We start from the raw sequence: 53,972 nt of genomic DNA, 5'->3' as shown, positions 1-53,972 counted from the left end.
GGCGATGGACCGTGATCTGCTCAAAACGCAGAGCGAAAGTCACCCCGGAAACCCTCAATCAAAGCGCCAAAAAACTAAAATCATCAGACAAGCGCATCAACAAACAGTTCTTCGATCCCTCCACCTGAACGGATTGACGGACGGAAAGATGGACTGCCTGTGGCCACTTTTTCCAAGAACTGTAGCCGTCATATTCCGATACCAGTTCTGGGTCTGTCCGATCAGGAGATTCTCCTGACCGGGCAGACAAAGCTTTACAGATAACGGTCCAGAGACAGATCAAGAGACGGAATAGCAGTCTGGCGGCCAGAGATCTGGTCCGCAACGATCTGGCCGGAGCCTGCGGCCATCGTCCAGCCGAGCGTGCCATGCCCCGTGTTGAGCCACAGGTTGTCATAGCGCGGTGCCGGGCCGACGATGGGGGTGCCGTCTGGAGTGCAGGGACGCAGGCCTGTCCAGTAGCGTGCAGCAGAGAGGTCGCCGCCGCCATACATTTCGTTGAAGGACAGTTCCAGCGTTTCACGACGGTCCGGGCTAAGACGCAGGCTAAAGCCCGTCAGTTCAGCCGTGCCGCCAATGCGGATACGGTCCCCGAGGCGCGTGATGGCAACCTTGTAGGTTTCGTCATTGACCGTCGAAACCGGTGCACGGCTCTCGTCCGTAATCGGCATGGTAAGGGAGTAGCCCTTCACCGGATAGATCGGCAGGCGTAGTTCCAGCGGCTTCATAAGGCGCGGAGAGTAGCTGCCCAGAGCGAGAACATACGCGTCCGCCTTCAAGCGACCTGCACTCGTGCGGATGCTCAGGATGGAATCGCTGGTGGCCTCAATGGCTTCGATGTTCGTGCCAAGGCGGAACTTCACGCCTTTCTGCTCGGCCATGGCGGCGAGGCGACGTGTGAAGAGATGGGCATCACCCGTCTGGTCGCCCGGAAGGCGCAGGCCGCCGCGCAGACGATGGCGGGCATGGGCCAGCCCAGGCTCATGAGCGATGATTTCATCGACGTTCAGAAGCTGATGGTCGATGCCGCTTTCGGCCAGAAGACGCATGTCTTCGGCAGCATGTTCGACTTGTGCGTCCGTCCGGAAAAGCTGGATCAGACCTTTCTGGTCGCCGTCATAGGTAATGCCGGTTTCGTCGCGCAGGGCGTCGATCTTGTCGCGGGCATATTCCGCGATCCGGAGCATACGGCTCTTGTTGATGTCGTAGGCTTTTTCCGAACAGTTCGCGAGCAGTTCGCCCATGAACCGGAACATGGCGGTATCAAAGCGCGGACGAATAACAAGCGGGCTATGCTTGCTCATCATCCATTTGGCGGCCTTGAACGGCAGACCCGGCATGGCCCACGGTGTTGAATATCCGGGGGAGACCTGACCGGCATTGGCGAAGGATGTTTCGAGTCCTACGCCAGGCTGCCGGTCAATGACTTCAACCTCATGGCCTTCCTGAGCGAGGTACCAGGCGGTCGTGACGCCGATGACACCGGCGCCCATGACGATGATTTTCATGATAGTTCTGCTGCTTTCCGATTGGTAGAAAACCGTTTTTTCGATTTGGTACCGATCAGATCAGCATCAGCGGAAACGGTTGTCTACCCCCGGTTTTCAGCCCGGAACGCCCTTGCTGGTGGAATATTCGAAGTGCAGGGCTGTATCCGGATGAACTATGGCGTGGATGGCATGAACTGCCATTGCGCCTTCCGAAAATCCCTGAAGAATTAATTTAAGCTTGCCGGGATAGGTGGCCACGTCGCCGATGGCAAAAATGCCCGGTGTGCTGCTCTCCAGTGTGGCTGGCGTGACAGGTACCGTGTTGCGGTGCGTATCCAGTCCCCAAAGAGCGATCGGGCCAAGATCGGTGGACAGACCATAGAACGGCAGGAGCGTGTCGGCTTCCAGATGGCGGGAGTCGCCAGCGAGTGTGGTGACCTCAACGGCGGAAAGCTGCCCGTCTGTACCGTGCAGGGCATGAAGCTGGTAGGGGACGACCTTCTCGATGCGTCCGGCGGCAATCTGCTCTTCGATGCGGGACAGCGTTTCCGGCGCGCCGCGGAAGCGGTCCCGGCGATGCAGAAGATAGATCTTCTCGGCCACTTCGGAGAGGGACAGAGCCCAGTCGAGCGCGGAATCGCCACCACCGGCGACGACGATTGTCTTGCCTACAAAATCAGCACGCTTCTTGACGTAATACTGGACCGCACCCGTCCGCTCGTAAGCTTCCAGTCCATCCAGTGGCGGACGGTTCGGGCCGAACGCTCCTGCGCCCGCCGCGATGATGACAGCCTTGGCTTTTACGGTGTCGCCACGCGCTGTTGTCAGCGTGAAGTCTCCACGATGGCCCGTCAGGGTTTCCACACGGGAGCCGAGCAGACGCGGAACGTCGAACGGGGCAATCTGCTTGTCCAGAGCGTCAATCAGTGCGCCCCCTTCAATGGAAGGGTGAGCCGGAATGTCGTAGATCGGCTTTTCCGGATAGAGGGCCGCACACTGGCCGCCAATGCTGTCGAGAGCGTCAATCAGAACGCAGCTCAGTTTGAGCATTCCGCATTCAAACGCTGCGAAGAGGGCGGTTGGACCGGCGCCAACAATTGCGACGTCGGTGGAGAGGGTTTGAGGTGAAATCGTCATATCTGTTTCTTAGGCGTTTTGAGTTGAATGGGGTAGACCATCCCGCATGCGGTGCGCCTTTGTCATCCAACATATTAATGCAACAGGCGGAACCGAGCGCTCTGCCTGTGCGGTGATGAACGGGCTTGTTCAGCGGGATGTGACGGTTCATCTGCTGGAACTGGTGGGAAACGGCCCGCCCGTCTTTCCGCTGGATGACAGAATTCCCGTAAAATCCCTGTTTGAAAAGCCGGTAAAAATTTTCAATTCCTGGCCACGGATTGTCGGGAGACTGGTGCGCTATCTGAGGCGTCACCGTATCGACACACTGATTGTCGTGGAAGCCACACATGCTCTCTATGGCGTTGTAGCAGCCCGTCTGGCCAGATGTCGCTGCATCGTCTGGGAGCACTTCAATTTCAACATTACGTTGGGACGTCGCAAACGGGTCTGGGGGCGGCGGATTGCGGCCAGATGGGCTGACGATGTTGTTGTTCTGACGGCTCGGGACAGGGTGCTTTGGCAGGCGGGGCGGGACGTTCGGGCTTCTTTGACCGTCATTTCCAATATGGCGCCTCCTGTCTGGCAGACACCTTATGATGAGACATCCCGAACCGTTCTGACGGTAGGCCGGCTGACGTCACAGAAGGGGTATGACCTGTTGTTGGTGGCGTGGGCGAAGGTGGAAGCGGATCCCCGCAGCGCAGACTGGTCTCTGCTGATCCGTGGAGACGGCCCGGACCAGGATCTTTTGCTTCAGGCCGTGCAGGGATTATCGCGCGTGACGCTGGCTCCGGCCACGCATCAGATTGAAGCGGAGTATCGGCAGGCTGGACTGTATGTCTGTTCCTCCCGCTATGAAGGGCTTCCGATGGTTCTGTTGGAAGCGGCGTCTGCCGGTCTGCCGGTTGTGTCATTCGACTGTGAAACCGGGCCGGCTGAAATTGTGGAAGACGGCGTGAATGGGATTTTGGTTCAGTCGGGCGACGTTCCCGCATTGGCCGAGGCACTTCTGTCCTTGATGGAGCAGACAGAAAAACGGCGGACCATGTCTGCCATGACCCGCCGCAAAGCATTGGAGTTTCAGGAAGAGACAGTCATGGCCCGATGGGTGGACCTGCTGTCTCTTCCTTGTGGTGTTTAGCCTGCAGCGCGAAGGGCGGCTTTCTGGTCCAGTGCGATGTTCAGTGCGGCCATGACGGCGTTTTCAGAGAACATTGCCTGTGTGTAGGCCCGTCCTGCGTTTGTAACGTCTGACAGGTCTTCGGTGGTGTGCAGTGCGACGATCTGGCGAGCCAGATCTTCTGCTGTCGTTTGTACGAGCGGCTGAAGGTTCTTCGGAAGGCTCAGGCCTTCGGCTGCAATGGGTGTCATGATGCAGGGAACACCTGCGGACAGGCTTTCCAGAACCTTACCCTTGATTCCTGCACCGAAACGTAGCGGTACAACGCTCAGGCGAGCCTGACCGAGAACGCTGCCCAGATCCTGCACATGCCCCAGAACGCGGATACGATCGCTGGCCAGTGCGTGGATGCTGTCTGGCATTTCTGCGCCTGCGAGGGTGCAGGTAATGGTCGGATCCATGGCCCAGACGGCTGGCATGATGTCCTGCACCAGCCAGCGGGCGGCATCCCCGTTCGGAGCATGGGCGTAATTGCCGACGAACAGCACACCAGTGCGGTTTGTGGTCTCGGAAACGGTTTGCGACACAGCCCATGGCACGACATACACATTCGCCTGAGGCAGATCCTTGAGAAGCTGTGTGGCTTCGGTCTGGGAATGCGTTAGCACGGCATCGGCCTGGAGAGCTGCGCGATATTCCGCGACCCGAACCTGATTGGCTTTGGCCATCAGTTCGGGCCGTCCCTGAATGGCGGCCTGACGGGCCAGACGCAGGAAGTGCAGGTCCGCCACGCTATACAGCACGCGGGCCTTGCTTTGGTTGCGACGGACAAGCGCCATGTAGCGCGTGGCGACGTCTTCCCGGTGCAGATACACAACGTCGAAGCTGTCTTTCTGGCGGGAGAGTGCATCCTCGACGGATGCGAAGACTGGTGCGCCCTGAACAGTCACGGTCGGGAGGGTTTCCAGACGTGTGGTCAGGGTCATCTGGTCTGCTGCGATGAAGCAGACGTCGTATCCCAGACCTTCCAGTGCAGCCATGTGAGACAGAATGGCCTGCGATCCTGCATCCCGCTTTGCATCCGGACGCAGGCTGTCGATCACTAGAGCGCGTTTGCGCTGTGGTGCGCTGACAGTTTTCATACCACGGCGACGGCGTGTGGCGTTGAGCGCCTGATCCGTCAGGCCGCTGATGGCCTGCGCCCGGGACTGGCGGAGTTTCTCGACCTGACCCAGCAGGAAGGACAGAACCTGATCGCCAGCCTGTTCGTCCGCGGCTGCTTCGACAGCGCGGGCGACGGTCTGCTCCATATCCGCGTCGAACATGCCGACGGCTTCCAGAACCTGCGGCGCGCCGAGGAGGGCGCCATCGCTTTCACGACGCACTTCCAGAACATGGCGTGTCAGGGGAGAGAGGCCACCCGGCAGGATGACATCAAACCCGCAGAGCAAAGGACGGCCCGTTTTTGCGACATCCGGGCGCCGACCATTGGCCAGAACGGAGGCCAGAACCACACCGTTATCCACGATCTGAAGCGTTACGGGGTCTTCAGAAGCCGTTGGGTTCGTGACCCAGCCGGAGATGCGGTTGCGGGTGGCGATGTCGATGCAGCCGTCCAGAAGTTCGACCGGAGCAGACGCTACGATGGCCAGTGGGGCTTTCTGTTCCTTCTGATCCATCATCCACGGCGTGTTGCCGAGGGCAGCACCATCCGTGATGCGGCGGACTTCGAGAACGTGACGCTCCAGTGGAGACAGGCCACCCGGAATGTCGAACCGGAAGCCACAGGCTGCGCCAACATCCGGGCGAGCCTTGTCCGCCAGGATTTCGCCCAGCACCACACCGTTATCGACAATCTGAAGACGGACAGGCTTCAGGCTGCCCTGAACGCGTGCCCAGCCTTCGATACGGCTATGCGTTGCGACGTCCACATAGCCTTCCAGATCGTTCATTGCCGCGCGGGTGTCAGAAGACAGGGCGTTCAGACGGCTACGAACGGCGGCCAGAAGGGCGCCTTCCTCAACGCGCGGGGCGCAATACTGAGCCGGAACCGACTCTGCATTCGGGTAGAGCACGCTGTAGTCGGCGGCGTTGTGGAACATGCCGCGCGAGTTGTCGTCCACGAAGGTTTCAGACTCTGCGCTGTTCGCAAAGATGACGTCGTGGCTTTCCAGTTCAATGTGGAAGTACGCGACTTCATCCATGCGCTCGGCCTGCACGATGCTGGTGCCGTTCACGAGCGACAGAGCCGGGATCAGCACGCCGTCCAGATACATGGCATGGAGCGGGGAGACGGACAGGTCCTGTTCAGGAAGGTCCCTGCCGAGCGATCCCTTACGGAAGGTGACTGGCAGGATATCGCGGTTGCCATTGGCGAACGTGCCGGAATAGCTGCGGTGGCCGATCCAGTGGATGGGGCGCAGGCCGTTCGAGCGCGTCTGGATCAGGTCACCAACTTCAAGCTGTTCGACCGGAATATCACCGCGTTCCGTGCGGATCAGTGTGCCGCGGCAGTAGCAGGGTGTGCCTTCTGTCAGAAGGAGCGTGCCGCCGGTGCTGTCAGATTGAAGCGTGAAGAAGTCGGCGGCGTAATCGCTGTCGAGGGCAATCGTATAAGTGTCGGTGCCGTTGGAGATTTCCAGCGTGGAGGGATCGGTCAGGGTTGCCGTCGCGCTGTTGGACCAGGCAAGTTCCGGGAGGTCCACTTTTGCGCCGCTGGCGAGGCGGATGTTCTGGGTCGTACTGCCAGCATAAAGCGCAAGCTGGCTTCCATCTCCAACGCTGATGTTCGAAGCCGTACTGCCGCTGTGGACGGCTGCGGTCTGGCTGTTTGTCAGGGCGACGTCAGACAGGGCAGCACCATTTGTGGCGCTGTAATCCGTCATTTCCAGCAGGGTTAGGGAAGGGTCGTGGTCGGATTCTGCGTCAAGTTGTCCCGTATTGATATGGAGCGTCTGGAACTGGCCTGCATTGGCAAATCCGTCCGTGCCGATCGTGTGATCGAGGGACTGGGCGTTGCCTTCATAGATGTAGGTGTAGCGGTTACTCTCGTCTTCCTTGGTTTCCATGTCGGTCAGGCCGGCGTTGGCATAGACCTTGTTGGCGTCGCTCCACGCTACGTCGTTGAAGTCACCAAGGATACCGATCTTCGCGGTTGGGTCGCTGGAAAGCTGGTTCTGGACGTAGTTGGTGATGTACTGAGCCTGAGCGATACGGTTGTTGACCGTGCTGGTCGTGCCGCCGTGGTTCACTGGGGGCTGGGTTGCACCGTACAGCTCCGAACTTCCGGCTTGCGAGGACAGATGCACGTTGATGAGCGTGACGTCCTTGCCGTTGAACTCGAACGTGCCAACCAGTGGAAGGCGGGTGTTTTTGAACGTTCCGCTCAGTTCTTCGCTGCCGATCGTGGTGACGGGTTCCTTCAGCGTGACGCGGTCCGCATTGTAGAGGAACACGCTGCGGATGTTGCCGCCGGACACACCGCCCTGCGTGCCGTTCGCCGGATCGACCTGTGCCCAGGAATAGGTTGGACCGCCTGCGTCGGCGATGGCCTTGACCAGCGCGGCAAGGTTCTGTTCCGCGCTGACAGTGCCGTCATTCGTGATGCCGCTGTCGTCCTGGATTTCCTGAATGGCCAGAACGTCAGGATTGTCGAGATTTTGCACAATGATCTTGGCGACCTGTGCCAGACGGTCCGCGTTGGCCGGATCAAGGGCGTTGAAATTCTCGATGTTGTAGTCACTGACGAGAAGGTTCTGCTCGTCTTTGTGGAAGCTCGTGACCGGCTTTTCCGTCTCGGTATGAATGACCGTGACCTGTGTGGTCGGGATCAGTTCATAGACGCCATTGTAGTAGGTCAGGACACCCGTGATATCCCCGAGCTTGTCTCCGACTTCAGCGCTGATGGCGGAACCAGGTGTGACGCCGCTGTCATAGTAGATCTCGACGCGCTGGGTATTGATGCTGCTCTCAGTGCTCTGGAGTGCACCGGTTGGCGTCAGGAGGCCATTTCCGTTGTCTGGCACGACCCAGGTGGCGTTGGACGCTGTGGCACCGGTCGCTACAACATCATGCAGTGTGATGACCTGCCCGATGAGGCTGCGATAGAAGTCCAGAGCGTTGGTGTCAGGGTTGATGGTGGCCGTGCTCTTGTTGAGGTCGATCGCCTGTTCAAGATCGCCAAGATAGGAGGCTGCGGGAACGGTCAGACCGCCTTGGCCAATCACGGTCGGGGAAATCGCCGTGTAGGCTGCGCCTGTGTCTGTGTAGGAGACCAGATTGAGTTCCGGCAGTGTCAGGGATTTGCTCCATGACGTACCGGAATAATTCGTCACTGTGCCGGTGACGGAAACGGTCGTGCCAACAGTTGGCAATGTGGCATTCTTGCCGGCGTACACAAACAGGCCGGTACTCCCGACGCTGCTTATGTCTTTGCTGGACTGCTGGATCCAGAAGCCGATGCTGCCGTTTGTATCAACGGCCGTCACGACGCCTGTGGTTGTGACGCTGCTGCCTGCGACGGGGCTGTAATAACCGTTTCCGTTGATCTGCTGGATGGTCAGGGTTGTCGGAGTTGTGGTGCCGGTATCGGTGCCTGAACCTGAACCTGAACCTGAACCTGAACCTGATCCCGTATCCGATCCTGACCCTGAGGAGCTGTCATCCGAGCCGGAAGAGCCGCCGCTGGTGGTTCCGTCGTTTGCGGCTCCTGGAGTAACCAGAATGGTTCCGGCAGCAGCAGTGGTACCATATCCTGAAATTCCGGCCAGAGACGGGTCATCCGCGGTCCAGTCAGATGCGCTGTCTGTGTCAGTGCCGTCGGGGATGCGGGATGCGCCAGCGATCAATTTGCCAGTCAGGACCGGAGCGTTCGCATAGGTCGGATCGCCACTGCCTCCGTCCGAGACGGCGATCGTGTCACCGATTTCAGACCATGGGGTGGACGTGAACGTGCCAGTATTGGCGGTATCGAGATCGTCTCCGACCTTGCCGGTAAAGTCCTTGACCAGAAGAACAGTCTGCGTGCCGTTCTGCAAAGCATTCTTCTGGTAAGGGGTAACCCAGTAGCCAGAGCTGTTTGTTGTCCCGAGCTGGAAAACGTTATCGATCTTGCCCGCAACGCTGCCGTCACCGTCGACAACAATGAGTGACCATTCGCTATAATCTGTGTTTGCGTCCCCTTTTACTTCAATGAATTCGTTCGGATCTCCGGAAGCACTTGGGTTGAACATGAATTCATTGATGAGAAGTGTGGATGACATTTTGTGAATACCTTCTGGGAAAGGGTATTGTTGGAGTGTTACTAAAAAGTTAAAATTTATTTCTGTCGTTTTGTAATAAAGAGTCAATAAATTTTGTTGTTGTTTTACCAATAATCATAAAACGTTCATTTTGTTTCGTTTTGTGTCTTATCTCTCTGGGTGGAGTGCGCAAATCCGCAGTGTCGAAAGTTGAATGACTGACGCTTGCTGGATGGCAGCGGGGGAGCCAGAGTAGGTGGCATGCAGATACGCCTTCCTGATCAGACGTCGACCGAACATCTTGCCGCCCAACTTGCAGCGCTTTGCACTCCAGGCGATTGCATTGCCCTGTCAGGTGGTCTTGGGGCTGGGAAAAGCACCTTCGCGCGGGCATTTCTGCGGGTGCTGGCCCATGACCCGCAGATGGAAGTTCCAAGCCCGAGTTTTGCGCTGGTTCAGCCTTACGACACCTCCGCCGGGCCGGTTTTCCACTATGACCTATGGCGGCTGGATGGGCCGGATGCGCTGTACGAACTGGCCTGGGATGAAGCCTGCGAAGGCATCATGCTGGTGGAATGGCCAGAGCGCGCTGAAGATCTCCTGCCTGCCAATGCCCTGCATCTGACGCTGACTTCTGGCGCGACAGAAGACGAACGGTTTGCTGAGCTAATCGGCTGGCCGGACGAACGTCTGAGCGGGATTGCGCTATGACCGTTGTGACGATTGCAGGCACCGAGCCTTTTCTGGATCGGATCGCTCATGAATGGCTGAAGCAGGACCCCGCAGCCGGAACCGACGGTCCGGGACTGTTGCTCGTGCCGAGCCGTCGTGCCGGACGTGCGCTGATGGAAGCGTTCTTGCGCGTGCTGGATGGCAAGGCATCCCTCTTGCCGCGCATCGTTGCGATCAATGATGTGGACGAAGAGGCGCTGGCGTCCATTGGGATTGATGTCTCGTTGCCTCCTGCCGTCGAGCCGCAGAGGCGGTTGGCTGTTCTGTCCATGCTGATCCTGCAAACGCCAATCGTCAGTGTTGGGGTGGACAAGACCAAAGGCATTGACCGGGCATGGCCTCTCGCCAAGGCTCTGGCGGATCTGATGGATGAGGCCGAGCGCAGTGGGGTCGATCTGGCGGCAAGTTTGCCAGAGGCCGTGGAAGAACGCTTTTCAGAACACTGGCAGCAGACGCTGAAATTTCTGGAAATTATCACGACGATCTGGCCGAAATGGCTGGAAGAAGAAGGTCTGTCGAACCCCGTCGCCCGTCAGGTCGCGCGTCTGAAAGCGCAGGCGGCGGCGTGGCAGCATGTCCCCCCCCACACACCCGTCTGGGCGGTCGGGTTCGCAGATGGTTCCGCAGCGGTTTCGGATGTGTTGGCGGCAGTGGCGACGTTACCGGCCGGATTGGTGATTCTTCCGGGGGTTGATCTGGATCTGCCACAGGCCATGTGGGACGCGCTGCCTGCGTCACACCCACAGGCGGGTCTTAGGGAAATTCTCACAGATCTGGGCCTGACACGCGATGATCTGACGGACTGGGACGGCGGCAGGGATCGGGCCAGAGAGCGCCTGATGCGTGGTGTCATGTTGCCGGAACAGGGGATTACGGCCTGGGGGCGGGATCTGAATCCGCGGAATATTTCAGGTCTGTCTCTGCTGCCTGCACAGGATCAGCAGCAGGAAGCGCAGTCCATCGCATTGATCCTCAGAAATGTGGTGTCCGTGTCCGGGCAGACCTGTGCGCTTGTGACGCCAGATCGTAGCCTTGCCCAGCGCGTTGGGACCGAGCTTCTGCGGTTCGGGATTTATGCCGATGACAGTGCCGGTGAGCCTCTGGCGCAGACGCCAGCTGCCGTGTTCCTGCGCCTGATCGCTACGGCAGCCGAGGCCCAGCTTTCGCCGGTGGCTCTGCTGTCCGTTCTGAAGCACCCTTTGGCGTCGCTGGGGCGCACACCGGGTCACTGTCACGCCTCGGCCCGTCGGCTGGAGCGTCTGTTGCTGCGTGGACCGGCTCCTGCACCCGGTATTGCAGGCCTTAAGGCGGCGCTTGAGGGCTATATTCAGAACCAGCGTGATCCGGACAATGGGGCCAGCGCGGATGCTCCTGATGAGCCGGAAAGTCCAGCCGCGTTCATCGCGCGGATTGAAGCCGCTTTCGAGCCTTTGCTTGGCCTGCCCGGAGCCGTTCCGCTCCCCGAATTGCTGGAAGCCCTGATTCATACTGCCGAAGCCTTGGCCGCTACTGAAACAGAACTGACCGCAGATCCCGAAGAGGGGCTACATCCGGGCGGGCGTCTCTGGATGGGGGATGATGGCGAAGCTCTGTCCCGCCATCTGGCTGCCCTGATCCAACATACCGGCATCCTGCCACCGCAGAGGCTGGCACATCTGGATTCCTTCCTGAACACGTCCATGGCCGGTCAGATGCTGACGGGCCTGCGCGCGCATCGGGGCGGTGTGGAACTGGCGCATCCGCGTGTCACCATTCTCGGTGTGCTCGAAGCGCGTCTGTTGGCGTTCGATGTGGTTGTTCTGGGTGGACTGAACGAAACGGTCTGGCCGCCTGCGACTGATCCGGGGCCATGGCTGAGCCGCCCGATGCGGACCCGTGTTGGTCTGCCGTCTCCTGAGCGGCAGATCGGGATCAGCGCTCATGATTTCGTCTCAACGGCTTTAGCCGCCGGAGAGGTCGTGTTCTCCAGTTCCGCCCGACGGGATGGTGCACCGGGTGTGCCCGCCCGCTGGATGGTGCGGATGGAGGCGTTTCTGGGGGGACGTGGGCAGAGATTGCCTGTGCATCCTGCGCTCGAATGGCAAAAGGCGATGGATCAACCGCTGGATGGTGCGGAAACGGTGGCGCCTCCAGAGCCAAGGCCTCCTGTGGCACTTCGCCCACGGCGTCTGAGCATCACGGAGATCGAGACGTGGATGCAGGACCCGTATGCCATTTACGCCAAGCATGTTCTGAAGCTGAAGGCGCTCAAGCCGCTTGAGGAAGGCGCGGAACACGCAGATTTTGGTATGATCGTGCATGAAGCCATGGATCGCGTTCTCAAAGAGTATCCGGACCGCTGGCCGCAGAACGTGGCCGCATCCCTGAAGCGCGCATTCGCGGAAGAACTGGCCAAGGCCAATATGCGACCTGCGCTGGTCAGTTGGTGGAGCCCAAGGCTGGAGCGTATCGCGGAGTGGGTTGCCGTACAGGAGCGGAGCCGTCGGGAACAGGAACATGCCATCGCGCGGCATATGGAAGTGTCTGCGTCCTTCAAAATCGAAGCGGCTCGTGCACCGTTCGAACTCCGCGGCCGGGCAGACCGCATTGACGTTGATGAAGACGGCAAGGCGACGATTTTCGATTACAAGACCGGCTCCCCGCCCACCGGCAAAGCCGTGGAGGGTGGATGGTCCGTTCAGCTTGTTCTGGAAGGGGCATTGCTGGCCAAGGGTGCTTTCGAAGGTGTTCCGGCGGCTGAGACGAAACAGCTTCTGTACTGGCATCTGACAGGCGGTGATGATCCGGGGAAAGAAAGCGAAGTTCCAAGCCGGAAATCCAGCCTTGATGCGGCAGCCCTGATTGGTGAGGCTATGGAAAAACTACGCGGCCTCATTGATGAGTATGACCAGCCCGATCAGCCTTATCGCTCCCAGCCCTGGGCAGGACATGTGCCGCGCTACACGGATTACGCGCAGTTGGCACGGGTGGATGAATGGCGCGCGGCCTATGCAGAAGGAGACGACTCATGAGCGAGACCCGCAACCGCGCTGACGTCATTGCTGAAGCCGATCGCACTCAGCTTGCCGCGTCTGACCCGATGGCGTCCGTGTTCGTGTCCGCGTCTGCCGGATCGGGCAAGACCAAGCTGCTGATTGATCGTCTGCTTCGTCTGATGCTGCCGCTGGAAGTAGAAGCGGATGATGGGTCGATTGTGTTGGCCGAAGGAGCAAATCCGTCCCGTATCCTGTGCCTGACCTACACCAAGGCCGCCGCCGCGGAGATGGCCAATCGTCTTCAGTCCCGGCTTGGCGAATGGGTATCGCTTCCGGATGAGCGTCTGGGCGAGGAACTTGAGAAACTGCGTGTTCCCAACACGGACGAGACGCGCCGGGCGGCCCGTGGGCTGTTCCTGAAAGTTCTGGACCTGCCGGGCGGTCTGCGGATCGAGACGATCCATGCGTTCTGTCAGTCTCTTCTACGGCGCTTCCCGCTTGAAGCTTCGGTCGATCCGCATTTCACCCTGATGGAAGACACGGACACGACGCTGGCTTTGCGGGAGGCCATGGAAGACGAACTTGCCAAGGCTCCGAAAATCGTGGCGGAAGTGGCGGGGACTATCGGGATCGACAGGTTCTTCCAGCGGATACGCGCTCTGAATATGGAAGAAAGTCGGGTTCGTCCCTTGCTGGACCGTTGGCAGATGCTGCCGGATGCTGTGCTGAGCGCCTATCGGGCCGCCCTGAAAGCCGGGCAGGAAGATGCGTCTGATCTGGAAGGGTTGGTCTGTAAGCCCCCGGAAGAAGAGCGGCTGCGCTCCGAATTGCAGGCTTTGCAACCTCTGGCCACAGACAGCGCCCTGAAGCTGGTTACACCCATGCTCGATTGGTTGGCGTCTTCTATCGAACATCGCGATCCAGCCCTCTGGACGGGAAGCTTTATTGTAAAAGGCGGTACGCTCAGAAAAATAAACGGCTTTGCTAACGCAGCAGCCCGCAAGGCTCTCCCGCATCTGGAAGACCTTTTGGTACGTGAAGGCCAGCGCCTGCTGGACCTGACCGAGAGCATCAAGCGCGCCGTGCTTCTTTCCCTGAACCGCGCACTTCTGTCTCTTGCCGCGCCAATGCTGTCGAACTTCCGTGAGGGCAAAGCTGCGCGTGGACTGGTGGATTACAACGACCTTATTCAGGAGACGCGGAACCTGCTGGAAGATCCGGGTGCAGCCTGGGTGCTCTACAAACTGGATGGCGGGATCGACCATCTTCTGCTGGATGAGGTGCAGGACAATTCCGGTCTTCAGTGGGAAATTGCCGGGGCTCTGACGTCCGAGTTCTTTTCCGGTGAGGGTGCATGGGAACAGGGGCCGAGACCCCGCACCGTGTTCGCGGTGGGCGACTACAAACAGTCCATTTACGGATTTCAGGGCGCTGACCCTGAGCAGTTCCATAGCTGGAGAGCCGAGTTTGCGCGCCGGGTTCAGAATGCGGGCCTGCCGTGGCGTGATCCGGATCTGAACGTCTCGTTCCGCTCCGTCACGCCTGTTCTGTCTTTCGTGGATGCGGTCTTTTCCCAGCCGAATGCAGCCCATGGTCTGCTGGAACGGGGGCAGGAGATACTGCTTCCCCATGTATCTGCGCGTCCGGGGCAGGGTGGGCGCGTTGAACTCTGGCCGCTCGTTCCGGTGCTGGAGGGCGAGGACGATGATGAAGGTCTGACGCCCTGGCAGGCACCGAAAGCCAATACCGGCCAGCGCAGTGCGCCCCAGCGTTTGGCTGAGGCCCTTGCCGGGTGGATTGATCAACAGATTGGCCGGTCACCGCAGCCGGGGCAGGCGCCGTTGAAAGCCGGCGATGTTCTGATTCTCGTGCCGCGCCGGTCTTCCTTCCTGCGGTCTTTGATCCGGGCCCTGAAATCGCGGAACGTGCCCGTGGCGACACTGGTGCGTGTTGGTCTGACGCAGCAAGTGGCTGTTCGCGACCTTATGACGCTCTGTGCAGCCCTGCTTCTGCCGCAGGACGATCTGACATTGGCAGCAGTTCTGACCTCACCCCTCGGTGGGCTGAGCGATGATTCGCTGATGGCGCTGGCGACGAAAGACGGACGCGCCCATGCCCTTGGCCCGAAAGGCCAGCCGCTCTGGACTGTCCTGCGGGAGCGTCATCGGGAGCGTGCGGAGTGGCAGGCGGCATGGACGATGCTGTCCGCGCTCTATGCACGAGTGGATTATGCCACACCGTATCGCCTGCTGGCTGAAGCCCTTGGCCCGCATGGCGGACGCACAAGACTGCTGCGGCGTCTCGGGCCGGAAGCGGCTGAACCGGTGGATGAACTGCTGACCGCTGCACTGCGCTACGAAGGGCTGCATCCTCCGTCGCTTCAGGGGTTTCTGCATTGGCTGGAAGCCAGCGAAATTACCAGCAAGCGTGAAGCGGAAAGCGAGACCGGGGCTGTCCGCGTCATGACCGTGCATGGATCGAAGGGCTTGCAGGCCCGTCTGGTTGTGATGCCGGATACGTTGTCCCGTGCGCCAGCTAGTGGGGACTTCCTTTGGGAAGAAGCTGCCGGGCTGGAGCTTCCGATCTGGGTGCCTAAGAAAGATGCTGGCACGGATGTCACGACTGCTTTGTCTGCCCGGGATGCGGAGAAAGCGCGGGCGGAAAACAACCGTTTGCTCTACGTGGCCCTGACGCGCGCCAGTGACTGGCTGGTAATCTGCGGAGCCTCCACGAAACGTCAGCCGGACGACACAAGCTGGTACCGTCAATGTCAGGCCGGGTTCGAAACGCTCGCCAATGCGCGGTCCGAACCGCTGGAACTGGGATGGGAGGGAGATCGTCTGGTTCTGGAAGAAGAGCGGAGCGTGGCTCCTGCACCAGATGCCGCACCGCGTGCTGCCCTCCCTGCGCTAGAACTGCCTGCGTGGCTCGGTCGTGCGCCTGACTGGCGCGCGGACGTCGCTCCAATGGAAGACGCCATGACCCGACCTCTGGCTCCAAGTCGGCCGGATGGCGCGGAGTTCGGCGAAGTGCCTGCCGCCCGATCTCCATTGGAACTCCTTGCAGGGAGGCCAAAGCCTGTTCGGGAACAGGCCATGCGGCGCGGTACGATGATCCATCGCCTGCTTCAGCTTTTGCCGGAAACGCCTTCCGAAGATCGGCTGGCACTTGCAACCCGCTGGCTTTCCAGACCTGCACTTGGGCTGACAGAGAACGAGGTCGGGCGTCTGACGGATCAGGTCATGGGCGTCCTGCACCATCCAGAACTCGCACCCTTGTTTCAGGCAGGCAGCAGGGCCGAGCAGCCAATTTCGGGCATTAGTGATGGCCGCGTGGTTTTAGGGCAGGTGGACCGCTTGTGGATCGGAGACGGAGAAATCTGGATCTGCGACTACAAAACGAATCGTACTCCCCCGATTCGGGTAGAGCGGACACCGGTGGCCTATGTGAGACAGATGGCGGCCTATCGGGCAGTTCTTCAGCAACTCCACCCTGATTTTGCCATTCACTGTTCACTGGTCTGGACGGAGGGACCATCCGTTATGGTTCTTCCTGACGCGCTTCTGGATCGTGTACTGGAGGAGTCTTGATTTAATGGGCAGGCTCTTGCAGACCTGACCAGAGAAGCCGATATCGGTTTACAGAAACACGTTTCATCACAAGGAACACGTCCATGAGCGCAAATACGGTTGCCGTTACGGATAGCAGCTTTGAAACAGACGTCCTGAAGTCTGACGGCCCGGTTCTGGTCGATTTCTGGGCAGAATGGTGCGGTCCGTGCAAGATGATTGCTCCGGCGCTCGAGGAAATCGGCGCTGAGTATCAGGGTCGCCTGAAGGTTGCCAAGGTCAACATCGACTCCAACCCGGAAGCCCCGACGCAGTACGGCGTCCGCAGCATCCCGACGCTGATCGTCTTCAAGGATGGTAAGCCGGTTGCACAGCAGATGGGTGCGATGCCAAAGAGCCAGCTCAAGGCTTGGATCGACAAGTCCATCTGATCTGACGGCTACTCGCTGTTCATTGTCCTTCATTCGAGGGCAGTGGGGGCGTGGTCAGAGGCGATCCCTTTGTGTAGGATCGGGCCATGCGCCCGAAAGCCTCTGATTTCCCGTCCCCCGTCATCGTAACCTCCAGTGAGGAGGTTGCGCGGCTCTGCAACAAGTTGAAGCAGGAGCCGTTCGTTACCATCGATACGGAATTCGTTCGGGAAAAAACCTATTGGCCCGAACTGTGCCTCGTGCAGCTTGCTGGCGCAGAAGACGTCGCTGTTATTGATACGCTGGCGCCGGGCATTGATCTGGCTCCGCTGGGCGAACTTCTCGATGAGCCCGGATGCATCAAGGTGTTCCATGCCGCACGGCAGGACCTTGAAATCTTCCTTCATATTTTTAACCGGCTTCCGCAGTCCCTGTTCGATACACAGGTGGCAGCGATGGTGGCCGGATTTGGCGATCAGGTCGGTTATGATAGTCTGGTGGGTGCCATCACGGGTCAGGCTATCGACAAGGCGCATCGTTTCAGTGACTGGTCAGCCCGCCCGCTGACGAAAGCGCAGATTGCTTACGCCGCAGCGGATGTGACGCATCTGCGGACAGTGTACCTTGCACTTCGCAAGCAGCTTGAAGATGAAGGCCGTCTGCGCTGGGCCGATGCTGAACAGGCTGTTCTGACATCCGAAGAAACCTTCCGCCCTGATCCGCGACGCCTGTGGGAAAAGCTCAAGGCCCGCACGAATAACCGCCGAATGCTCGGTATTCTGCGGGAAATCGTGGCATGGCGTGAACAGGAAGCACAGAACGCGGATATTCCCCGTCAGCGCGTTATCCGGGATGAAAGTCTCCTCGAAATTGCGGCCATTAAACCGAACAGCATCGAGGGGCTGGCTCGCGTTCGGGGCGTGACCCGCGGTTTTGCGGAAGGCAAGATGGGGCAGGGGCTTCTCGAGGCTGTCCGTATTGGTGAGAGCCTTCCGGATGCAGATCTGCCGAAGCCTCCGTCCAAATCAGATCGTATCCGTCCGTCGGCCGCGCTTGTGGCGCTGCTGCGTGTTCTTCAAACGGCCAAGTGTGAGCAACATAAGGTTGCTCCGCGTCTTGTGGCCTCGTCTGACGATCTGGATCGGCTTGCGGTCGGTGAGACAGAGGTCGAGGCGCTCAAGGGATGGCGCCGGGAAGTTTTCGGGCTGGATGCACAGGCGCTGGTCCGTGGTGAGATTGCACTGGCCGTTGTAAAAGGCTGTGTTGAACTTCAGCGGGTTGCCCCAGAAGGTGAACCCGTCGAAGTAGAATAAGCGCCCTTCGACGTTTGGATGACTTTCTGGTAAGGAACGTCAGCCACACTATCCCGACCCTGTGATCGGGGTTGGGCAGGGTAACAGGATAGTGGGCCAGACAGGCCCGGATGCGGGACAGAGGAACCGGTATATGGACTGGACGGACGAGACGATCGCCAGACTTCGGGAGCTGTGGAGTCAGGGACTTTCGACCGCTGAAATCGGCCGCCAGCTTTCCATCACGAAGAATGCTGTTGTTGGCAAGGCCCATCGCCTTGGGCTGCCACCGCGCCCGTCTCCGATCCGTAACCGCAAGGTGAAAGACGGTGAAACACCGTCCACGGAAACGCCACGTCGCAAGCCGCCGACCCGTAAGGCTCCCGCTCCGAAAGCTGAGGCTCCGGCCGATCTTTTTGTAGAGAAGGCTGAAGCCAAACCGGTTCCGGTCAAAGTTGAAACTGCCAAGCCTGCTGCCGCTCCCAAGCCGTCTCCGGCTATGGAAAGCATCATGGCTTCTCCGCCGCCGCGTCCCGCAGCCAAGGTTGAAGCAGCGGCCCGTCCTGCTCCCGTGGCCCCTGAGCCGCGCGTTGCACCGCCTGTGCGTCCGGCTCCGCCACCACGTTTCACGGCGAGCATTGACCGTCCGGCCCGTCGCGGGCCGTCGTGCTGCTGGCCGATCGGTGATCCGGGAACACCGGGGTTTCATTTTTGTGGAGCAACGCCGCTGCCTGGGAAACCCTACTGCGCGGAACATGCCGCCATTGCTTATGTGAAGATCCGGGATCGCCGGGACTAATACAGAAAAAGCCGCCTTCAGAGGCGGCTTTTTTGTTTCATTTCACACGAAAATTGATGTGCAGCGTATAATGGTCGTCCTTCACCGGATGACCATTCTGGAGTGCCGGATTGAAAATGGCATGTTCCACGAAAACAAGGGCAGTCTGGTTGAATTCCATGTAGCGCCCATCCGTAATGTGGCATCCATGTGCATGCCCGGTCGGATCGACCTGACATGTTAGTGAAACCCGGTCCTGAACCTGTCGCAGGAGCAGGTTTTTGGGGTACTTCATTGCAGGCGTCAAAGCCCGATTGATTGAGGCCCGGCGGTTTGCGCGACTATCGTTCTGGTGATGGAAATACCAAAAGCCGCCCAGTACTTGTGTGAGGCACACGCAAGCCAGTCCGCAAACAGTCCACGAAGATCTGCTCCAGCCTCGTCGTGAAGGACTGGCATCGTCTGGCAAAGGTTCAGGGGCGGGAAGCGGATGGTCCATCTGGTCCTGCACGCTTGAGTGAGCAGGAAAGTATGGGAGGCTGGTCTGGTCTCTGCAAAGAGTTTTCTGAAAAATTGGGCTGTCAGGTTATCTAAAAGGCCGGTTTCCTGATGAGAAACCGGCCTTTGTACTTAGTGCATCGAGTTTGAGAGGCTGCCCATGGGCAGGGCGGGCAACGTGTTGCCGTGACCCAGTCCGGGGGTATCAGGAGCAGAAGCGTTTAGGTTTTCAAACTGTTCCGGGTGCTGGGACGCATTAACATCACCGACCGGTTTGGGATGGTGTAGATTGTCGTATTGCAGAGGCTCTACAGAGAGCGTCTGATCCATCGTCGGAAGGTTACGTATTGACCATCCCCCACCAAGGCTGCGGATCAGGTCCACGTCCGCCGTGTAAAGACGGGTCGCGATTTCAACCTGATGAATCCGGCTCTCCAGCGTGTTTTCCTGGCTGAAAATGGCTTCCAGATAGGTGCCAACACCGCCCTGATAGAGCGTCATGGTCATGTTCTGGGTGTCCAGATTGGCTTTGACAGCCCGTTCCAGCGCCTCGTTTTCTTTTGAAAGACGTTCGGTGCGGGATAGGCCATCTTCCACTTCGCGGAAGGCTGACAGAACTTTCACACGATATTCGTCCCGCGTTTCCCGATACGCGGACCAGGTGCGCTGAAGCTCGGCTCGGCGCAAACCACCATCAAAAAGCGGCATGTCCAGACTTGCGCCATAGGTCCAAAGCGAGTTGGCCAGATTGGCAAGATCGAAGCCATTAGCCGCAAATCCACCGCCCACTTTGAGAGCGATATGCGGATAGAAAGCCGCGCGGGCAATCCCGATTTCCCGATTGGCCTGGGCCATTTCCCGTTCAGCCGACGCAATATCCGGGCGACGTTGCAACAATTCGGAAGGAACAGAGGACGGAATATGCGGCTGGATGAAACTGAACGTCTGGACCTGCGGAATATGGAACGTGGAAGGTGACGCATTGGTCAGCACCGCGATGGCATGTTCCGTGACCTGACGGGCAGCCTGAATATCAAGCTGGGCAGCCTGTGTCGTGTAAAGCTGCGCCTGTGCACGCGCCAGATCCAGACGGGGGGCCGCCTGATTCTGAACCTGATTTTCCGTAATGGTCACAGCGCGTTTGTAGAAGGAAATGGATTGCGCGTAGATCGCATCCTGTGCGTCATAGCCGCGCAGTTCAATATAATCGCGTGCCAGTTCGGCCTGTGTGCTCAGGCGCGCCATGGCAAAGTCTGCTGCGCGTTGCTGGGCAAACTGTTTCTGCGAGCGTACGCGGTTGCGGATGGACGACCAGAAATCCGGCTCCCAGGACAACAGGCCACCGTATTCCTCTTCCGTCTGCGTCAGGGTTGCCCCATTCCGGAACAGACGATCGGCAGACTGTTTGTTGTCAGACGCACCTGCTTCCAGACTGGCATGAGGAAGAAGTTCCGAGCGCGCTGCGGCTACGAGAGCACGAGCCTGAATGAAGCGTTCGGCAGCAGCCTGAATGTCACCGTTATCCGCAGTGGCACGGTCTTCAAGCTCGTTCAGGAGCGGGTCCTGAAGCATCGTCCACCAGTTTTCCGGCAGGACAGTATCTGCCGGGGTGGCAAGCGCAAATGGTGCCTGCCCGTGCCAACTTGCCGGAACGACAAAGTTCGGAGCTTTGTAAGCTGGTGCCAGATCACAGGCGGAGAGCCCCAATAAAGATAGGGCCGAACCGCAGGCAAGTGAGAGGCGGCGAAGGATAGGAGTCATCATCAGTCCTTTCCAAAGCCGGACTGGTTGTAGCCGCGCTGACCGTCCACGACATTGACCTTGTCACCTTCCAGCACGTCGGCTGGCGGGTTGGAAATGATGCGGTCCGTCGGGGATATGCCGGTCTGGATTTCGGTCGAGGTGTCTGCCATGCGGCCGACCGTCACGTTCCGGTAATGCACGCGGTTGCTCTCATCCACGACAGCGACCTGCATGCCTTTTTCCTGGAAAACGAGCGCACTGGTCGGGATTTCGTACAGATGGGCGTCTTCGTTGTGAGACTTCAGGGCAGCAGAGGCGAAAGTGCCCGGCCACAGGACTTCGTCCTTGTTCTCAAGCGTGAACTCGGCAACGGCGGTGCGGGTGTTGGGGTCAAAGCCGCGTGACGTCGTCAGATATTTGGCTTCGAAGGTGCGGCCACGATACTGCGGGACGCTGATGGTTGCCGTCAGATCAGGTTGCAGAACATAGGAGAAGGTTTCCGGCACGGAGACGAACAGACGCAGCTTCTGAACATCTGCAACCGTGAACAGTTCGGATGCACCGCCGGTTGAGTTCAGTCCGCCGCCACCATTGTTGACGTAATCGCCGACGTTGATGTTACGTGCGGTCACAACGCCATCGAACGGAGCCACGATGGTCTTGAACTTCTCAAGAGCCTCGAAGTGATCGACGTTGCGCTGTGCGGCGTCCACTTCTGCATGCGCAGACTGTTCGTTCGCGTTGGAAACCGAGACGGACTGCCCTGAGACAGACTGGGACCGTCCCATGGCCCGCCAGCGTTCTGCCGTCACGGTGGCGAGGTGATATTTCGCCATTACGGAATCCAGATCCGCTTTGGCCTGCGCATACTGTGCATCAAGGGCCGGGGCATTGATCTCGGCCAGAGCGTCACCGGCTTTTACATGCGCGCCGTAGTCCTTGTACCACATCTTCACGTAGCCGGAGACCTGCGGATAGATCGGTGCCTGATACCAGGCGTCAATCGTGCCAGGCAGCGTCAGGGCGACTTTTTCCGGGGACTGCTTGGGAGTGATGACGGCAACGTTCGGGATCGCGCCGGCTTCGGTGTCAGCCTTCAGTTCCGTTGCTGCATGGGTTTTTTCAACAACGATGAAGCCCACGTAAAGCGCGAGAACGCAGCTTCCCGCAATGGCGAAGATTTTCGGAGAGCTGGCCATTAGACAGTTTCCTTCTGACGCGAGGAACGGTTGTGGAGGATGGCGTAAACGCAGGGGACAAAGAGGAGGGTCGAGATCGTCGCGACCAGCAGGCCGCCGATGACGGCCTTGCCAAGCGGTGCGTTCGTGGAGTTCGAAATCGCCATCGGGATCATGCCGACAATCATGGCGAGTGCCGTCATGAGCACCGGACGGATACGGCCAAAGCCGGCTTCCAGCGCGGCCTTGAGGGCATCACCATGGATTTCAAGGCGTTCACGGGCGAACGAAACCACGAGGATGGAGTTGGCAGTGGCCGTTCCCATGCACATGATGGCGCCGGTGAGGGCCGGAACCGACAGGCGTGTGCCCGTCAGGAACAGAGCCCAGGCAATGCCGCCCAGAGCACCCGGCAGAGCCGTGATGATGATGAACGGGTCAAGCCAGGACTGGAAGTTCACAACGATCAACAGATAGATCAGCACCACAGAGATGCAGAGGCCGAAAACAAGCTGGGAATAGGCACCATGCATGGTGGTGGCCTGTCCATGCACGTCGATTTCAGCCGAGCGCGGGACGTTGTGTGCGTCGTCTGCCAGAACTTTCTTCACGCCGTCCAGAACGGAGCCCATGTCCGTGCCTTCGACGTTCACATAAATGTCCATCTCGGACATTGAGTTGTAGTGAGAGACTTCGCCCGGTGTCCCAGCGGCCACCACGTCTGCGACAGCACCGAGAAGCTGTGGGTCGATGTTTTCGGGATTCCCTTCACCTTTATCCACAGGAATGGTCAGAAGATCGCTGAGATGCGTCATCTGGTCCTGTGACGTGTAGAGGTTCAGCGGGAATGTGACGTTGTCTTCCGGGTCCAGCCAGAACTGCGGGTCCACTACGGCGGAGCCTGACAGGGTGTAGAGTTCGTTCTGGGCGATGTCCTGTTCCGTCACGCCGGTCGCCTGACCGAAGGTGCGGTTGCCGTTCACCATCAGGGTTGGAGTGGACATGGTCTGTTGGATGGTCACATCCGCAGCACCCGGAACCTGACGGATCTTGCCGATGACGTGACGCGCATAGTCGTAGTTCTGCATGGCGTCCGGACCGGAAATCTGAATGTCGATCGGAGCGGAAGATCCGAAGTTCAGAATTTTCTGGGTCAGATCAGCAGGCTGGAAGGTGAAGACGGTGCCAGGGAAGCGCTGTGACAGATCCTTGCGGAGCAGCTTGCGGTAGTCCCAGACAGGCGAGGCTTCGTTCTTCAGAGCAATCGTCAGGTCGCAGTCCTGCGTTCCGACGCTGGGTGTCGGCATGAAGGCCTGGTTGTGCGGGCCTTCTGGCAGGCCGCAATCCGAGATGATGCTTTCCACCTTGCCCGGCAGATCCTGATGGATGCGATCATCCACAAGAGCTGCAATACGGCCCGCCACTTCGATACGCGTGCCCAGAGGTGCACGCATGTGCATCTGAAGGGTCCCGGATTTGACTTCCGGGAAGAAGTCGCGGCCCGCGAAGGCATAGAGTCCTGTTGAGGCAATGGAAATCAGGAGGAAGATGCCAACGAACGCGCCACGGCGGCCGATGCAGCGTTCCAGCAGCGCGCCATAGCCATCACGGAAGCGGTTGAAGCGGGCTTCGAAGCCAGCCTGGAAGCGTCCGAAGAAGCCTTTCGGTTCCGGGTGGCCGTGATCGGTTTCACCGTGTGCGCCATGATGAACCTGCCCGGCCAGAAGATACTTGGCCATGGTGGGCACAAGCGTACGGGACAGGATGAAGGACGCGATCATCGCGAAGATGATGGCTTCTGCCATCGGCATGAACAGGTAGCCCGACACGCCGTCCAGCTCGAAGAGCGGCAGCCAGACAATGCAGATGCAGGTTGTGGATACGAAGGTCGGGATGACGATCTGGTTGGCCGCGTCAATGATGGCGAGCTCCAGATCCTTCCCCATCTCAAGATGGGTATCGATGTTTTCGATCATGACGGTGGCGTCATCGACGAGAATACCGACGGCCAGCGCGAGGCCACCCAGTGTCATCACGTTGATGGACTGACCTGCCCATCCCAGCCCGATGAGCGCACACAGAATGGCTAGCGGGATAGAGGTTGCGATAATGACGGTCGAGCGCCAGGAACCAAGGAACAGCAGGACCACGATACCGGTCAGGAACGCGGCAGTGATCATTTCCTGCACGACGTCCTTGATCTGGTCTTTCACCATCACAGAGGCATCTTCGAGGATGGAGACATGCACATCAGGCGGCAGGATTCTGCGTAGCCGCGGGAGGAGCGCTTTGGTCGCGGCAACAACATCCAGCGTGGAGGCCGTGCCGCCCTTCTGGGTAATGACTTCAACGGCCTGACGGCCCTTCACCAGCACCAGGTTCGTCTGAGGATGCCCACCGCGATAGACGTCCGCGACGTCCCGTACATAGATGACCGCATTGCCGACCCGTTTGACGGGGATATTGGCGATGTCTTCCATGCTCTGCGGGGCGGCGTTGGTCTGCACCATCCAGTCGGTTGCGTCGATCTTCTGGTCACCGGCGGGCAGAACGATGTTCTGCTTGCGCAGGGCAGCCTGCACGTCCGCAGCAGCCAGATGATGAGCCCGGAGTTCCGCCTGGTTCATGGAAACCATGACAAAACTGTCCATGCCACCATTCGGGTGCGCCACGACGGCACCCGGAACAGTTGCGAGCAGCGGACGAACCGTAATTACGCCGAGTTTGAACAGATCCGATGGTGTCTGTTTGTCAGACGTGATCTGAAGCGCAATGACAGGCACCTGTGATGGGTTCAGAGCCATGATCATTGGCGCTGGTACCATCGGCGGAAGGCCAAGAAGCACCGTTTGGGAAATTGCTGTCACTTCTGCTTCGGCGTCCCCGATGGGCGTGCCGGGCTGGAAGTAGATGTCTACAATCGAACGACCATAATAGGAGTTGGACTCCATATGCTCGATGTTCTGGACTGTCGTCGTGACGGCCAGTTCGAAGTTGTAAGTAATACGACCAGCAAATTCCTGCGGCAGAAGACCTGGATAGGTCCAGACCGCTGCAACGACCGGAATCTTGATGTTGGGGAATACGTCCGTTGGCGTCCTGAGGATCGAGAGGATGCCAAGCATCACAATCAGAATCGACAGGACGACGAACGTTAAGGGTCGTCTTAGCGCGGTGACAACAATGGCATTCATTGGTTGGCGCGTCCTGATGCGGTTTAGGTAGATGCGCCGATATACACATTATGTTGTAGAACTGGATTTAAACTCCCATTTAATACAGAGATTTAATTAAATGCAGTTTTAATATGTTGTTTGTTGTTTAGAATTCTGTGTATTTTTTAATGAAGATATATTTATTAAAAACAATTTTATTATTTTTCAGAAAGTTCTATATCTGATTTTTATTGACTCGCGTGTCATGCACATAAAAAAGCCCGCCCCTCGTAATGAGGAACGGGCTTTTCAGAACCGTCAGATAAAAGCGGAGAAGGATTAGCCTTCAGCCTTTTCCTCTGCCACTTCCGGGGCCGTCTTGGCAGGCTCCGCGATCGGGAGACGCGGTGCGGCGCCATCCGTAATCATTTCGAGCTGGCCTGTGATCTGGCCACCGTCTTCAACCTGCAGGCGACGGCATTTTGCCTTGCCGATCAGACGGCCGCTGCCACGGATTGTGAGGCTGCCATTGACGGTCAGGGTGCCGTCAATCGTGCCAGCCACTTCCGCATCTTCAACTTCGATTGCACCGCGGAAAACGCCGCCCTGCGCAACAACGACTTCAGCCGCCTGGATCATGCTGGACTCGACAGTTCCTTCAACGACCAGACGCTCGGCATCCTGAACCGAACCCTGAACGCTGATGCCGCGGCCAACGACCAGCGTGCGACGCTCTGGGCCCGTCTGGCGCGGAGCGCCCGGTACACCTGCTGCACCCGGACGAGGTGCTGCGGCCGGCGTTGCGCCCGGCAGATTGTTCGGGGATGGCGGTGCCGGGAAAGGGGTACGACCCATGGAGGCGGGGTCCTTCTGCTGATTGGGCTGGGGGCTGGCGGTTCCGGATCCGGACGCAGGAGTGGTCTGGCTGGAAGCATCCGGCCGGCTGGGAAAGATGGGCTGCCCGGCGAGCTGACTGGTCTCGGCAGGCTTTGCGTCTTCTTCCGGTTTGCGTCTTCTGAACAAGGAAACCCCGCTACGGATCTGGAAAAAACAATGACTCTGTCTCGGTCGCCCTCTGGCAGCCCTGCGAATGCAGACGCGATCAGGAGCGGCCTCTGACAAGGCTTACACGGTCACGCCCCGGACGGACAACCCGCGCTTTCAGCTAAATGTCATAATCTGACATGCACTCAACAGCAGAGGGGGTCATCCGGGGTGTTGGCGTGCCCTAAGAGGGCCCCTATGATCGTGTTGATTTCATGGCGCAGATGGCGTCCTGAACGATTTTCTGCCTTTTTGTGAACTCTGGAGCCTTGATGTCCGCCCCCAAGCACGACCTTCTCTGCATCGGTAACGCCATTGTCGATGTTCTTGCTTCCGTTGATCCGACGGTTATTGCCGATCTCGGTGCCACTCCCGGCAGCATGACCCTGATTGACGCGGCAACGGCACAGGCCATTGAAAACCGGATTGCTGTCGAGCGTGTGGCTGGTGGTGGTTCCGGCGCCAACACGGCTGTGGTTGCAGCACGCATGGGCGCAAAAGTGTCTTATCTCGGCAAGGTTGCTGAAGATCAGGCCGGAACCCATTTTGCACAGGATATCCGCGATCAGGGCCTGACTTTTCCGTCCCAGCCGCTGGCTGCGTCTGAAGACATTCCGACCGCGCGGTGTATTGTTCTCGTAACGCCCGACGGGCAGCGCACAATGTTCACCTATCTCGGAGCCTGCACGGAATTTACACCGGCAGACGTGCATGAAGACACGGTTGCGGATGCCGCCATCACCTACATGGAAGGTTATCTGTACGACAAGCCGCACGCGCAGGCTGCTTTCGAGCATGCCGCTACGCTGGCGCGAAAGGCTGGTCGTCAGGTTGCACTGACTCTGTCAGACACGTTCTGTGTCGGTCGTCATCACGCGGCTTTCCGAGGTCTCGTTGCCGGTCATGTCGACATTCTCTTTGCCAACGAGGCCGAGCTTCTGGCGCTGTACGAAACGACGGATTTTGAAGACGCTCTTCGTCAGGTTGCCGCAGAAACCCAGCTCGCTATCGTCACGCGGAGTGAAAAGGGAGCTGTCGTCATCAGCAAGGGCGAGCGTCACGATGTTCCGACCACGCCGGTCAAGGTTGTGGATACGACGGGTGCGGGTGACGCGTTTGCCGCGGGTTTCCTCGCAGGTCTGAGCAAGAAGCATGACCTTGTAACGTGTGCGAAGCTCGGCAATCAGGCAGCCGGCGCGATCATCACGCGTTTTGGCGCGCGCCCGCAGGAAGATTTTGCCCTGCGCGCCTGATTGGCCACGATCCGGGAGCATCCTTCTCCCGGATCACTTTGTTGCTGATGTGTCAGAGATGTTTCTGGGCAAGGCCAGACTGGCCAACCTCCTGAAGATAGGCCCAGAGAGCATCCAGTTCACTTTCCGAAATTGCGCTTTCGGGGAATGCTTCCATATGCTCGCTCGGCCATTTCCGAACCTGTTTCGGGTTGCGGACGATGGCGCGTAGTCCCTTGGGTGTAATGTACTCTGTAACCGGAACAGGGCGCCCAAGGTCCGGACCCATCGTGCCCTCACCAACGCCCATCAATTGATGGCAGGGCAGGCAGTTTTCTGCAAAGACAACCTGCCCCTGGGCTGCTGCAGGGCTGGTCGCAGGAGGTAATTCATTGCTGGATGAGGGGGAAATGGCCGCAAGCTGATCGACCCACTGTTCCTGCTTGATGATACCAACGTCTTCTCCCGTCCAGATCAGGGCAAAAGGCCCCAGATCGTGGCCATGCAGATGGCGCTTCGGCCATTCCTTGTCCTCGATTGCGATCCATCCCGTAATATGATGCTTGCGGGCCTGTTCGAAGACGCTGCGGGGGATTTCCGCCGTAAAGAGATCTGTGGCTTGAAAAGCCAGTGCGTCATCCTGATGGATCAGGGCTGCTAGCGGAATGGCCGGGACGTCCGGCCCAAGAGGCTGTTTGATGTGGGAAAGATCTAGCCTCTGGGTCTCTGGTCGGTGCAAAAGTTCTTCGACGCTGAACTTGTGAACGGTATCGCCATCTTTGACGCTGAGAACCGAGGTTGGGTCAGCCCAGGCTGGGGAAACCATCAGGCATGCGAGAATAAGCAGTCGCCCGAAAAGCTGTCGTCCGTTCATTTTAACCTTCACGCGTCAAAATCTCCCGCCCATTCAGAGGTTTATCTCTCTGCTATCATAATGATAGCGCAACGTGATGCGTAAACAGCAAAAAAGAGGGCAGTGCGACGCCTTAAAGGTCCGACCAGCCGACCCGGCTGACGTTCTCGCGTGCGAAAGCATCCCGAACATCGGAATCAAGCAGCGCTGCCAGTTCTCCTTCCTGGTCGTAGGTTGGCATGAAGCGGTGCATCATGGCGTTCTGGGCTGTGGCGGGGTGGAAATAGATCTCGCTGACACCGTCCGGCAATTTCGGGATCAGGGAGCGGATGCGGTCCGGTGTCATATGGCCAGACCAGCGTAGCCCGAAGCACCAGTCATTTGTCTTGAGGCCCGCTTTGCGGATCTGATGACGAAGCACGCCGATCCACCGGCGCAAGGCACGATCACCGAAGCTATCTTTGGCATCCACTGGTTCAGGCGGCTCAAAAGGGGAGCGAACGGCTTTGAGGCCGTGACTAAGGCCTGACTCAATCAGGAAGCGCCCTATAGTGGGGTGTAGATGCATATGCTTGTGTGCGTTCGCGTGATCCAGCGGAAGGCCTGTCCGGGCAAAAACGCGGTACTGCGCTTCGATTTCACGGCGGATGGCGCTTCGGGCATGGGGACTGAAGAAATATTCGACACCCAGTCGAAGCTGATCGCGACCAAACCAGCCCTGTTCGTCCGTAATGGCCGGAAGGTCGAGTACGGATTTCCCTTCGATCGCGACAGCATGCAGTCCTACCCGCAGATCGGGCATGGACTTGGCCCTACGGATCGCGTCAGCCGCGGCATCTCCGGCCACCATCAGGCTTGCCGTCGAAAGAACACCTTTGCGATGCGCAGCCTCGATGGCTTCGTTGACTTCCAGGCTCATGCCGAAATCATCGGCGGAAACAATGGCGCGACGGGTCATGATGACGTTCCGGAACAGGGGGCAAAAGTCATGAAAAAAGGGGCATGGCCGCCAAGCCATGCCCCTTTCGAGAAAATGAGGCCGTCAGGAACGGTCTCAGGCTGCGTGACGGTCCTTGAGGAACTGGAAGAATTCCACACCCTCGCGCAGACGGCGCTTCATCATCTGCGGGCTGCGGATCATCTCGTTCAGGATGGACGCGATCTTGGAGCCGCGGAAATAGAACTTCCGGTAGAACTCCTCGACGCTTTCAAAGATTTCTGTGTGCGACAGGTGCGGGTAATGCAGAGGAGCGATCTGCACGCCGTTCTCGTCGATCAGCTCCGCGGCATCAACGTTCAGCCAGCCATTTTCAGTCGCTTCCTTATGCAAGGCCGTGCCCGGATAAGGAGCAGCCAGGGAAACCTGCAGCGTGTGCGGGTTGATTTCCTTGGCGAAGGCGATGGTTTCCTGAATGGTTTCCTTCGTCTCGCCCGGTAGACCAACGATGAACGTGCCGTGGATTTTGATACCCAGTTTGTGGCAGTTCTTCGTGAACTCCTTGGCGACTTCGACGCGCATGCCCTTCTTGATGTTGTGAAGGATCTGCTGGTTGCCACTCTCATAGCCCACGAGAAGCAGACGCAGGCCGTTTTCCTTCATGACCTTCAGGGTCTCGTAAGGAACGTTCGCCTTGGCATTGCAGGACCAGGTGACGCCCAGCTTGCCCATCTCGCGGGCAATGGCTTCTGCGCGGGGCAGGTCGTCCGTGAAGGTATCATCATCGAACATGAATTCCTGCACTTCCGGGAAGTACTGCTTGGCGAGACGGATCTCGGCAGCAACATGTTCCGGGCTGCGCGTGCGGTAGCGATGGCCACCAACCGTCTGCGGCCACAGGCAGAACGTGCAGCGGGATTTGCAGCCACGACCCGTGTAGATGGAAATGTACGGGTGCTTCAGGTAGCCGATGAAGTAGTCGTTGATGTTCAGGTCACGCTTGTAGACTTCCGTCACGAACGGAAGGCTGTCCATGTCCTCGATCATTGCGCGGTCTTTGTTCGCGATGATCTCACCGTCGGCATTGCGCCAGGTGATGCCGTCCACTTCTGCAAGCGGCTTGCCTTCAGCGATTTCCTTGATCGTGAAGTCGAACTCGTTGCGGGCCACGAAGTCGATCGGGCCACCCTGCTTCATGCTTTCTTCCGGCTGAACGGCAACCTTGGCGCCAACCATGCCGATCATGATCTTCGGGTTGGCGTCCTTGATCATCTGCGCCACGCGGACGTCGGATGCGAAAGACGGCGTGGACGTGTGCATGATCACGAGGTCGCGGTTCTTCACGTCCTCAAGAATCGGGTCCATGCCCATCTTTGCCGGAGGAGCGTCAATCAGGCGGGAGCCGGGCACCAGAGCAGCAGGCTGGGCCAGCCATGTCGGAAACCAGAAGGACTTGATTTCACGCTTGGCCTGATAACGGGAGCCTGCACCACCATCGAAGCCGTCGAAGGAAGGAGGCTGGAGAAAAAGGGTTCTCATCATGATCGGACACTCCTGTGGGTGGTGGCGCCAGACTGGAACGCTGTGGCGCTCGCCGAAGATTTGCGTTTTCTTCGAGCGATATGGACCGTTCTGCCGCGCCATGCAACGCGTGACCCTCTGGCACTGCCCACCATGATGGCTGCGGAAAGCCAGTCACGAACAGCAAGAAAGGGAATTGCGGCAGGGAGAGGACACTCTGTCGCACGGTCGATAATCCGGCTTCCAAGGGCGCGAATGGCCCATGTTAGCCCTAGCAGCAGCCAGGTCCACCATGTGTTGGGACGAAAGAGAACGGCTGTGACGGCCCAGAACAGCGGAAGCTGAATCGAGGACAGGCCATAGCCGACAGGTTCGACATTCTTGACGGTTCTACCCCAGCGCAGCTCGTGAGAGAGCAGTTCGCTCAGGGTGTGCTCGCCAACAGTCGTATGGGTGAGAGACGGAGCAATGGCGATAGTCTCGCCCCTTTGACGGACAAGCTGGCCAAGCTCGGCATCGTCTGCCACGTGATCAACCAGTGCTTCAAGTCCGCCAATTTCGGTCAGGGTTTGGCGTGTCAGAGCCATGGTAGCGCCGAGACAGTCCTGACGACCCAGCAGGCGTGACATCATTACGCCTGGCAGGAAATTATGGTTGATCTGGCAGGCCCCGAGTTGCTGAACCAGTGTTCCAGCTGCCGTGCGTCCTGCATAAAGAGTTGTCACCAGACCTGTTTCTGGCTTCTCGAGACTTTCGACAACATGCTTCAGATAGGTCGGGGCACAATGAATGTCAGAGTCTGAAATGACCAGAACGTCATGCTGCGCCTCATCGTACATATTGATGAGATTGCTGATTTTCCGGTTGGGACCGTGTTCCGCAGCATTGACGACGATGCTGACAGGGATCTGAGGGTAGACCTGACGCAGGTTTTCAACGACGGCAAGAGCTGTATCCGATGGATCATGAACACCGAACACGATCTGGAAAGCGGGATAATCCTGCTGGAAGACGCTTTCCAGCGCGTCCTTCAGCAGGGGTTCATTGCCATGGAGCGGCTTGAGAACCGTAACGAATGGCCAGTCCCTGTCAGACAGGCGAACAGACTCGTCTGCCCGGCGTTCCCGGCTCCGAAAACGCGCAAGAAGCAGAGCACCTGTCAGGGCCTGTATGTTGCCAGCTATTGAAACAAGACTGCAAAAGCCAGCGGCAATGGAGAGAGGAGAAGGCACGGCGGTCTCTTATCTCCCCTGCATATCAACAGGGAAGAACGGTCCTGCCCGGTTGTCGTCAGTCATGCAGGAACTGTGTTGTTTTCTGGTCGAGCATATCTGCAAGTCCCTTGGCGCCCCCCTTTGACAGGGTACCACCGAAGTCGGCGCGCTGGGCTGCAACCTGACTGATGTGGGCATCAAGCAAAATATCCGTGACACGCCAGCCGGAGGCGCCGCTCGTCATAATGTAATCAATGGGTGTGCCATTGTCTGCGCTGGCACCAATCGTTGTATCCACAATCTGGCCGCCTGTCGGGTTGGAGCGGGTTTGCGGCTTGATGACGAAAACCGCATTGCTGCCCGGTTTGAAAGACGATGCATATCGCGCGATTGTGAACTGACGGAAGGAACCCAGCAGGCGCGAGCGGTCATCCGGGCTTAGATTGTTGTACCGAATACCCACCGAGCGACGCAGGATAGCTTCGAGGTCGAAGGCCCGATCAATGGCTGGGGCAATTATTGTCGCACGCTGCTGAGCTGTCTTTCCCGTCGTCTGGGCGGATTTCAGCGCGTCATAAAGACCCTGGATTGGAGCAATGGCGGAAGCGGTATTCGGGGCTTCTGCCGCGGCAGTCTGAGCGTATGCTGCTGTCACAGGGGGAACTGCCAGAAGGCAGGCCGTGAGAAAGGACAGAGTCGCTGTCTGAGCAAATCGGGAATTCATGGTCATGCTTTCGTCCTCTGAGACGTTTTGTGCAAGAGGTCATGCTCCTGCTGCACGGTAACAACCGCCAGATGCATAAATCGTTCTGTGATCGAATGGCCACATCACTACATAGAATTGCAACCAACGACATTGAGGCCCACATGACAATGAGGCTATAGCCAGTCAATCAAGAGTCCGACGCGCCCTTCCGGTGCCGGTTACCCCAGACCGACATTGCCAGGGCCTTCCGGGCCTCATTCAGATGTGTAAGGCCTCCGGCGTGCTGTCATGGTGCATTTTCCCGGAAGCCAAAACCAGAGGATTATAATGGCCGTTCCTTTGATGCAGGCTGTCCGAGTCGGGCGGTACGTTGTCAAGCAGCACCTCACGGGCCGCAAGCGATATCCGCTGGTCCTGATGCTCGAACCGCTGTTCCGCTGCAACCTCGCATGCGCGGGTTGTGGTAAGATCGACTACCCAGCACAGATCCTGAACCAGCGTATGAGCCTTCAGGAATGCCTGGATGCCGATACGGAAGCAGGTGCACCAGTCATTGCCGTTGCAGGTGGCGAACCCCTTCTGCACAAGGAAATGCCGCAGATCATCAAGGGTCTGATTGCGCGCAAGAAGTACGTCTATCTCTGCACAAACGGTCTTCTCCTTGAGAAGAAGCTCGACGATTACGAGCCTTCCCACTTCTTCTCCTGGGACGTGCATCTGGACGGCGACAAGCTGATGCATGACTCGTCCGTCTGTCAGGATGGCGTGTTTGAAAAGGCAACGGCAGCAATCCGGGCCGCCAAGGCTCGCGGTTTCCGCGTCTCCATCAACTGCACAGTGTTTGATGGCGCTGTTCCTGAGCGCCTGGCGGCATTCTTTGATGAAGTCATGGCACTTGGTGTTGATGGCATCATGACGGCCCCGGGATATGCTTACGAGCGCGCTCCAGATCAGGCACACTTCCTCAACCGTCAGAAGACAAAGCAGCTTTTCCGTGACGTCTTCCGTCTGGGTAAGGGCAAGAAGTGGCGCTTTACGCAGTCGCCGCTGTTCCTGAACTTCCTGGCTGGCAACGAGAACTACCACTGCACGCCGTGGGGCAAGCCGCTCCGCACTGTGTTTGGCTGGCAGCGTCCGTGCTATCTGTTGGGTGAAGGCTACGCCAAGACTTTCAAGGAGCTGATGGACGATACTGAGTGGGATAAGTATGGCACCGGCGCATATGAGAAATGCGCTGACTGCATGGTTCACTCTGGTTACGAATCCACAGCCGTGATGGATGCCGTCCGTCGTCCCTGGCACATCGCCAAGGTCGCGCTGTTCGGACCGGAAACCGAAAAGCCGATGGTCCCGGAAATCTCGCTCGCCAATCAGCGTCCGGCCGAATATGGCTATGAGGCTCAGGTAGCGCAGCAGATGGAAAAGATCTCGACGGGTGGAAAGCCTGCCCGTGGGCCTCGTGTCCGTGTCAATGGGCGTGCAGCAGCCAATTCTGTTCCAGCGGCTGCGGATGCCGCTGACTAAATCAGTTTTTTCTGATCATGACAGACACAGAAACCGGCCTTCAGGGGCCGGTTTTTTTGTGTCCCGCTCATTAGTCGCATGAATATCATGGTGTCCGGCATCAGTCCTGACTATCATCACGGTCTCATTACTCTGGCCGGATCATGTTGACCCCCATTTTTGTTATTTGCCTGCTCATTCTCCTGAATGCTGTTTTTGCCATGGGAGAGCTGGCCCTTATTTCAGCCAAACGTCCAAGGCTGGAAGTTCTTGCGAAGCAGGGCGTACGTGGAGCCCCGGCAGCCTTAAGACTTGCGGATGATCCGCACGCTTTCCTTCCAACAGTCCAGATCGGCATGACGCTGGTCTCTATTCTGGAAGGAACATTCGGCGGCAGCCAGATCGAAGCCAATATCCGGGATTGGATTGCAACTGTCCCGACGCTTCATCCTTTTGCGGGTGAACTCTCGATCGTGTTGGTCGTCGCGACCATTACTTTTGCCATGCTGGTCTTTGGCGAACTCGTGCCGAAGCAGATTGCTCTTCAGCAACCTGAGTTGATCGCGTCCCGTCTGTCCTGGCTGCTTGTCGTGGTCGCTCGTGTGGCTCAGCCCGTTGTCTGGTTGCTGAGTGGGACGTCTTCGCTTGTGCTGCGTCTTTTGCGCGTCGGTCCATTGACCCGTGCGGCTGTGACGGAAGAAGAACTACGCGCCGTACTGGCAGAAGGCGCCCGTGCAGGCGTTCTGGAAACAGATGAGCAGGCCATGATCGAGCGTCTGCTCCGATTGGCTGATCGTCCTGTTCGCGCCATCATGACGCCGCGTAATGAGCTGTTCTGGGTTGATCGTCATGCGGATCAGGAAACCCTGGTGCGTAAGCTCAGACAGTCTTCCTATGCCCGGATCGTGGTGTGCGAAGGGGATGTCGATCATCCGGTGGGCGTTATCCTTGCCAAGGACATCATGGACCGCCTGCTTCTGGGGATGTCTGTTTCCATTGAAGCCGCGTTGCGTGAACCACCGGTTATTCCAGACAGTCTGAGCGCACAGGATATGATCGAGCGCATGCGTGGTGTGAACCTCGGCATTACGTTCGTGCTGGACGAATATGGCTCGTTTGAAGGGATCGTTACGCCGTCAGACGTGTTTGAAGCAATCGTCGGCGAAGAAAAGGCGGAAGGTGGTTCTTCGGAACTTCAGGCTGCTGAAGGAAGCGATGAATATGTGTTTGACGGGTTCATGCCAGCAGATGAGTTACGGTCTCGCCTGGACCTGCCTGAGCTTCCGGGAGGGGGTAGTTATCACACGCTTGGCGGTGTGATTCTGGCCTTGCTGAGACGTGTTCCGGCCAAGGGGGACAAGGTAGCTTTCGAAGGATGGTTGTTCGAAGTCATGGATATGGAGCGCCGCCGTGTCGCAAAAGTTAAGGTCAGTCGCCAGGTGCTTGCAGAAAACTGACTTTTGCGCGTTAGGCGCGGCTGACGAAAAGTGACTGACGTTTCGAGGGGTTGTCGGCATAACTTCCCATGCTGCCGTAGCCCTGTGGAGATTCCGAAGGGAGAGGGTCGGTGAGCAGCTCGATCAGACGCTTCTGCGTTTTGATGGCGCGCTGAAGCAGATCCCCGTTCTGTTTGCTCAGGTTCAACATTGTTTCCAGAAGTATGCGATGTTCGGGAGAAATGGCCGTCTCGGCAAACACGCACATATCCTGAGATGAGGCAGCTTCAATAGCGTCTCCCAAAGCCGAGGCAGCACTTTTTTTGTCCGATGTCAGGAGTAGGGCTTCAGGAATGCGGCCTTGGGACAGGCAGGCATTCTCCGCTTCCAGAATGGAGACGAGTTTCTCCATGGCCGAAATGATAAGCATGCTCATTTCTGTTCCTGCATAGCCAGCATCTGACGATTGATGGCATCCGTCAGGCCGATGCCGCCATTGTTTTCCATCTGCTTGGCGATCTGTTCCACCATCATGGGCCGAAACTGCTTTTCACCCGCTCCACCGCTGAACATGTTCTGACTGTCATCATCTGTCTGGAACATGGGTTGAAGCATTTGATTAATGGTCATGGATTCGAAGTCCTGAGCCGCTTTCATGGTCTTTGCAGTGTCAGGGGCGGTATTGTGCAAGGCGTAACCCTGTGTGGATGTTGGGATAGATGAAACGGTCATCAACGCATCTCCAGTTCTGCCTGCAGGGCGCCATCAGCCTTGATGGCCTGCAGAATACTGATCATGTCACGTGGTCCTACTCCCAAGGCATTTAGCCCTGAGACCAGTTCTCGGAGTGTCGCTCCGCCCTGCATGACGGCCAGATGATTGTTCTTGCCAGTGTCGACCTTCACGTTCGTTCGAGGCACCACGGCAGTTTGCCCATTGGAAAATGGTCCAGGTTGTGAAACCTGAGGGGTCTCCGTGATCTGAACGGTCAGGTTTCCCTGTGCCACGGCGACCGTGCTGATGCGCACGTCTGCGCCCATGATGATGGTCCCGCTCGCCTCATCCACAATGACTTTCGCTGGATTGTCCGGCGTTACCAAAAGGTCTCCGATACGCGACAGGGTCGAAACGGGGTCATGTGTGCTGAGATCCAGCAGGACGGTGCGCGGATCCTGGACAACAGCAATTGGCCCTAATGTACGATTGATAACGGCAGCTATTCTGCTTGCTGTTGTCAGATCAGGATTGCGCAAACTGAGATGCAGATTCTGCCGATGACTCAGATCGAAAGGGACTTCGCGTTCCACGACAGCACCATTGGCAATATGACCACTGGTTGGAACATTGCGTGTGATGGATGCTGCGGCTCCACGGGCACTGAACGCATTGGTTGCCAGACTGCCTTGAGCAACAGCGTATACTTCTCCATCTGCCGCCATGAGTGGCGTGACAAGAAGGGTGCCGCCCGTCAGAGACGAGGAGTCGCCTGCTGCGGATACTGTGACATCAATCCGGTTTCCGCCATGGGCAAAAGCTGGAAGGTCGGCAGTAACCATGACCGCCGCCACATCATGAGTCTGAAGTTGGGTTTCCTGATCTCTGATGTTCACGCCCAGACGGTTGAGCATTGAAATCAAGGTTTCTCGTGTGAAAATTGAATTTGTAAGCCTGTCTCCGGTGCCGTTGAGGCCGACGACCAGTCCGTAGCCGATGAGCTGGTTGGTTCGTACGCCCTCCATGTCCGTGATGTCCTTGATGCGAACGGTGGCCGCTAGCGTCATGCTGGGCATAAGCAAAGCTACGGCACACAAAAGCGCAGTCAATCGCCGGGTACAGGAGAGAAGAAGGGGGAGAAAAGGCATGAAAGTTCAGTGAAATCCTGACGGGTAGAGCTGCCTCAAACAGCCTTCGGCCCTCAGAATGGCGCGGGATCGTAAAGAAACCCCTAACATGAGCGCAGAATTCTGCGCTTGGCGCGAAAACTGAAAAGGATCTTCGGGGTTGGCGAAACGGCCTGCGGTGGCTATAAGCCGCGCGTTATCGCCTACGGCTCTCGATCGGACGTTGGCGGACTAGCAGGGATTGGATGCGCATGATTACGCTGCCGCCGGATTATACCCCTTCCGACGAAGAAGAGTTCATGAACCCCCTTCAGGTGGAGTACTTCAGGCAGAAGCTTCTGCGCTGGCGTGCTGACCTGTTGAAGGAAGCTGACGGAACGCTCGCCAGCCTTTCAGAAGGTGGTATTCATGAATCCGATATTACCGACCGTGCCAGTGTTGAGACGGATCGTGCTTTTGAGCTGCGAACGCGTGACCGCGCCCGTAAGCTGATTTCCAAGATCAATATGGCCCTTCAGCGTGTTGAAGACGGGAGCTACGGGTTCTGTGAAGAAACAGGCGAGCCAATTGGCCTCAAGCGCCTGGAAGCCCGCCCGATTGCAACGCTTTCCATCGACGCCCAGGAACGTCATGAACGTATGGAAAAGGTGCATCGCGACGATTAAGGGGGTTGCACTGGGCGCGCTGAGAGGATACGAAGCGCGCCAAGGCAACGGAATGCTGCTGTAGCTCAGTGGTAGAGCACTCCCTTGGTAAGGGAGAGGTCGCGAGTTCAATCCTCGCCAGCAGCACCAGTCTCTTCCCAGAAAATGGTTATCATATGATCAGAGTTTTCTGGGCCAATTGGCACAGAATTGATCACGTTTGACGCGTTCAGTTAATGCTCTTGACTGGTCGCGGAAATTGATACACTTTTTCTAATCCCTGAAAATCAATTGGTTTCAATTTCTCCGACATTAAATTCACCATAATGTTTGTGAGAAAACACAATCTGCCAAACGAAACCTATTGACCTCACCATAGTTTGCTATGATGTCTACCTACGAACGGTATGTTGGTTAGCGAAGTTCTCTTCCACGAATCAGCCGTTCGAATTTGTAAGGAGTTTTTTATGAGCGTACGTAATCGCGAAGGCTGGTTTGGTACTCCCAACCGTGAAGGTTGGTTTGGAGCCCCCCTACGTGAAGGTTGGTTTGGCTAAACCAACCAGGGGTGTTAGAGGGAGTTACCTTTTGAAATATTAGGTAACTCTCGTGACCGATAAAAGTTCTCCTTCTCTAGCATGCGAGTTCCAACAAGATGGGGCTCGCATTTTTGATTCTCATATGATGCATCTTACCTGCACTGATTTGCATCACACTCCTTGGATAATTCCCTATTTAGGTATTATTGGTGTTATCATTGCTGTAGCAGGCGCATGGATTAATGTTATTCGCACCAGTAACAAAAATAGACTCATTGGAAAAAAGAAAGCTACAATTGATCTAATTATTCTTGAGCAAACAAATGAATATTTGAGATCTCAGAGAGAAGAATTTCTTAAAGTAAAAACTCAAGGAGATCTTGTAAGATGGGCTTATCCAAAAAATAAATCGACAATACAGACAAAAGCAATAGCTTCTGTAATAAACAAATATGAAATGCTAGCTATAGGAATTCGTGAGCATTCACTCTGTGAAAATATATATAACCAATGGCTCCGACAGACGTTAATCAGTGACTGGGAGGAATTGAGTACATTTGTCGGTGAACTACGTAGAAGAAACAAAAACTATAATTTGTATGAAAATTTCGAGAGACTCGCTCTGAAGTGGCGACAAGAAGGGCCGAGAAACTTTCCGCCGATTAAGCCCGTTCCTAAATGGCAAAAGCCTATAAGATGGGTGTTCGGTGCTGGTCGTTAGGAATGGTCTCTGGAGAGTGCGTCTGCGGCACTCTTCAGCCAATCAGGGCTATGATGCCCATAAACCCGTTCGATCATATCGACACTGTTTCCCAAGAACTTGGCCACCATCTCAAACGGCACGCTATTCATGACCATCCAGGTGGCGCATGTATGTCTCAGTGTATGAGGCGTGACGTTCTGCAGGGCGGCTGCAACGGTGCAATCCCGGAAAGCATGACGCACTGACGCGATCTTCTTTCCGTTGAACTCCACTACATAATCCGTACAGCGAATCCGGACTGCTTCCTGGAGGGCTACCTTTAGTTGAGGCACCATCGGGACGATTGAGCGTCTTTTATTGCTCTCTCCCGCACCGAAATTGATGATCCCTGATATAAAATCGACTCGATCCCATGTGAGATCCAGAATCGCTCCTGTTCGAGCCCCGGTATAGAGACCGATCAGAATGAAAAGATGGACGTGCGGCGTCTTTGCTTCCGCAAGTAGTCGCTTTGCCTCGTCTCTGGTTAGCCATCGCTCGCGAGCCGGTGGGGCAGGGGGCGCTTCGATCTGAGGTGCTTGCGAGATCCACTTTTCACTGACGGCCCATCGCAACGCGGCGCGAAGCGTCACGATCTCACGGATGATGGTGCCGTTCGAAAGAGGCTTCTTCGTCTTGCGCGATGGGGTACGTGCGCCCTCAGAACGTCGCTGATCTGCATACTTACGGCAGACCTGGCGCGTTAGGTGCTCTGGTTTCAGATCGCCCAAGTGAGAATTCAGGGCTGCACTGGCATACTCGATGCTGGCAATGCTTCTGACGCGCGGTCTGCGATCCTCAACATATCCAGCAAGAATCATGCGGACAGTCGGGCTTTCTGGCGGAAGAGGGGAGTCCAGTCCCGCCATGAACTGTCTCAGTTTGCGCTTTGCTTCCTCGCGATCTGCCGTGCCGAGTGAAACACGTCTCTTTGCCTTTCCGTCCCACCACTGGACATAGAAACGCCCGTTCCGTTCTGCGAGGCTGTAGGATGGGTCTGTGCTTCTGGGGCGTGCCACGTCAGGTTCTCTCGTTCATATGCTGTGACTGCGTCTGGATGAATGCGTTTTGCCGACCCGATCTGAATGGACGGCAGCCGACCAGATCGGATCAGATTGTGGATGGACTGTTTCGACACGCTCCATCTATCTGCGAGATTGGCCACGCGTAGGAGCTTCACTGGATGTAGTGCTCCGCTCACGACAGATCCTCCGTGAACGTGGCAAAGCTGGTCGGGCGCCAGTTCGGGAGTGCGTCATGCAACTGATTGCGCAGATCAAAGGCCGTCATCTTGTTAGCGCCTGGAATATGCAGGCCTTCGCTCTCCGCTACTTCCAGTAGGAATGCGCGTGGGAACAACTCCAGCAGCTTTGCAGTATCCATCCGGCCGATGGACACATCCGCGCCCAGGATCTGACCGACACGCTCACCGATTTGATAGGAATCCTCACCGACACAAGCGCTGGTCCGTTTGCCTGGCGCTATAACCCTCGCACGGCGGCTGATGACCTGGAGCGCAAGATCATCGATCTCTGCCGTTTCAAGTTTGTCCGCATGTGTGGCGACAGGGAAAAAGAGATCACGATCCAGAGGCGATCCGCCGATCAGAAGCGTGATCAGAGAAAGAATGATCTGATCCCGGCTGATGTCTTCCTGCATCGCAGTGGTCTGGATGGCTTGCGTCATGATGTTCGCAAGCACGGTCTGACCTGCCTTGGTGACGGGGATCTTGCTCATGCTGCGGGTTCCTCCATAGCCGGCATCGCCCATTCCGGAATAACGTATGAATGTTCAGAGCCCGGATCGCGTCCTCGATTGGGCATGATCACGCCGCCCGCATCCGGATAAAGCGGGATTTCCAGAACGGCAGGAAGTTCGGCTGGCTGGGCGGTCAAACGAACGGGGCAGTTGCCTTCTTTCGTGTATGAACGGACGGCATGTGAGGCTCTGGCGAGTTGCTTTGTCGGAATTTCCAACCATGGGCAGACCTCGGCGCGTGCCTTTTCTGCCAATACGTCTCGCCAGTTTGGAAACGCACGTTCGGCTGATAGGGCAGAGACAAAGCCTCGTTCCATGGATGTGCCGGTACGATCTAACGCTTCCCAGACAAACCAGCGCGTACCAGGTGCGCGATCCAGAGCTGGATCAACCTCAAACGAAACTGATCGGACGTCCCATTCCCGGCAAATATGAATCAGTCGTGCAGTTTTCGACCAGTCCAGCGTGAAGGCCTCAAAGGCCGGATCACACAGAAAGCTGGACCGGGCATAGAGCATCATCGCGCCATCAGTGGCGACGCAGACGGCACGACCGCCGTGATATTCCACGCGGATGCCGCGCAAATTTTCGCGCACGCACCTGCGATCGACGCCGTAGGAGACGAAAGCCAAGGCGCGGCCTTCGACATGAATGCCTTTCATAGCGCCAACTCCGGTGTGTGGCCTTCGTCCAGGCGTGCTTCACCGGGGCCGAACGGACGTGCCCAGGCGATGATGGTTCCACGTTGCTTGATGGCGACGGACGAACCTTTCTGCGCTGCCCAACACAACGCATGCTTGCTTGCCATGAATTGCGAGTGGAAGCGGCTGACGATCGTGCCTTTGGCGTCGCAGATCCCGAAACGGGGCTTTGGTGCTTTGGTCATGAGTGCCTCCGGAGAGGTGCGCCCATGGTGATGTCGCGCAGGCCCTGAACCTGCTTCCAGCAATGAGCAGCAAGGTGCGCGGCATCAATCTCGATAATCGGGGCGACCGTCACTGGACGACAATCCCGTTCAACAGGCTCTGGGAAATCGGGAACGCTTTCAGGAAGCAGGTTCAACGTCAGAAGACGGGACAAGCCAGCGGCAAAGTCTTCGGCGCAGCGCTCCCAGATCTGGGCCATGCGCTCGTCGCCAAGTCTGGCGTTCCGGGCCGCAAGATTGCGCGTTCCGGTCAGGCGGTCCTGAAGGCTCCGTGCCTGATCGTGAACGTCTGGTTCAATGTTGTCCTGCAGGAAGCGATCAAAGCCGCTCTGAGTCCGTGTGTGCTGCAGGAGTGGGTGTCTGGACGACATGTGTTCTCTCCGTCGCGTGGGGCGATGGAGAGGTTATGCGCAAAAATGCTAATATCTTGCAAGCGCAAAAATGCGCATTAATGCAAAGATCTCTCTAGTTCGAGTTTTACAAGAGAGTTAGGTGGACCGAAAAATTGCTCTCTGCCACTGCCTGGAGAAAAAATAGCGCCGATGGTCCCGTTCGCTTCAATCGCGAGTGCTAGATAGCGATGGCTAGAGTTATGAGGCTGGCTGAGAGATGCGATACTGCCGATATTTTTCGCTTGAAATTCACTTCCAAAATCTTCTTCGGCTAGCTTTTGCATGTCTTCATATACGCTTCTTGGAAAGGCTTTCCGGAGAAGTGGATTGATTGCTTTGAGATGAAAAACATCCTTTAGCTTCATCCCAACCACGAGGGCCGCGTAGTCTCCTCCGGGAGGCTTTGAAGGGCCCACTAAAGGGTTACCCTGCACGGACGATACTAAATTAATCTGGCCTTCACGCACATGATAGGTGAGTCCGGATGTTCCATCATCTTTTTGAATAGTAGCTACCGCATCTCCATTAATTATTGACCATTTATCTTTCAAATGATCATCAATGCCTGACCCGATAAGTGGGCTTGGCAACAGGAGGTCTCCGCTTACGTCAAATATTCTATACTGAGGACTGGAAGCGCTTCCATTATCTTGAGACATAACGACTACGTATGTTTTTCCATCATTTTCTAATAATTGATATATTTTTGACGAAGACGGATACTCATCGGGTGTAAAAGAATGTCCATTGAACGTATACGCATATCCCTGGGTGCCGCTCCCATATATGGCAAATACGTTATTTCTTACGTGTACTTTTATTAAATCATCTGCATATAGAATATTTGGTATAGAAATACAAAATATAAGTAAAAATATTTTGTTCATTACTCTCTCCGTATGCTCTGGATTATCATTCCGGCAATACGATATTCATCATGGCATCCATTATCCGGAAATGGATTAAGGCTGGATTTTGGGAGTACAATAGCTTGTGAGAAATCTGGATTTGTACTTCTCGGCCAAAGCACAACTCTGCCATCATCCCTAACTTCAATCTCTTTGAGGGTTGCTTCCTCGAGGCCATTTTCCTGACGAATTGCGATAACTTTATCGCCACTTTTTGGTGGCCTCGCAATATCGCAGTAAGATACAGCAACGACTATAGTGCCTGATGGATATAATAAATCCATCGAGTCCCCTTGGACTCTAAATGCCCATCTTTTTATTCCAGGATATCGATCATCTGGGGTAATAGATATGTATTCGGAATACCCCTCTTGAGCGAACATATCGCCAGATTGCCAGAGCCCAGCCTGTATCTTTCCAACCATCGGAACCAATTCGCAAGAATTGGTAGGGATTAGTGCGCTGGGTTGTGAGGATAGTAAGCCAAATTCGTTTTCTAGCCGCGCCATCGTGGTTGCGCTCAAACTGTGGCTCGCGGCCTCATCGTTCATGAAGCGTACAATGGTACTGGGAGCAACGCCTACGGTCCGGGCAATCTGGGAGAAAGTTTTCCCTGTCCGTTCCCTGATATCTAGGATGTAGGTTCTCTGACGGGAACGAACGGAATCATTAACGCTGCTCATGTGCGCATTTTCGCACATCGCAAGATCTAAATCTCTGCGCAAAATTGCGCTTGTTATGTTTGCATTATTGCGCATAATAAGGGCATGCAATACCTACCTTCTCCTTCTGATATCGAACGCGAGGCCCGTGAACGCGGCATCGCGATCGGTGCTTTATGTCGGCGTGCTCAAGTTGCTCGAAGCACATTCACTAGGTGGAAGGCAGGGGAAACCTCACCGACCCTCGCAATAGTAGAGAGGTTAATCTTGGCTTTGCGTGATTCTAGAGATGTGGAGAAAGCAGCATGAAAATCGTCCATGCCGTAATCCGTAAATCGCGCTCGTGCGCCTGTCATCCGGATGGTGTCCGGAGATGAGCGTTCTAGCAATCAAGACAGCCACGCAGGCCGCAATCCGTGAAGTCGGCAGCCTCGATGCTGCGGCCTCTGTCACGCGCGTTGGCCGCTCGCAGCTTTCCGAATATCAGAGCCGTAATTATCCGGCTGTCGTGCCGGTGGACGTTGCGATCGTCCTGGATGAGTTCGCGCAAGCGCCGCTTATCCTCTCCGCCATGGCGCAGGCGGAGGGTTATTCCATCGCCCCGATCCATCTTGGAAAAGGCGACGTTGCCGAAATCATGGAAAGCGTCGCCACAAAGTCTGGTTCGACCATGGCGACGACGGTTCGCGTACTGGCAGACGGTATTGTTACGGTTGATGAGGCGCATGACCTGATCGCGGATCTGATCGACCTGCAACGCGTCGTGACGCATGCACTCCAGGTCGTCCAAGGACACGCAAAAGGAGGGCTGAAGTAATGGCCCGCCCTGCTTTGGATAACGTCCGGATCGAACCGGCCGTGCGCCGCATGCACGCAGACGGATCCAGCGTCCGTGAAATTGCCCGACATGTCGGCATCTCGGTCGGCAGCACTCACGCGATGATCGGCCGGATTGGTCTGTCGCGTCCGGTTGGTCGCACAACGGTACTCCGTAGCGCTTCACGGCGCGCCCTGCCGGTCGGTGCCGGACTGGAGATCGCCCGTGTCTGACCTGCTCGACCCCTTCCAGTTTTTTACAGAATTGAAAAAAGATATTGCCGCTTCTGGCAATCAGAGCCGGTACGCTGCGAAAATCGGTGTGGCTCATACGACCGTTTCGGCAATCCTGCATTCCGAGCGCAATCCATCGCCGGAATTTCTGGCTGGCGCGGGCTTTGATCGCTTGGTGCGCTATCGCCGCCTGCGTGGTGGCATTCATGCGCCGCTGATCAACGGAATGGATTTTTTTACAGAAGTGAAAAAACAGATCCGCGATGCCGGATCTCTGACGGCCTTCTGTGGCCGCCATAAACTGCCGATCAGCAGTGTTTCCAATTATCTGAATGACAGCCGCCGTGCGTCCGATGCCCTTGTCGAGGCTGTCGGCTATTCGCGCCTGACACGGTACCGTAGGCGGACTGTCCGGAGTGTCGCAGCGTGAGTGAAATCAACCTTCATTTCGCCAAGCGCGAAGTGCCGTCAAACCTTCAGGCTGAATATGCGCTTCTCGGCGCGATCATGACCAATTCCGGCAAGGTGCTGGACGTGGTTGAGGAGATCGTGAAGCCGGAGCATTTCTATGATGGCCTGAATCGGGTCGTGTATGCGGAATGCCTGCGTCTGTACAATCAGAACATTGAAGCCAATCCGATCACGCTCAAAGCTCCTTTGGAGCATGTCGACCAGTTCGAAAACGTCGACAAGGCGAAATACTTTACGCAGTTGATGACCGCATTCGTCGGCTTCAAGAATGCTCCTGACTACGCGCGCGTGATCCGTGATGCGTGGCTACGTCGCAGCCTGATGGATTTCTGTATCCGCGCTGTCGACGTTTGTGCTGCTCCGGAAGGCCAGTCGGCTGAAGACATTATGGAAGGCTTCGAGGAAGATCTCCTTCATCTTTCCCAGGGTATGTCTGAAAGCCAGCCAAATGTCTCGCTGTTCGATGCCGGATGTGAAGCAATCATGGCAGCCCGTGAGGCCCTGGCACGCCGAAATGGTTTGGCTGGTCTCTCCTGGGGTTTCAAGTCTCTGGACAAACTCACGGGCGGCCTGACGAACGGAAACCTCTATATCGTCGGTGCGCGTCCAGCTGTCGGCAAAACGTCTCTTGGTCTGGGCATTGCCTTGCCTTTGGCGGCGTCTGGCAAGCGTGGCCTGTTCTGGTCTGGTGAGATGCTGGCCAAGCAGGTTGCGGGCCGTGCTGCATCCGCTCGGACGGGTCTTAACCTGCGGTCGATCTTCAATGGTCTGCGGTGGGATATTGGCCCCGACATGGAAACCGGCAATCAGCCGCCGCTGGAAGACTGGCAATGGCGGGAATACCAGAACGCCGTTGATGAGTTCGGTCATTTGCATCTGGAAATCGACACGCGGCCGGGTCTGACGATTTCTCAGCTTCGATCGCGGGCGCGTCGCATGAAGCGTTCCAAGCGCGGGCTGGATTTCATCGTTCTCGACTACTTCCAGCTCATGCGCGGATCTGCGTCGGTACGCGGTCGTGGTCGGTATGAAGAGACGACTGAGATCAGTAACGAACTGAAGACGCTGGCCAAAGAGCTGGATGTTCCGATGATCGTTCTGGCGCAGCTCAACCGGAAGTCGGAAGACAAGGAAGACAAGACGCCGGACTCAGACCATCTGCGTGATACGGGTGCGCTGGAACAGGACGCGGACGTCATCTGCCTGATCCATCGTAAGCATCTGCACCTCAAAAAGCAGCTGGCCAGCCTTGCCAAGCGTGATCGCGAAACGACGGACCAGTTCAACGATCGCAGTCAGGATCTGGAAGAACAGGTCCGGAAAAACGAAGGCAAAGGCATTCTGCTGATCGCCAAGAACCGCCACGGACCAACGGGTGTCTGTCAGGTCTGGTACGACGACGCCACCACCTGGTTCAGGGATGCTGGGGAAGATCCTCGCGCGCGTTCCTGGACCATTCAGCGCGGAGCATAAGCCATGGCGCGCCGTGAACGTCCGGGAAAACACGCCCGTGCCATCATGTCCGATGTGCGATGGTCGACCCTGTCTTTGGCGGCGCGATCTGTGTGGCTGGGCCTTGCAGATGTCGGGGATGTTGTCCTCGCAGTCCGTGCGCCTGGCCGCGATGGTCTGACGGTCGAGGATTACGCCCGTTACCTCGCCTCGGATGTGACGACTGTTCAGGGCGCCATTGATGAGCTGGTTCAGCGTGACGTCATGGCCCCGGTCGGGGTCGGTTTCCGTCTCACGTCCTACTGAGTTTTAGGTTTTTAATCCCGCCTCGATGCGGGTTCAGGAGTTTCTGACGTGACAGTCAGCGCAACACAACGCACGCAGCTTGCAGACGCCTTTCTGATGCAGCGGGACAATCTGACGCTTCAGGCTCTTGGTGCCGTCATGGTGCAGGTCTGGGCACAGCTTGTCATGCATCTGATCACCCATACGCCTGACGGCGTCCTGAACGTGTCTTTCCCTGGCACGCTGTCTGCGCTCGCTCGCACGCGGATTTTCTGCGACGAAAACCTGATTGAAACCTACCTCAAAACCTACGCGGAAACCCAACTGATAACCTGGGATGCCAAGACGGGCGTGATCGGTCTGCCGGCAGAACTGAAGCCGTCACGCCGTGCGGAGGCATCCCGTGCGAATGGCAGAAAAGGCGGAAGACCGCCGGGAAAAACCAAGAAAGGAAGGGTTCAGGACAATCGTCAGAGCAGCATCATGCTGCCGATTTCAGGAGGAAAAGACGTGACACGCGAAAACCTAGCTAAAACCCCCCTTACACGTACGCGCGATAAGCTTAGCTTAGCTTCTACATCTTCTTCAGACGATAAGCTTAAGCTGGACGCGATGTTCAAACGCATTGGGCCAAAGGCTTTTGAGGCAGCCGGGTTCGATAATGCCAAGGACATGCCGAACTTTGGCGTTGTTCGGGTCTGGCTCTCGTTGGCTCTCGCGAAGGGCATGACAGAAGCGCAGGGTGAGCGCTTGATCCTCAGTGTCGTGAAGGACGTTGCTGATCGACAGCGCAGCAAGGGCAATCCAGCAGGTCACATGGGGTATTTCTCGAAGGCCGTGGAAGCCGCCATTTCCAGTGGGATCATTCCGGAAGCGCCGAAGACTGCAGATGAGCGCAAGGCAGAACGTGCATTCGAAGCGGCGCTTCGGGACTACCAGGAGCGTCTGGGCTACGGTGAGACGGGTCTTCATCGTCCGCAGCTGTCCGACTTCGTGGCGCAGGTGGCGGCATGAAGCGTCGACATCGCATGGATCTGACGCGTGACGTTCCGAAGCAGGTTGCTGAATGGCTGGATGAGGCTGCGCTGACGCTGGCGGCTCTGCCTGCTCATGGTCTGCGTCCGTCTGGAGCGCGTGGCTTCTGGCCGGACATTGTGCCGGATGAAGAGGATCTTGAATGGGTGCGTGAGAGTGACATCCTTCCACCACGTCCGACGCCTGACGACGTGTCCCGCATGGACCTCGTCTTCTCCTGGCTCACCTTCCTCGGTGAGAGAAATGCGAATCGGGAGTTGCGGCTCGTGGTGCAGCTCTACATGCGTGTTCATCCAATCTCAGGAAAACACCTGCTGTCATGGGAGAAAATCGGCAGGAAACTGGGCATTGGACGCAATACCGCACAGCGGCGCTACCTGACGGCCTGCTGCCTGATTGCAGAAAAAATACGGACCGGACAAATTCCGCTTGACCGTTTGGACCAAATTGAACACTTTCCATTGTCATGATTGCGAGGCGTGCATCCGAAAGGGTTCACGTCTTTTTTTATGTCTGTTTGAGAGGTCGAAATGCCACGTCTCAAGTGCGTTGGATCAAGCCTTCAGACGGTCGATACCCGTATCGCCAAGCCTCTCCCGAAACGGGCAGAGGCTTTTTATTTGTCCAGGCCATGGCGCCAGCTGATGCACCGGCTTCTGAAAGAACGTGGTCGGATCTGTCAGGAATGCAATCGATCAGACTGCCGGATCTTCGGTGATCATCGACATGAGCTGAAGGACGGTGGCTCTGCCCTCGATCCAGCCAATATCGTCCTGCTCTGTGGCTCCTGCCACAGCAGGAAGACAGCCAGGGCAAGGGCAGACCGCAACCGGATGCGTCCAGACTGATCCCGAGAGGACCGAAAACCCTCTGAAAATGGCTGAAAACCGCCGTTTTTCGTATGAAATCGAGGTCAGGACGGGTGCCGGTGCCTCCGAGGGGTGGGGGCGGGTCGAAAGTTCGGGTCCCCTGGGAGGCGCAACCGCGCCAGGCTCACGCGCAGATTTTTTGCTCATGTTTGAAAACAATCAAAGAAATCAAAGGGGAAAGGACCATGCCACGCGGTGGAGCACGTCCCGGTGCTGGCCGGAAAAAGAAGACGCAGACCACTGAGGATTGGGCAGGACCAGAGATTGCTGACAGCAGCACTCTGAAGCCACTCGATTTCTGGCTGGCCATCCTGCGTGATCCTAATGCGCCGTATGAAATGCGTGCCATGGCAGCCGACAAGGCCGGTCCCTTCATCCATGCCAAGCCTGCTCCGCGTCGTGATGATCAGGGCGATTTTGGCGACATGACATCTGCCGGCGATGACTGGGCTGGTGTTGTGCCCAGTGCGCCTATGAGGAACTGAAACCACCATGCTGAACCTGAGCAGGCCTGACTGGGAAAAGCGGATCCGCGCTGGCCAGTCGCTGCTTCCGGACATTCAGCCACTCAATCCTGAGTTGGCCGCCAAGGCCGTCACGATCTTTGACAAGCTCCGGATCCCGGACGTCATCGGCCAACCGACCTTCGGTGAGGCTGCGGGAGAGTGGTTCAGGGATATTGTCTCACTCCTGCTCGGGTCTCTGGATCCAGCCACGAATGAGCGTCGGATCCGTGAGCTGTTTCTTCTGGTTCCCAAGAAGAACTCGAAGACAACGAACGGTGCGGGCCTGATGATGGCGGCGGTCATGCTTAATGAGCGTCCGAACGCCGAGTTCCTGATTGTCGCACCGACGAAAGATATTGCAGATCTTGCCTTCAAGCAGGCGTCTGGCATGGTCCGTGCTGATCGTGGGCTCCAGCGTCGGTTTCATATTCAGGATCACATCAAGTGCCTGACCTTCCGGCCTACTGGCGCAACCCTGAGGGTTAAGGCCTTCAGTCCGGACGTCATGACGGGCGTGAAGCCTGCTGGTGTACTGGTCGATGAAGAGCACATCATTGCCCTGAAGTCGGACGCGGAAAGCGTCATGGGCCAGATCCGGGGTGGCATGATCAGCCAGCCGGAAGCGTTTCTGGCGATCATCACCACGCAAAGTGACAAGCCGCCGCGTGGCGTATTCCGGGAAGATCTCCTTCAGGCGCGGGCAATTCGCGATGGAAAGTCCCATCGTGAAGCCGATGACGGAACACTGATCCCGGTCGGCAACGGCATCCTGCCGGTTCTCTATGAGCTTCCGGAAAAGATCCAGCAGCCCGCCAAGCTTCCGGGCGAGCGCGCGCCCTGGGAGGATGTTGATCTCTGGCCAATGGTCCTTCCCAATGCCGGGCGCTCCATTACGGTCAAGCGACTTGAAGAAGAATATGAAAATGCCCGGTCAAAGGGCATTCAGGAGCTGGCCCGGTGGGCATCGCAGCATCTGAATGTGGAAATCGGTCTGGCGCTCAGGAGTGACCGCTGGGTCGGCGCAGACTTCTGGCAGAACGCTGGTGATCCGGACCTGACGCTCGATGCCCTGATCGACAGATCAGACGTAATCGTGGCCGGTATCGACGGTGGCGGTCTGGACGACCTTCTGGCGCTCGCTGTTCTTGGGCGTGACAGCGTGACCCAGCAGTGGCTGCATTGGGGGAAAAACTGGGTCTTCGAAGGCATTCTTGAGCTTCGTAAGCGTGAAGCCTCCCAGCTGAAGGACTTCGAAGCTCAGAAAGACCTGGTCATCGTCAGCACGCCTGGGGATGACATCGAGCAGCTGGCGGATGCGCTGGAAGCAGTGGATCTGTCCGGCAAGCTTGCCATGGTCGGCCTCGATCCGATGGGGGTGGGCTCCATCGTGGATGCCCTGGCGGTTCGTGAGATTGAGGCGCCGCGTGTCGTAGGCGTTTCCCAGGGCTGGACGTTGTCTGGCTCGATCAAAACTGCTGAACGCAAACTTGCGGATGGCAGCCTTGTGCATGGTGATCGTCCCATCATGGGGTGGGCCATCAGCAATGCGAAAATCGAGCCGCGCGGCAATGCCCAGATCATTACGAAACAGGCCGCCGGTTATCTGAAAATCGATCCGCTCATGGCGCTTCTGAACGCTGTGACGCTCATGTCCAAAAATCCCAGCCCCCCAGAAGGGGGGCGCATGGATGACTTCCTGAAAGGTGGAATGCTCAGCGCATGAAGTTGCGAACAGCCTTTAACGGTCTGCTGACCAAGGCAGCCAACGCCATGGCGCTGTCTGTCACAGGTGTCAGCCTGACGGATCTGCGGCTGGGCGCGTTTCTGGCTGGCGGTCCAACCAATTCCGGGCAGTTGGTCACGGTGGACACCGCCATTCAGCTGGACACGGTCTGGGCCTGTATCAGGCTTCTGTCAGAAACCATTTCGTCCCTGCCTCTCAAGCTTTACGAGAGGCAGACAGAAAATACGTCCAGTGCTGCACGATCGCATCCCCTGTTTGCGATCCTGTATGACCGACCGAATGCGGATATGACGGGCGTCGAGTTCTGGGGTTGTATGATTGCCAGCCTGATGGCCTGGGGAAACTGTTTTGCCCAGATCCGGCGGAACGGTGTGGGGCAGATCATTGCCCTGAACCCCTTGCGTCCGGATCGCATGACGGTGCGTCGAGATCCAGAGACTGGCGGTCTCGTCTATACCTATGCTTGGCAGCAGCAGTATCTGACGCTGACGGAGGACGAGATTTTTCACATCAAGGGTTTTTCGTTCGATGGCCTGATGGGTCTGTCACCCATCACTGTAGGGCGACAAAGCCTTGGTTCTGCGATGGCAGCAGAAGAAACGGCAGGGAAAACCTACCGCAACGGCCTGCTGACCCAGACCTACATCAAGGCACCTGCGTATCTGACGGATGAGCAGCGCCGTATGGCCAAAGCTTCCCTGCAAGACTACGCGGGGGCGATTAACGCTGGGAAAACACCCCTTCTGGAAGGTGGATGGAGCGTTGAAAACATTGGGCTCGATCCCGAAGATGCGCAGCTTCTCCAGACCCGTGCCTTCAATGTCCAGACCATCTGCCGGTGGTTCGGCGTCCAGCCGGTCATGATCGGTAGTATGGAGAAATCGACGGCCTGGGGCTCTGGCCTGGAGCAGATGAACCTATGGTTCCTGCAATATGGCCTTATGCCGTGGCTTGTCAGGATCGAACAGGCCATTTCGCGCTGCCTTCTCAGCCCAGCTGATCGGATGACCTACTTCGCCAAGCACAATGTAGACGCGCTCCTCCGGGCTGATACGGCGGGCAGAACGGCCTTCTATATCGCCGGACGGCAGAATGGCTGGTTTACGGCCAATGAGGTTCGGGAAAAGGAAGAAATGGCCCCAATGCCGGGCGGCGATGTGCTGACAGTTCAGTCGCAGATGATTCCGCTGGCCGATGTTGGAAAGAACGCCGTTCAGCCAACGCTAAAACCTGTTCCTGGCGGTCAACCCTCACCAGATCCGGCCTCGTCCGGCATCATAGGAGATCCAGATGTTTGATGGCGATTTCCTCGCCGCTCCCTTTGAGGTCAAATTTGCCTCTTCGGGCGAACCGGGGACATTTGAGGGGTATGGCAGCGTCTTCGGGAATGTTGATTCCCATGGCGATGTCGTCATGCCGGGCGCATTCAGCCAGACACTGGCCGAGCGCAAGGCGCAGGGGCGGACGATTGCCATGCATGTCATGCACGGCCTGTTCGGCGGTGACGGTCTCCCTGCCGGCGTCTGGACTGATGCGTCCGAAGACAGCAAGGGTCTGCACCTCAAGGGCAAGCTCTCCGGCATGGACACGGATTACGGCAAGCGTCTGCACGGCCTGGTCAAAGACGGGGCGCTTGGTGGCCTGTCCATTGGCTTCAGTGTTCCTCAGGGTGGTGCCGTCAAAGCTGCCCAGGGCAGCGGGGCTAGTCGCCAGATTAACCGGGTCAACCTTCATGAGGTGAGCCTGGTGGATGACCCATCCAATGCCGCGTCTCGTGTCACAGAGATGAAGCGCCGCTTTGAACGATGGGGGCTGAAAACCGCCATGACCCCAGACAAGGCGACGGCTGCAATCGCTGCTGCTATTGGCCTGCATCAGTCCAGCCTGAAAGGTGGTCATCCGCCTACACAGGAAGAGTGCGACGCTATGCTTCAGCACCTTCAGGAAGCACACGAAGCGCTGACGGGAGCGCCGCTGGCGATCGCAAAGAAGTCTTCATATGTGGATGATTTCCGTCGTGTGCTGGATACGCTTTCAGGTCTGGGACAGCCGTCTTCTCCCCTAGCTGGCTTTTCTCTTCCGGATCTGGCTGGAGCGGCTGGTCTCTGACCGGAACAGACTGATCACACTGCAATGCAAGGCACCTTCGGGTGCCTTTTTTTATGGGCAAAACCGATGAACGAAAACGAATATAAGCAGGCCGTTTCTGACCTCACGAAGGCCACTGAACAGGTCAAAACCTTTGCTGAGACAGCCAAGACTGAACTGAAAAACCTTGGTGAAGTCACCAAGGAAACCAAAGCGAGTGCAGACAAGGCGCTGACGGAAATGAACGTCCTGGCTGCTCGCCTGACTGACCTGGAGCAGAAAGGCGCTCGTGGACACGGGAATGAGCAGCAGGTCA

General features: G+C 57.3%; 47 protein-coding genes, 1 tRNA gene and 2 pseudogenes. 26 read left to right on the top strand and 24 right to left on the bottom strand.

Going from position 1 to position 53,972, the window contains the following annotated elements; translation table 11 throughout:
- Positions 1-254: 254 nt before the first annotated feature.
- A complete protein-coding gene (locus J4P41_RS13270; RefSeq protein ID WP_426067503.1) occupies positions 255-1,508 on the bottom strand; it encodes a D-amino acid dehydrogenase in 1,254 nt (417 codons plus the stop codon).
- 96 nt (positions 1,509-1,604) lie between these two features.
- Positions 1,605-2,627: an NAD(P)/FAD-dependent oxidoreductase gene (locus tag J4P41_RS13265; protein ID WP_426067502.1), complete on the bottom strand. Its 1,023-nt coding sequence runs from the start codon at positions 2,625-2,627 to the stop codon at positions 1,605-1,607.
- Between the two features lie 46 nt (positions 2,628-2,673).
- On the opposite strand from J4P41_RS13265, the gene J4P41_RS13260 reads away from it, so the two are divergent.
- Positions 2,674-3,750: a glycosyltransferase family 4 protein gene (locus J4P41_RS13260; protein ID WP_426067501.1), complete on the top strand. Its 1,077-nt coding sequence runs from the start codon at positions 2,674-2,676 to the stop codon at positions 3,748-3,750.
- Here the strand turns inward: J4P41_RS13260 and J4P41_RS13255 are convergent.
- Positions 3,747-8,990, bottom strand: coding sequence for a Hint domain-containing protein (locus J4P41_RS13255; RefSeq protein ID WP_426067500.1), 5,244 nt, complete (start codon positions 8,988-8,990; stop codon positions 3,747-3,749). The genes J4P41_RS13260 and J4P41_RS13255 overlap by 4 nt on opposite strands.
- A 240-nt stretch (positions 8,991-9,230) precedes the next feature.
- On the opposite strand from J4P41_RS13255, the gene tsaE reads away from it, so the two are divergent.
- From tsaE to J4P41_RS13225, 6 genes are all read left to right on the top strand, one after another.
- Entirely contained in the window at positions 9,231-9,680 is a 450-nt protein-coding gene (gene tsaE / locus J4P41_RS13250) for a tRNA (adenosine(37)-N6)-threonylcarbamoyltransferase complex ATPase subunit type 1 TsaE (RefSeq protein WP_426067499.1), read from the top strand.
- Positions 9,677-12,712: a double-strand break repair protein AddB gene (gene addB, locus J4P41_RS13245; protein WP_426067498.1), complete on the top strand. Its 3,036-nt coding sequence runs from the start codon at positions 9,677-9,679 to the stop codon at positions 12,710-12,712. The genes tsaE and addB overlap by 4 nt, the downstream gene beginning before the upstream one ends.
- Positions 12,709-16,266: a double-strand break repair helicase AddA gene (gene addA / locus J4P41_RS13240; RefSeq protein WP_426067497.1), complete on the top strand. Its 3,558-nt coding sequence runs from the start codon at positions 12,709-12,711 to the stop codon at positions 16,264-16,266. Before addB ends, addA begins: the two co-directional genes overlap by 4 nt.
- Before the next feature lie 83 nt (positions 16,267-16,349).
- A complete protein-coding gene (gene trxA, locus J4P41_RS13235; RefSeq protein WP_010503828.1) occupies positions 16,350-16,676 on the top strand; it encodes a thioredoxin TrxA in 327 nt (108 codons plus the stop codon).
- Between the two features lie 86 nt (positions 16,677-16,762).
- Complete coding sequence (gene rnd / locus J4P41_RS13230; protein WP_426067496.1) at positions 16,763-17,968, top strand: ribonuclease D; 1,206 nt, start codon at positions 16,763-16,765, stop codon at positions 17,966-17,968.
- A gap of 133 nt (positions 17,969-18,101) precedes the next feature.
- Positions 18,102-18,746 carry a GcrA family cell cycle regulator gene (locus tag J4P41_RS13225; protein ID WP_010503823.1) on the top strand — a complete coding sequence of 215 codons (645 nt, stop codon included), beginning with the start codon at positions 18,102-18,104 and terminating at the stop codon, positions 18,744-18,746.
- 37 nt (positions 18,747-18,783) lie between these two features.
- On the opposite strand, the gene J4P41_RS13220 is transcribed toward J4P41_RS13225, so the two are convergent.
- From J4P41_RS13220 to J4P41_RS13200, 5 genes are all read right to left on the bottom strand, one after another.
- Complete coding sequence (locus J4P41_RS13220; protein WP_211567769.1) at positions 18,784-19,122, bottom strand: energy transducer TonB; 339 nt, start codon at positions 19,120-19,122, stop codon at positions 18,784-18,786.
- A 233-nt stretch (positions 19,123-19,355) separates the two neighbouring features.
- Positions 19,356-20,987, bottom strand: coding sequence for an efflux transporter outer membrane subunit (locus J4P41_RS13215; protein WP_426067495.1), 1,632 nt, complete (start codon positions 20,985-20,987; stop codon positions 19,356-19,358).
- Complete coding sequence (locus J4P41_RS13210) at positions 20,987-22,165, bottom strand: efflux RND transporter periplasmic adaptor subunit (protein WP_010503820.1); 1,179 nt, start codon at positions 22,163-22,165, stop codon at positions 20,987-20,989. The genes J4P41_RS13215 and J4P41_RS13210 overlap by 1 nt, the downstream gene beginning before the upstream one ends.
- Positions 22,165-25,338, bottom strand: coding sequence for an efflux RND transporter permease subunit (locus J4P41_RS13205; protein WP_062023167.1), 3,174 nt, complete (start codon positions 25,336-25,338; stop codon positions 22,165-22,167). The genes J4P41_RS13210 and J4P41_RS13205 overlap by 1 nt, the downstream gene beginning before the upstream one ends.
- Positions 25,339-25,638: 300 nt before the next feature.
- On the bottom strand, positions 25,639-26,322 hold the full coding sequence (locus J4P41_RS13200) for a bactofilin family protein (RefSeq protein WP_426067494.1): 684 nt from the start codon (positions 26,320-26,322) through the stop codon (positions 25,639-25,641).
- 293 nt (positions 26,323-26,615) lie between these two features.
- On the opposite strand from J4P41_RS13200, the gene J4P41_RS13195 reads away from it, so the two are divergent.
- Positions 26,616-27,596, top strand: a complete 981-nt coding sequence (locus J4P41_RS13195) for an adenosine kinase (protein WP_426067493.1) — start codon at positions 26,616-26,618, stop codon at positions 27,594-27,596.
- Positions 27,597-27,648: 52 nt separating this feature from the next.
- Here the strand turns inward: J4P41_RS13195 and J4P41_RS13190 are convergent, their stop codons facing one another.
- From J4P41_RS13190 to J4P41_RS13170, 5 genes are all read right to left on the bottom strand, one after another.
- A complete protein-coding gene (locus J4P41_RS13190) occupies positions 27,649-28,461 on the bottom strand; it encodes a c-type cytochrome (RefSeq protein ID WP_426067492.1) in 813 nt (270 codons plus the stop codon).
- Between the two features lie 100 nt (positions 28,462-28,561).
- Positions 28,562-29,386, bottom strand: a complete 825-nt coding sequence (gene hpnK, locus J4P41_RS13185) for a hopanoid biosynthesis-associated protein HpnK (protein ID WP_426067491.1) — start codon at positions 29,384-29,386, stop codon at positions 28,562-28,564.
- A gap of 96 nt (positions 29,387-29,482) precedes the next feature.
- The gene (gene hpnJ, locus J4P41_RS13180; RefSeq protein WP_023944678.1) at positions 29,483-30,907 is read right to left on the bottom strand and encodes a hopanoid biosynthesis associated radical SAM protein HpnJ; all 1,425 of its coding nucleotides are present in this window, start codon (positions 30,905-30,907) and stop codon (positions 29,483-29,485) included.
- Positions 30,904-32,118: a bacteriohopanetetrol glucosamine biosynthesis glycosyltransferase HpnI gene (hpnI, locus tag J4P41_RS13175; protein WP_426067490.1), complete on the bottom strand. Its 1,215-nt coding sequence runs from the start codon at positions 32,116-32,118 to the stop codon at positions 30,904-30,906. The genes hpnJ and hpnI overlap by 4 nt, the downstream gene beginning before the upstream one ends.
- A 58-nt stretch (positions 32,119-32,176) precedes the next feature.
- On the bottom strand, positions 32,177-32,830 hold the full coding sequence (locus J4P41_RS13170; protein ID WP_426067488.1) for an ABC transporter substrate-binding protein: 654 nt from the start codon (positions 32,828-32,830) through the stop codon (positions 32,177-32,179).
- Positions 32,831-33,133: 303 nt separating this feature from the next.
- On the opposite strand from J4P41_RS13170, the gene hpnH reads away from it, so the two are divergent.
- Positions 33,134-34,330 (top strand): adenosyl-hopene transferase HpnH, encoded by a 1,197-nt coding sequence (gene hpnH / locus J4P41_RS13165; protein ID WP_010503805.1) that lies wholly within the window; start codon positions 33,134-33,136, stop codon positions 34,328-34,330.
- Between the two features lie 143 nt (positions 34,331-34,473).
- Entirely contained in the window at positions 34,474-35,766 is a 1,293-nt protein-coding gene (locus J4P41_RS13160) for a hemolysin family protein (protein ID WP_023944681.1), read from the top strand.
- Between the two features lie 10 nt (positions 35,767-35,776).
- Here the strand turns inward: J4P41_RS13160 and J4P41_RS13155 are convergent, their stop codons facing one another.
- The 3 genes from J4P41_RS13155 to J4P41_RS13145 are packed head-to-tail and all read right to left on the bottom strand — an operon-like array spanning position 35,777 to position 37,607.
- Positions 35,777-36,175, bottom strand: a complete 399-nt coding sequence (locus J4P41_RS13155) for a hypothetical protein (RefSeq protein ID WP_023944682.1) — start codon at positions 36,173-36,175, stop codon at positions 35,777-35,779.
- Positions 36,176-36,177: 2 nt separating this feature from the next.
- Positions 36,178-36,477: a rod-binding protein gene (locus tag J4P41_RS13150; RefSeq protein ID WP_023944683.1), complete on the bottom strand. Its 300-nt coding sequence runs from the start codon at positions 36,475-36,477 to the stop codon at positions 36,178-36,180.
- Positions 36,477-37,607, bottom strand: a complete 1,131-nt coding sequence (locus J4P41_RS13145; RefSeq protein WP_023944684.1) for a flagellar basal body P-ring protein FlgI — start codon at positions 37,605-37,607, stop codon at positions 36,477-36,479. Before J4P41_RS13145 ends, J4P41_RS13150 begins: the two co-directional genes overlap by 1 nt.
- A gap of 230 nt (positions 37,608-37,837) precedes the next feature.
- Here J4P41_RS13145 and dksA point away from each other — a divergent pair, with 230 nt between their 5' ends.
- The 3 genes from dksA (at position 37,838) to J4P41_RS13130 (ending at position 39,490) form a co-directional block, all read left to right on the top strand.
- Positions 37,838-38,251 (top strand): RNA polymerase-binding protein DksA, encoded by a 414-nt coding sequence (dksA, locus tag J4P41_RS13140; RefSeq protein WP_026017597.1) that lies wholly within the window; start codon positions 37,838-37,840, stop codon positions 38,249-38,251.
- A 54-nt stretch (positions 38,252-38,305) separates the two neighbouring features.
- Positions 38,306-38,380: transfer RNA gene (locus J4P41_RS13135), tRNA-Thr, on the top strand.
- Positions 38,381-38,839: 459 nt separating this feature from the next.
- Positions 38,840-39,490: a DUF4760 domain-containing protein gene (locus J4P41_RS13130; protein ID WP_426067487.1), complete on the top strand. Its 651-nt coding sequence runs from the start codon at positions 38,840-38,842 to the stop codon at positions 39,488-39,490.
- Here the strand turns inward: J4P41_RS13130 and J4P41_RS13125 are convergent.
- The 8 genes and pseudogenes from J4P41_RS13125 to J4P41_RS13090 form a co-directional block, all read right to left on the bottom strand.
- Positions 39,487-40,530: a tyrosine-type recombinase/integrase gene (locus J4P41_RS13125; RefSeq protein WP_426067486.1), complete on the bottom strand. Its 1,044-nt coding sequence runs from the start codon at positions 40,528-40,530 to the stop codon at positions 39,487-39,489. The two genes, J4P41_RS13130 and J4P41_RS13125, sit on opposite strands and share 4 nt — an antisense overlap.
- A gap of 20 nt (positions 40,531-40,550) precedes the next feature.
- Positions 40,551-40,676: pseudogene (locus tag J4P41_RS13120) on the bottom strand (helix-turn-helix domain-containing protein); the annotation flags it as partial.
- A 32-nt stretch (positions 40,677-40,708) separates the two neighbouring features.
- Positions 40,709-41,248, bottom strand: a complete 540-nt coding sequence (locus J4P41_RS13115; protein WP_426067485.1) for a hypothetical protein — start codon at positions 41,246-41,248, stop codon at positions 40,709-40,711.
- On the bottom strand, positions 41,245-41,931 hold the full coding sequence (locus tag J4P41_RS13110; protein ID WP_426067484.1) for a hypothetical protein: 687 nt from the start codon (positions 41,929-41,931) through the stop codon (positions 41,245-41,247). Before J4P41_RS13110 ends, J4P41_RS13115 begins: the two co-directional genes overlap by 4 nt.
- Positions 41,928-42,155 carry a hypothetical protein gene (locus J4P41_RS13105; protein WP_426067483.1) on the bottom strand — a complete coding sequence of 76 codons (228 nt, stop codon included), beginning with the start codon at positions 42,153-42,155 and terminating at the stop codon, positions 41,928-41,930. The genes J4P41_RS13110 and J4P41_RS13105 overlap by 4 nt, the downstream gene beginning before the upstream one ends.
- Positions 42,152-42,565, bottom strand: a complete 414-nt coding sequence (locus J4P41_RS13100) for a hypothetical protein (protein ID WP_426067482.1) — start codon at positions 42,563-42,565, stop codon at positions 42,152-42,154. The genes J4P41_RS13105 and J4P41_RS13100 overlap by 4 nt, the downstream gene beginning before the upstream one ends.
- A 77-nt stretch (positions 42,566-42,642) precedes the next feature.
- Positions 42,643-43,473: a hypothetical protein gene (locus J4P41_RS13095; protein ID WP_426067481.1), complete on the bottom strand. Its 831-nt coding sequence runs from the start codon at positions 43,471-43,473 to the stop codon at positions 42,643-42,645.
- Positions 43,473-43,919, bottom strand: a complete 447-nt coding sequence (locus J4P41_RS13090; protein ID WP_426067480.1) for a LexA family protein — start codon at positions 43,917-43,919, stop codon at positions 43,473-43,475. Before J4P41_RS13090 ends, J4P41_RS13095 begins: the two co-directional genes overlap by 1 nt.
- Positions 43,920-44,529: 610 nt before the next feature.
- Between J4P41_RS13090 and J4P41_RS13085 the strand changes: the two genes are divergently transcribed.
- From J4P41_RS13085 to J4P41_RS13025, 13 genes and pseudogenes are all read left to right on the top strand, one after another.
- Positions 44,530-44,973, top strand: coding sequence for a hypothetical protein (locus J4P41_RS13085; RefSeq protein WP_426067479.1), 444 nt, complete (start codon positions 44,530-44,532; stop codon positions 44,971-44,973).
- Entirely contained in the window at positions 44,973-45,206 is a 234-nt protein-coding gene (locus J4P41_RS13080; protein ID WP_426067478.1) for a hypothetical protein, read from the top strand. The genes J4P41_RS13085 and J4P41_RS13080 overlap by 1 nt, the downstream gene beginning before the upstream one ends.
- A complete protein-coding gene (locus J4P41_RS13075; protein WP_426067477.1) occupies positions 45,199-45,636 on the top strand; it encodes a hypothetical protein in 438 nt (145 codons plus the stop codon). Before J4P41_RS13080 ends, J4P41_RS13075 begins: the two co-directional genes overlap by 8 nt.
- Entirely contained in the window at positions 45,633-47,150 is a 1,518-nt protein-coding gene (locus J4P41_RS13070) for a DnaB-like helicase C-terminal domain-containing protein (protein WP_426067476.1), read from the top strand. The genes J4P41_RS13075 and J4P41_RS13070 overlap by 4 nt, the downstream gene beginning before the upstream one ends.
- A gap of 3 nt (positions 47,151-47,153) precedes the next feature.
- Positions 47,154-47,435 (top strand): hypothetical protein, encoded by a 282-nt coding sequence (locus J4P41_RS13065; RefSeq protein ID WP_426067475.1) that lies wholly within the window; start codon positions 47,154-47,156, stop codon positions 47,433-47,435.
- Positions 47,436-47,483: 48 nt separating this feature from the next.
- Positions 47,484-48,428: a hypothetical protein gene (locus J4P41_RS13060; protein ID WP_426067474.1), complete on the top strand. Its 945-nt coding sequence runs from the start codon at positions 47,484-47,486 to the stop codon at positions 48,426-48,428.
- Positions 48,425-48,919: a DUF6362 family protein gene (locus tag J4P41_RS13055; RefSeq protein ID WP_426067473.1), complete on the top strand. Its 495-nt coding sequence runs from the start codon at positions 48,425-48,427 to the stop codon at positions 48,917-48,919. Before J4P41_RS13060 ends, J4P41_RS13055 begins: the two co-directional genes overlap by 4 nt.
- Positions 48,920-48,979: 60 nt before the next feature.
- A complete protein-coding gene (locus J4P41_RS13050) occupies positions 48,980-49,297 on the top strand; it encodes an HNH endonuclease signature motif containing protein (protein WP_426067472.1) in 318 nt (105 codons plus the stop codon).
- Between the two features lie 206 nt (positions 49,298-49,503).
- Complete coding sequence (locus tag J4P41_RS13045; protein ID WP_426067471.1) at positions 49,504-49,803, top strand: hypothetical protein; 300 nt, start codon at positions 49,504-49,506, stop codon at positions 49,801-49,803.
- 7 nt (positions 49,804-49,810) lie between these two features.
- Positions 49,811-51,547 (top strand): terminase large subunit, encoded by a 1,737-nt coding sequence (locus J4P41_RS13040; protein WP_426067470.1) that lies wholly within the window; start codon positions 49,811-49,813, stop codon positions 51,545-51,547.
- On the top strand, positions 51,544-52,866 hold the full coding sequence (locus J4P41_RS13035; RefSeq protein WP_426067469.1) for a phage portal protein: 1,323 nt from the start codon (positions 51,544-51,546) through the stop codon (positions 52,864-52,866). The genes J4P41_RS13040 and J4P41_RS13035 overlap by 4 nt, the downstream gene beginning before the upstream one ends.
- A complete protein-coding gene (locus J4P41_RS13030) occupies positions 52,859-53,677 on the top strand; it encodes an HK97 family phage prohead protease (RefSeq protein ID WP_426067468.1) in 819 nt (272 codons plus the stop codon). Before J4P41_RS13035 ends, J4P41_RS13030 begins: the two co-directional genes overlap by 8 nt.
- Positions 53,678-53,743: 66 nt before the next feature.
- Positions 53,744-53,972, top strand: a pseudogene (locus tag J4P41_RS13025) (phage major capsid protein); the annotation flags it as partial.

It is taken from the genome of Gluconobacter sp. NFX36 (genome assembly GCF_049887835.1).
GTDB lineage: Bacteria > Pseudomonadota > Alphaproteobacteria > Acetobacterales > Acetobacteraceae > Gluconobacter > Gluconobacter japonicus_A.
Note: the sequence above shows the minus strand (reverse complement) of the source record. Positions and strands in the feature narration are given on the sequence as shown.

Coding starts and splice junctions, on each gene's coding strand:
- J4P41_RS13270 (WP_426067503.1), bottom strand. CDS start 1,508: ATGAAAATCATCGTCATGGGCGCCGGTGTCATCGGCGTCACGACCGCC.
- J4P41_RS13265 (WP_426067502.1), bottom strand. CDS start 2,627: ATGACGATTTCACCTCAAACCCTCTCCACCGACGTCGCAATTGTTGGC.
- J4P41_RS13260 (WP_426067501.1), top strand. CDS start 2,674: ATGCGGTGCGCCTTTGTCATCCAACATATTAATGCAACAGGCGGAACC.
- J4P41_RS13255 (WP_426067500.1), bottom strand. CDS start 8,990: ATGTCATCCACACTTCTCATCAATGAATTCATGTTCAACCCAAGTGCT.
- tsaE (WP_426067499.1), top strand. CDS start 9,231: ATGCAGATACGCCTTCCTGATCAGACGTCGACCGAACATCTTGCCGCC.
- addB (WP_426067498.1), top strand. CDS start 9,677: ATGACCGTTGTGACGATTGCAGGCACCGAGCCTTTTCTGGATCGGATC.
- addA (WP_426067497.1), top strand. CDS start 12,709: ATGAGCGAGACCCGCAACCGCGCTGACGTCATTGCTGAAGCCGATCGC.
- trxA (WP_010503828.1), top strand. CDS start 16,350: ATGAGCGCAAATACGGTTGCCGTTACGGATAGCAGCTTTGAAACAGAC.
- rnd (WP_426067496.1), top strand. CDS start 16,763: ATGCGCCCGAAAGCCTCTGATTTCCCGTCCCCCGTCATCGTAACCTCC.
- J4P41_RS13225 (WP_010503823.1), top strand. CDS start 18,102: ATGGACTGGACGGACGAGACGATCGCCAGACTTCGGGAGCTGTGGAGT.
- J4P41_RS13215 (WP_426067495.1), bottom strand. CDS start 20,987: ATGATGACTCCTATCCTTCGCCGCCTCTCACTTGCCTGCGGTTCGGCC.
- J4P41_RS13210 (WP_010503820.1), bottom strand. CDS start 22,165: ATGGCCAGCTCTCCGAAAATCTTCGCCATTGCGGGAAGCTGCGTTCTC.
- J4P41_RS13205 (WP_062023167.1), bottom strand. CDS start 25,338: ATGAATGCCATTGTTGTCACCGCGCTAAGACGACCCTTAACGTTCGTC.
- J4P41_RS13195 (WP_426067493.1), top strand. CDS start 26,616: ATGTCCGCCCCCAAGCACGACCTTCTCTGCATCGGTAACGCCATTGTC.
- hpnK (WP_426067491.1), bottom strand. CDS start 29,386: ATGACCCGTCGCGCCATTGTTTCCGCCGATGATTTCGGCATGAGCCTG.
- hpnJ (WP_023944678.1), bottom strand. CDS start 30,907: ATGATGAGAACCCTTTTTCTCCAGCCTCCTTCCTTCGACGGCTTCGAT.
- J4P41_RS13170 (WP_426067488.1), bottom strand. CDS start 32,830: ATGACCATGAATTCCCGATTTGCTCAGACAGCGACTCTGTCCTTTCTC.
- hpnH (WP_010503805.1), top strand. CDS start 33,134: ATGGCCGTTCCTTTGATGCAGGCTGTCCGAGTCGGGCGGTACGTTGTC.
- J4P41_RS13160 (WP_023944681.1), top strand. CDS start 34,474: ATGTTGACCCCCATTTTTGTTATTTGCCTGCTCATTCTCCTGAATGCT.
- J4P41_RS13155 (WP_023944682.1), bottom strand. CDS start 36,175: ATGCTTATCATTTCGGCCATGGAGAAACTCGTCTCCATTCTGGAAGCG.
- J4P41_RS13150 (WP_023944683.1), bottom strand. CDS start 36,477: ATGACCGTTTCATCTATCCCAACATCCACACAGGGTTACGCCTTGCAC.
- J4P41_RS13145 (WP_023944684.1), bottom strand. CDS start 37,607: ATGCCTTTTCTCCCCCTTCTTCTCTCCTGTACCCGGCGATTGACTGCG.
- dksA (WP_026017597.1), top strand. CDS start 37,838: ATGATTACGCTGCCGCCGGATTATACCCCTTCCGACGAAGAAGAGTTC.
- J4P41_RS13115 (WP_426067485.1), bottom strand. CDS start 41,248: ATGAGCAAGATCCCCGTCACCAAGGCAGGTCAGACCGTGCTTGCGAAC.
- J4P41_RS13110 (WP_426067484.1), bottom strand. CDS start 41,931: ATGAAAGGCATTCATGTCGAAGGCCGCGCCTTGGCTTTCGTCTCCTAC.
- J4P41_RS13105 (WP_426067483.1), bottom strand. CDS start 42,155: ATGACCAAAGCACCAAAGCCCCGTTTCGGGATCTGCGACGCCAAAGGC.
- J4P41_RS13100 (WP_426067482.1), bottom strand. CDS start 42,565: ATGTCGTCCAGACACCCACTCCTGCAGCACACACGGACTCAGAGCGGC.
- J4P41_RS13095 (WP_426067481.1), bottom strand. CDS start 43,473: ATGAACAAAATATTTTTACTTATATTTTGTATTTCTATACCAAATATT.
- J4P41_RS13090 (WP_426067480.1), bottom strand. CDS start 43,919: ATGGTTGGAAAGATACAGGCTGGGCTCTGGCAATCTGGCGATATGTTC.
- J4P41_RS13085 (WP_426067479.1), top strand. CDS start 44,530: ATGAGCGTTCTAGCAATCAAGACAGCCACGCAGGCCGCAATCCGTGAA.
- J4P41_RS13080 (WP_426067478.1), top strand. CDS start 44,973: ATGGCCCGCCCTGCTTTGGATAACGTCCGGATCGAACCGGCCGTGCGC.
- J4P41_RS13065 (WP_426067475.1), top strand. CDS start 47,154: ATGGCGCGCCGTGAACGTCCGGGAAAACACGCCCGTGCCATCATGTCC.
- J4P41_RS13055 (WP_426067473.1), top strand. CDS start 48,425: ATGAAGCGTCGACATCGCATGGATCTGACGCGTGACGTTCCGAAGCAG.
- J4P41_RS13050 (WP_426067472.1), top strand. CDS start 48,980: ATGCCACGTCTCAAGTGCGTTGGATCAAGCCTTCAGACGGTCGATACC.
- J4P41_RS13045 (WP_426067471.1), top strand. CDS start 49,504: ATGCCACGCGGTGGAGCACGTCCCGGTGCTGGCCGGAAAAAGAAGACG.
- J4P41_RS13040 (WP_426067470.1), top strand. CDS start 49,811: ATGCTGAACCTGAGCAGGCCTGACTGGGAAAAGCGGATCCGCGCTGGC.
- J4P41_RS13035 (WP_426067469.1), top strand. CDS start 51,544: ATGAAGTTGCGAACAGCCTTTAACGGTCTGCTGACCAAGGCAGCCAAC.
- J4P41_RS13030 (WP_426067468.1), top strand. CDS start 52,859: ATGTTTGATGGCGATTTCCTCGCCGCTCCCTTTGAGGTCAAATTTGCC.